This window comes from Bradyrhizobium sp. BR13661 (assembly GCF_029892425.1).
Taxonomy (GTDB): Bacteria; Pseudomonadota; Alphaproteobacteria; order Rhizobiales; family Xanthobacteraceae; genus Bradyrhizobium.
This window is the reverse complement of the sequence record NZ_JARXWB010000005.1, coordinates 282,287-338,033: the sequence shown is the minus strand read 5'-3', so window position 1 is coordinate 338,033 and position 55,747 is coordinate 282,287. Positions and strand designations below refer to the sequence as shown.

Below are 55,747 nucleotides of genomic sequence, written 5' to 3'. Positions count from 1 at the left end.
GTTTGTGAATAGGGGCTGCTATGAGGGGCTGGAGCCCCTCTGAGGCACCTGAATACCGGAGATCAAAAAAACAAGGCCGTTGACGCAATATACCGTCAACGACCTTGCCAGCCCCGGATATTAAAATCGGCTCACGCCATCCGGTGGAGCCGAGCATGGCGCGGAATCATACGGACGAATGTGATCCATTTCACATCTGGCGAAAATAAAGCGTCGCGCCTTTGGATCCGATCAGCCGCGTGAGCGTTTGTGGGCGCTGGCATGATGGGCGCGGTGGCGCGTCGGTTTCCTCGGGGTAACCGAGGGCGTGTCGGTCTCATTGGCGCGGGCACTGGCAAAGGATTGCCGCAGACTGTCGATGGATTCATTCAGACTGGCGACCTGATCCGACAGGCGCTTGGTGTCTGTCTGCTGCGAGGCGAGTAGCCGCTTCATGGTCTGAAGCTGATCCTGCACCACCTGAAGCTGGTCGATCGATTCCTGCTGGGTTGCTTCCAGTCCCTTGGTCTTCTCGACCAGTTGTTCGGAGGCCTGCGCCGCGCGCACCTGGAGCTGGCGCGAGGCGACCACGCGGTCGGTCTCGGGTGCCGCGCCGGTATAGGCGCGCCAGATGGCGATCGAGGTGACCCCGGCAATCAGCAACAATAGTGCCGCTGCCGTGAGCGCAATCGGCTGCGCGCCGAGACGAAGGAGAGGATTGGACGGTGTGTCCTCTGCGAGATCGATCATCGCTGACAAAACCCAAATTGAAACTTGGTGAGTGGCGAAGAACGGCAGCACAAGAACGCAGAACAAGGCGGCCGGGCGTCCCGAAAGTGTTACTGTTCGGCAACAATTGGGACGAAAAGGTGGCCGCTTGGGGAAAAAGCGCAATTGACCCTAGGCGCAATTGATCCAGGGCAGAGGCTCCGGGCGATCGAAAGCGGCACCTGAAAAAGGAAATCCCGCCGCGCCGATTGCGGCATAGCGGGAGTGTCCCGGATACGATTGGCGAAAACGGCGGTTAAGCGCGCGCAGCTTTCAACGAGGGCTGGATCGTCATGCGATAGGCGATGAACGCCTTGCCTTCGAAGGTCTCCAAGACCTCGTCACAAGCCGGACAGCGATACTCGCCGGAGTTGGCAGGCGGCGTGGCAAGTTCGAGCCGCCGAAACCCTGCCCCGCATGCCGGACAGGTGACATCGTTCTTTTTCATCTTGATCCCGTAATAATACTGGCGCGGTGTCTTAGCACAGGTTGGGTCGAAGCTGAGGTCGCTTGTGACAGGCACATAAAAGTTGATCGCGCTGCCAGCGCGAAAACGCACGCTCAGGGCTGAAACGGCGCGAACGGACCCGAATAGGTCTTCGCACGCGGCGCCGCGTAGGGGCCGAGCCGGGATGTCGAGAGCCCCAGCCGCACCAGTCCTTCAGCCAGCGTCACCGCGGCGGCGACGCCGTCGACCACGGGCAGGCCGTGGGTGCGGGCGAGTTCTGTGGCAAGATCGGCCATGCCGGCACAGCCGAGCACGATGGCCTCGGCGCGGTCGTCGCGGATCGCGGCCGTGATCTCCGCGGAGATTTTGCTGAGCGCATCAGTGTCGCGCTCCTCGAGCGCAAGCACCGGGACCTCGGCGGCACGAACGCGGGCGCAGCGGTCGGCGAGGCCGTATTTCCGCAGATTGTGCTCGATCGGTACGATGGAGACACCAAGCGTCGTCACCACGGCGAAGCGCGCCGCGACCAGGCTCGCGAGGTGAAATCCGGCTTCGCCGATGCCGATGACCGGCGCTTTTGCCACCGCGCGCGCGGCATCCAGGCCGGTGTCGTCGAAGCAGGCGATGATGTGCGCATCGGCGCCGTCGCGATCGGCCTCGCGGATGCAGCCGAGCATGCCGGGCACGGCGAACGCTTCGTCGTAAAATCCCTCGATCGAAACCGGCCCCATCGCGGGCTGGCGCGCATCGATCACCGTGTCGGGGCGCGCAATCGCGCGCGCCGCGGCGGCGATCTTCGCCGTCATCGATGCCGTCGTGTTGGGATTGACGACGTGCAGTCGCATCGTGATCAGACGAGCCCTTTGCCGGCGTCCGAGCCCTTGGCCGCCTGGCGCTTGTTGAGTACGTGGATGGTGCCGAGCCCAAGCGCGATCACCGTGAACGAGACCGCGGAGATCACGGTGCCGAGCGCATAGATGTCCGGGTTGGTCACCGTCGTGGTGAGGCCCTGGAGATCGAGCGGCAATGTATTGACCGCACCGATCGCCTGGCTGGAGCGCGCAAGCTCGTCCCAGGACAGGGTGAAGCCGAACAGGCCGATGCCGATCACGGACGGCAGGATGATCGGCAGCACGACATGACGGAAGGTTTGCCACGGCGTCGCGCCGAGGTCGCGTGCCGCTTCCTCCAGCCTCGGATCAAAGCGGTTGAAGATCGCGAACATGATGAGCAGGCCGAACGGCAACGTCCAGGTGAGGTGCGCGCCGAGACCTGATGTGAGCAGGCCCATCGATGTCTCGAAATTCTCGTTCCAGTGCGCCTTGATCAGATCGTCGATGATGCGGAATTCGAGCGAGATGCCGAGCGAGGTGATGATCGAGGGAACGATGAGGCTGGCGATCGCCGAGTAGAACAGGATGCTCTGCGCCTTGAATTTGCGGCGGAACGCCATGCCGGCGGCGACCGACAGCACGACGGTCGCGATCATCACGACCACGCCGAGCAGCAGGGAGCGACGGAACGCCGCGCCGAGATCGACGATGCCGGTGCCCTGGAACAATTTTGCGATCCAGAAGGTCGAGACGCCGTTCATCGGGAAGGTGAGGCCGCCCTGCGGCCCCTGGAACGACAGCACGTAGATCGCGATCATCGGGCCATAGAGAAACAGCACATAGGCCGCGAAGAAGATCGCGAGCACGTAGAATGAGCGCGGGCGTCCCTCCCTCATCGCTCACAGCTCCTTCTTGATGTCGACGATGCGCGACATCATGGTGATGATCATGAAGGTGATGACCAGCAGGATCACCGCATTGGCGGCCGCGGCCGGGAATTGCAGTGCGTTCACCCGCGTCTCGATGATCTTGCCGGCGGCCGCGATCTGCTGGCCACCCATCACGCCGATCGTGATGAAGTCGCCCATCACGATGGTGATGACGAAGATCGAGCCGATCACGATGCCCGGCTTGGCGAGCGGAATGATGACGTTGACGAGCGTCTGGAAGCCGGTGGCGCCGGCGTCATAGGCCGCCTCGATCAGCGACTTGTCGATGCGCACCATCGAATTGAAGATCGGCACCACCATGAAGAAGGTGAAGAGGTGAACCAGCGCCAGCACCACGGAAAATTCGGAGAACAGCAGCCATTCGAGCGGCTGGTTGACCAGTCCGACCTTGATGAGGCCGGAGTTGACGAGGCCGTTGCGCCCGAGCAGCGGGATCCAGGCGATCATGCGGATCACGTTCGATGTCCAGAACGGGATCGTGCAGAGCAGCGACAGGCCCATCTGCCAGGTCTTGGACTTGATGTGGAAGGCGAGGAAATAGGCGACCCAGAAGCCGATGAACAGCGTGATGGCCCAGACCATGAAGCAGAATTTCAGCGTCTTCACGTAGGTCTTGGCGATTGTGCAGAGATCGGGGAGCTGCGCGATGCAGCCTTCGAACGTGTCGGTGTAGCCGCGGCCGGAGAAAGCCGGCAGCAATTGATATTCGTTGTAATCCCAGAACGAAACGATGACGACGAACACCAGCGGAATCAGGAAGAAGGCGAAGAACACCAGCATCATCGGCCCGGCCTGGAGCCAGGAGATGAAAGACGGCGAAAGGCGCGCGGATTTCGCCGCGCGCTTCGTCTCTGGTCCCCGGACAAGGTCCGGGGATGCCTGTTGCAGGATGTCTTCCGACGTATCCATCACGCGGCGATGAACTCGTTCCACTTGCGGACCATGTAGTCGTTCTCGTCCATCACGGCGTTCCAGCACGCGACGCCGCCCATGCGGTCTTCGTACGAGCCGCCGTCACGCACCGCGCCGGCCTTCTCGAGCAGCGAGCCGTCGGGCGCCTTGATGTCCTTCTCGGCAGGCTTGCCTTCCATCCAGTAGGCCCACTCGTAGGGCTCCATGTTCGCCTTCGCGGTCGAAAGCACGGCCGAGTAGTAGCCCTGGCGGTTGAGGTACGCGCCAGCATAGCCGGACAGGAACCAGTTGACGAACTCGTAGGCCCAGTCGAGCTTCTCGCCTGACACGCCCTTGGAGACGCAGAAGCCGGAAGCCCAGGAGCGATAGCCCTCCTTGAGCGGCTGGAAGGTGCAGGGGATGCCCATCGAGCGTACCTTGGTCACGGCCGGCGACCACATCGACTGAATGACAGTTTCGCCTGACGCCATCAGGTTCACGCTCTCATTAAAATCCTTCCAGAATGCGCGGAACTGGCCGGCCTTCTTCGCCTCGGTCATCACCTTCATGGTGAGATCGATTTCTTCCTTGGTCATGTTGCCCTTGTCGGCATATTTGTACTTGCCGGTGGCTTCCACGACCATCGCGGCGTCCATGATGCCGATCGAGGGGATGTTGAGGATCGAGGCCTTGCCCTTGAACTCGGGATTGAGCAGCTCCGACCAGGAGCTGATCGGGCGCTTGATCAGGTCGGGGCGGATGCCGAGCGTGTCGGCGTTGTAGACGGTCGGGATCAGCGTGACGAACTCGGTCGCCGTCTTGGAGAAGGTCTTTGAATCCTTGCCTTCGAGATACAGCACCTTCCAGGGCGCGGTGCCCTGATTGCCGATCTTCTTGCCGCCGGGCGTCTCGCCCTTGGTGAAGACGGGCGTGATGTTGTCGAATTGCTTGATCTTCTTGGCGTCGAGGGCAAGGATGTTGCCCGACGGCACCAGCTTCTTCAGCGAGAAATATTCGGTGTCCAGCACGTCGAAGGAGTTCGGCTGGGTCATCACGCGCTTGGTGACGTCGTCAGTGGTCGCGGTGATGTATTCGATCTTGATGCCGGTGTCCTTCAGGCACTGCTTGGAGATGTCGTCGCCCTCGTTCACGGCGGTGCCGAGATAGCGCAGCACCTTCGGCTCGGCCGACATCACGTAGGGGAAGCCGGTGATGGCGCCGGAGCCGGCGGCGAGGCCCGCGAGACCTGCGGTGCTCTTCAGTAGCGTGCGGCGGCTGACGCCGGTCTTTTTGGTCGTCTCGGTCATTCCAGTCACTCCTCTGTGTTGCGCATTTTCTAAGGTGACGGCGCTATTGCAGACGTTGCGCCTTGGAGGGATCCCAGGTGGCCAGCACGCGATCGCCCGGACGGAACGGGTGGACGTCGAAAGTGGCTTCGGGAACGTGGGAGAACAGGGCAGTGCCGTCGTCGAGCGTCAGCGAGACGGCGACATAGGAGCCCTGGTACTCGGTCTGGGTCAGCAGCGCCGGCGCGCCGAACGCGCCTTCAGCGACCGGCTTGATACCGAGCTGATCGGCGCGCACGGCGATGAGCTTGCCGGCGTCGCTGAGGACGTTGTGGCCGCCGATGAAACGGGCCACGAATTCGGTGCGCGGATGGTGGAAGATGTCGCGGGCCGAGCCCTGCTGCTCGATCTTGCCGTGGTTCATCACCACGATGTGGTCGGCCAGCGCCATCGCCTCTTCCTGGCCATGCGTGACCTGGATGAAGCTGATGCCGAGCTCTCGCTGCAGCCGCTTCAGCTCGCCCCGCATCTTCACCCGCAGGAACGGATCGAGTGCGGACAGCGGCTCGTCGAGCAGGAGAATCTGCGGCTCGGTGATCAGCGCGCGGGCGAGCGCGACGCGCTGCTGCTGGCCGCCGGAGAGCTGCGCCGGCAGGCGGGCCGCATAGGGGCTCATCGCCACCAGCTCCAAGAGTTCGCCGGCGCGCTTGTGCCTGACAGCGCGGTCGATGCCGCGCATTTTCAGGGCAAACGCAACATTGTCGAGCACGGTGAGGTGCGGAAACAGCGCATAGGACTGAAACATCATGGCCGTGCCGCGCTTGGCAGGCTCGAGCTCCGTGACGTTCTGGGGACCCAGGATGATGTCGCCTTCGCTGACGGCCTCGTGGCCGGCGATCATGCGCAAGGTCGAGGTTTTGCCGCAGCCGGACGGACCGAGCAGGCAGCAATAGGTGCCGGCGGGGATCTTCAGATTGACGTTGTCGACCGCCACCGTGGCGTCATAGCGCTTGGTGACGGCAACCAGTTCGAGAGCGGCGGGAGTGGCCATGGCGTGTCCGGCAGGAGGGCGGTGCTTGCCCTCTCTCCGCAAGGTCCATGCCAACAGCGCTAATATTGCCGAATTTGGAAACTGTGCAGCGGAGTCAGATCGTTAGATCGAATCCAGCGCGTTTGTGCGGCGCACGGGGTGGGCAGGGGTATGCACACAAAATGGGCGAAGATTGTATAAAGTTTCGCCTGTGATTGGATACAGCTCGTCGATTACCATCGAAGGCCAAACATCTCTGATCGAGCCCTCGAACCCAACACTTCGAACTGATGGCCGCCAAATCCCGCCCGAAACCCGATGCGCCCGACGTGAGCGATCGCGTCAGCCGGATCAGGGAGGGCGTGACCGCGGCGATCCTCGAGCATCGCCTGTTGCCGGGCACCAAGCTCGGCGAGGACGAGATCGGCGAGATCTATGGCGCGAGCCGCACGCTGGTCCGCACAGCGCTGCAGCAGCTCGCCCATGAGGGCATCGTCAATATCGAGAAGAACCGCGGCGCCTTCGTTGCGCGTCCGACGCCTGCGGATGCCCGCGAAGTGTTCGAGGCGCGCCGTCTGATCGAGTCCACCATCGTCGATCACGCCGTTGATGCCGTCTCGCCCGCGTGGATCGACCGACTTCAGCAGCACCTTACCGAGGAGCGCGAAGCCGAGCTGCGCGGCGACGCGCGCGCGTCGGTCCGGCTGTCCGGCGACTTTCATCGGCTCATCGCCGAGATGAGCGGCCACAGCATCTATCTCGGCTTCCTCAAGGAGCTGATCGCGCGCTCATCGCTGATCATCCTGCTCTATCGTCGTCATGATACGCCCGCCTGCGGCACCGATCATCACGCCGAGATCGCTACCGCGATCCGCAAGCGCGACAAGCAGGCCGCGCGCGCGCTGATGCTGTCGCATCTGAACGAGATCGAGGCCGAACTGTTCCTGAAGGATCCCGCCGCCGACGAGCTGCGGCTTGCGGATGTGCTGGGGGCATGACGCCGTCCGGCGGATCGCCCATCCTAATGTCTGGCGCGCGATTTCGCTGAACGGCTGCGTTTCGGTTTGTCAGGCTGTCGCGTAGTTGCCGGATCACGCTCATATGCCGCGAGAAACACGTTGATGCCGCCCTCGATCAAGGCGCGATGCTGGGCTTCGCTCGGAGCGATCATGGACAGCGACCATTTCAGGATTTCCTTACCCTGGACGAGGCTGAGAAACTGTGTCGCCGCGAGCCTGATATCGGGAATGTCGACGAGCCGCTGCGCCTGCGCTGCGCGCAGGAAGGCTGCGACGTCGGCGTCGCAACGTTCCGGTCCCGCCTTCATGAAGACGTCAGCCACACGCGGATAGCGTGAGGCGCACGACATGATGAGCCTGTGCATCGCCAGTCCTCTCTGATCGAGAAAGCCTTCGAGGAACGTCCTGGCGATGGCGCGCAGTCCTTTCCTGAGATCGATCGGCTCGCCGTTGTCCTGCCACAGAGTCTTCGGACCGAACCGGCGGCATTCGTCATTGACCAGCGCCAGCAGCAGATCGTCCTTGTCGTCGAAATGAACGTAGAGCGTCGCCTTCGACACGCCGGCCTGGCGCGCGATCGCATCCATGCTCGTCGTGTCGAAGCCGAGACCTAGAAACAGTTCGCGTGCGGCGTCGAGGATCTGGCGATGCTTGGCCTTCGCACGCGAGGGTTTGCCGGCGTCGATCCGAGGCGAAGCCCGTCGTGTTTGCGGCTTTTGCGCGGCAGCAGCCATGTTCTGCATTCTCCGAAGGCTTGACATTCGGCCGAGGCTAGCAACATAGATGGCCGCTGTTAAAAACTAAACGGTTTAGTTCTGTGACATCTGACCATTCTGACCCCTACCGGCACAGGCTCTCCGTCAAGCCGGGCTGGCGGGGCAGGGCTCGTGCCCGGATAGGCGTGCTTCTCCCCGGTGCGCTGCTTGCCTCCTGTGCCGTCGGACCGGACTTCATCGTGCCCGCGAGCCCGGGCGTCGACGGCTTTACCCGCGAGCAGCGCATCGCGGCGACGACGAGCGCGCCAGTTGCCGGCGGCAACGCACAGGTGTTTGCGTCTGGCAACGATATCTCCGGAAACTGGTGGAGGCTGTTTCGATCGAGACAGCTCAGCGCCTTTGTCGAGGAGGCCGTTCGCAATCATCCCGACGTCCAGGCGGCCCAGTTCGCGCTGCGCAATGCGCGCGAGACGGCGCTGGCGCAGCAGGGCAGCCTGTTTCCGCAGGTCACGGCGAACGGATCGGCCGAGCGCGAGCAGGCCTCGACCTCGCAGTCGGGACAATGGCCTGCGCAGACCTCGACCTACACGCTTTATGGCGCTTCGGTCAGTGTCTCCTACGCGCTCGACATCTGGGGCGGCACGCGTCGGCAGGTCGAAGCCCTTCAGGCGCAGGCCGATTATCAGGCCTTCAGGCTTGAGGCGACCTACCTGGCCTTGACAGCCAACGTCGTCACCGCCGCGATTACGGACTCCTCGCTACGCGATCAAATCACCGCGACCGAGGAGATCATCAAGGCCGAGGCCGACCAGCTCGCGCGCATCCAGCACCAGTTCGACATCGGCGCGATCTCGAAATCGGACGTGCTATCCCAGGAGGCGACGCTGGCGCAGGCGAGGGCGACGCTGGCACCGCTCCAGAAGCAGCTCGCCCAGCAGCGCAATCAGCTGATGGCCTATCTCGGACGGCTGCCGAGCCAGGACCGCGACGAGCATGTCAGGCTCGCCGACCTGCGCCTTCCGGGCCGGCTACCACTTTCATTGCCGTCGGCCCTGGTGCGGCAGCGTCCCGACATCAGGCAGGCCGAGGCGACCCTGCATCAGGCGACAGCAACCGTCGGCGTCGGCATTGCCAATCTGCTGCCGCAGCTCACGCTGTCCGGCAGCTATGGCGCCAGCGGTCCGGAGCGGCTGTTCTCGCCCGATACCATCGTCTGGAGTGCCGCTTCCAGCGTCAGCCAGAAGCTGATCGACGGCGGAACGCTCTATCACACCAAGGAAGCCGACGTCGCCGCGTTCGAGCAGGACCTCGGACTCTACAAGAGCACGGTGCTGACGGCATTCCAGAACGTTGCGGATTCGCTGCGCGCGATTCAATACGACGCCGCGACATTGAAGGCGCAGGCGGCCGCGGAGAAGGCGACCGCGGACAGTCTCACGATGGCGGTCGAGCAGTTCAAGACCGGGGCGGTCCCTTACGCAAACATCATCAACGCCCAGCAGTCCTATCTCAATGCGCGCGTGTCGCGCATCAAGGCGCAGGCGACGCGCTTCACCGACACGGCAGCGCTGTTCCAGTCGCTCGGCGGAGGCTGGTGGAATCGAACGGACGAAACCCCAGACGCGCTGCCGCGCGCCAAGCCCGGCTATTTCGCCGGATCCGACAAGACAACGCAGGACGCGATGCGATGATCAAGCGCATGACAATCATGCTGGGCGGGATGGCCATCCTGTTCGGCGGTCTCTACGGCTTCCAGACCTTCAAGGACATGATGATCCGGAAGGCGATCGGGGGCATGGCCAATCCGCCGCAGACCGTGTCCACCGTGGTCGCCGACAATGCAGCCTGGCAATCGAGCCTGAGTGCGGTGGGCTCTCTGCGCGCGGTGAACGGCGCGGACCTCGCGCTTCAGGTCGCCGGCATCGTTCAAAGCATCCAGTTCTCCTCCGGCGAGAGCGTCGCGGCGGGGCAGCCCTTGCTGTCGCTGGTTGCAACCGACGACATCGCCAAGCTGCATTCGCTGCAAGCCACCGCCGAAAACTACGCCATCGTGCTCAAGCGTGACGAGGAGCAGATCAAGTTCAGCGCGGTCAGTCAGGCAGCGCTCGACAGCGACAAGGCCAATCTGAAGAACGCGCAGGCCCTGGTCGAGCAGCAGAAGGCGGTGGTCGAGCAGAAGACGTTGAAGGCGCCGTTTGCCGGCCGGCTCGGCATTCGCGCCGTCGATCTCGGCCAGTATCTGAGCGCGGGCACCAGCATCGTCACCCTTCAGAGCCTCGATCCGATCTATGTCGACTTCTACCTGCCGCAACAGGCGCTGGCGTCGATCGGCATCAATCAGGACGTCGCGATCTCCGTCGATGCATTTCCGGCCGAGCGCTTCACCGGGCAGATCACGGCGATCAACGCCAAGGTCGATTCGAGCAGCCGCAACGTCCAGGTCCGCGCCACCCTGCGCAACGGCGAGGCGCGGCTGCTGCCGGGCATGTTCGCCAGGGCCGAGATTGCCGTCGGCAAGCCCGAGCAGGTCGTCACTGTACCGCTCACCGCGATCGTCAACAATTCCTACGGCGATCTCGTCTATCTCGTCGACGATCTGCACGACGGGCAGGGCACGGCGCGCCAGATGTTCGTCAAGACCAGATCGCCCAGGGGTGACCGCATTGCGGTGACCGAGGGCGTGAAGCCGGGCGAGACGGTGGTGATCGCCGGCCAGCTCAAGCTGCGCAACGGCAGCCCGGTCAGGATCGACAACTCCCACGTGCCGGTCGCGGAGGCCGCGCCCAACATCGTCGATCAGTAGACCCGGCTACGGGTTCGAACAGGCAGCCACAACGATGCGTTTCACCGATATCTTCATCCGCCGGCCGGTTCTGGCGCTGGTGGTCAGCGCCCTGATCCTGGTGCTCGGCCTGCGCTCGATGGCCACGCTGTCGATCCTGCAATATCCGCGCACCCAGAACGCCATCGTCACGGTGTCGACGGCCTACGCGGGCGCGGATTCCGACATCATTGGCGGTTTCATCACCACGCCGCTGGAAAACGCCATCGCCCAGGCCAACGGCATCGACTACATGACGTCGAGCAGTGTCACCGGCACCAGCACGATCACGATCAATCTGCGGCTGAACTACGACTCCGGCAAGGCCATGACGGAGATCAATGCCAAGGTCAATTCGGTCCTCAACCAGTTTCCGAGCGGCACGCAGCAGCCGACCCTGACGCTGAAGGTCGGCCAGACCATCGACGCCATGTATATCGGCTTCGCCAGCGACGTGCTGGCGCCGAACCAGATCACCGATTACCTCACGCGCGTGGTGCAGCCGCGCTTGCAAGCCGTTCCGGGCGTGCAGACGGCCGAGCTGCTGGGCGCCAAGAAGTTCGCGCTCCGCGCCTGGCTCGATCCCGACAGGCTCGCCGCCTATGGCCTGACCGCGAGCGACGTGTCGACCGCATTGTCCGGCAACGACTACATCTCGGGGCTCGGCGCGACCAAGGGCCGGCTCGTGCAGGTGGATCTTGCGGCATCGACCAATCTGCATTCGCTTGAGCAGTACCGCAACCTCGTGGTCAAGAGCGTCAACGGCGCCATCATCCGGCTGCGCGACGTGGCGAATGTGACGCTCGGCAATGACGACTACGACACCGAAACGAGGTTCAACGGCAAGACTGCCGTCTACATCGGCATCCAGGCCGCGCCGACGGCCAATCTGCTCGACGTCATCAACGGCGTGAAGGCGGTTCTGCCTGACATCAAGGCGCAACTGCCGAACGGCCTCGCCGGCGAGGTGCTCTACGATTCCACGGATTTCGTGAACTCGTCGATCAATGAGGTCGTCCACTCGCTGCTGGAAGCGGTGCTGATCGTGATCGTCGTGGTCTTCATGTTCCTGGGTTCCTGGCGTTCGGTTCTGATCCCCGTGATCGCGATTCCGCTGTCGTTGATCGGCACCTTCGGCCTGATGCTGCTGATGGGCTTTTCCATCAACCTGCTGACGCTGCTGGCGCTCGTGCTCGCCATCGGGCTCGTGGTGGACGATGCCATCATCGTGGTCGAGAGCGTCCACCGGTTGATCGACGAGGGTGTGGCGCCGGTCGAGGCCGCCATCCAGTCGGCACGCGCGCTGGCAAGCCCGATCATCGCCATGACCGTCGTCCTGATCGCGGTCTATGTCCCCGTGGGATTCCAGGGCGGCCTCACCGGCGCGTTGTTCACAGAATTCGCCTTCACGCTCGCCGGCGCCGTGACGGTGTCGGCGGTGATCGCGTTGACGCTGTCGCCGATGAACTGCGCCTGGCTCCTGCGCAAGACCGAGCGCGACGCCACCCATTGGGAAGCGCGTCTGGTGCGTGCGATCGACCACGTGCTGGAGTGGCTCTCCGGCGCCTATCGTCGCCGGCTCGAATCCATCTTCACGACGAAGCCGGTCGTTGCAATGTTCGCGCTGCTGCTGCTTGCCGGCATTCCCTGGCTCTACGCGACTTCGACCAGCGAGCTTGCGCCCGATGAGGACCAGGGCGTCGTCCTCTCGCTGACCACGGCGGCGCCCTCGGCGACGCTTCAGCAGCGGCAGTTCTATGGGAAGCAGCTCTACGAGCTCATCGCCAGGCGCCCCGAGACGCAAACCGTCTTCCAGATCGATACCTCGACCCAGGTGATCAGCGGCTGGGTGCTCAAGCCCTGGGAGCAGCGCGCGCTCACCACCAAGACGCTCCAGCCTGACTTCCAGAACCTGCTCAACACCATCGCCGGCACCCGTTCCGTCGCCTTCCAGCCGTCGCCGTTGCCGGGGAGTAACGGGCTTCCGATCCAGTTTGTCATCGGTACGACCGGATCCTTCAACGAGCTCGACGAAGTCTCGCGCAATTTCATGGCGGAGGCGCTCAAGAGCGGCCAGTTCATCTTTCTCGACACCGACCTGAAGGTCGACAAGCCGCAGACGATGGTGATGTTCGACCGCGACAAGGCGGGCGATCTCGGCCTCAAGATGAGCGACCTCGGCGGCGCGCTCGCCACCATGCTCGGCGGCAACTATCTCGACTATTTCAGCCTAGACGGCCGCTCCTACAAGGTGATTCCGCAGGCCCGTCAGAACGAGCGGCTGACCAGCGACCAGCTGCTCGGCTACTACATCCGCGCCAGCGACAATTCGATGGTACCGCTGTCGACCGTGGCCCATCTCGAGAGCAAGACTATCCCGCAGTCGCGCAATCACTTCCAGCAGATCAACGCGGCGACGATCTCGGGCGTCGCCATGCCTGGTGTCTCCATGGGCAGCGCGCTCGCGACGTTGAAGGATCTCGCCAAGACTCTGCCGGTGGGCTACACCGCCGATTATGGCGGTGCCTCTCGGCAGCTCGAGCAGGAATCGGGCGGTTTCGTCACCACCTTCGCCTTTGCCGTGATCATCATCTTCCTGGCGCTGGCGGCGCTGTTCAACAGCTTCCTCGATCCGGTCGTCATCCTGGTGTCGGTGCCGATGTCGCTCGCTGGCGCGTTGATCTTCATCAGCCTCGGCATCGGTGGCGCGAGCCTCAACATCTATACCCAGGTCGGGCTGCTCACCTTGATGGGGCTCGTCAGCAAGCACGGCATCCTGATGGTCGAGGTCGCGAACGAACTGCGTGCGGACGGCAAGAACGTGACCGAGGCGATCATCGAGGCTGCCACGATCCGGCTGAGGCCGATCCTGATGACCACGGCGGCGATGGTGCTCGGCGTCGTTCCGCTGATCACGGCGAGCGGCGCAGGTGCCGTGTCGCGTTACAACATGGGCCTCGTTATCGCGACCGGATTGTCGATCGGCACGCTCTTCACGCTGTTCGTGGTGCCCGTCGCTTACGTGCTGATCGCGCGGCCGACTGCGTCAAGAACCACGACGCCGGCCTAGCCAAAAAAGTTGCGGCCAGGCTTTGGGGGAAGCCTGGCCGCGCGCGAACCGGTCTGGGACGGGGAGGGGTGGGGATGTGACCGGGTCGCGTAACCTGTTGTCTCGTTCCTCGAACTACTGATCTCTGGCGCTGGCGGTGGAGACCGCCGGCTTGGTATCGCCCAGCGAGACCCAGACATTGGGATCGCTCTGCGACTGGCGTTTGACGAAGCGGTAGCCGGTCTCCGTCCAGGCAACGACGTTCTCGTTCTGATTGTCGAGAACGAACTCGCCCTTGTCGGTCTTCACCGTCAGCACCGCGTGTCCTTCGCCCTTCTTGTCGCGCACGACGGTGATGAGCAGGGCCTCGCGGGGCCAACCGGCATCCATCAGCATCTTGCGCTTCAACAGCACGTAGTCTTCGCAATCGCCGTAACCGTCTGTCGGCAGCGACCATTTCTCGATGACGCCCCAGTGCTCCTGGTCGGTCAAAGGCTTGATGGTCTCATTGACCCAGCGATTGACCTTGGTCAGGTCGCGCCACGCCGTCTGCGACATCACGATGTCGCGCGGTTGCGACGGTCCGCCCTGACACTGAGCGGCATTCTCTGCACAAAACTCGACCCAGCCGATCGGCGCGCGCGTGGTGTCGCCGAGGCTCGCGTAGAGCAGACGGCCTTCACCGGCCTGCGCTGCCGCGCCGATCCCGAAGAGCATGACGGCGAGCGCCAAACCCTTCCCCTGTCCCGTGAAGTCCAACATTGCGGCCCCCGTTTCTTGTTGGGACCACATTGCGCACGGAGCTTTTGAGTTGCCGCTAAGTCAGCCAAGTCAAGTCGAGACGAATACAAGTAAAAAGCGCGGCGAATTCGATCTATACTTGAATATAATTCGCGTAAAATTTGAGATGACTGCAATTATTTCAAATTGTAGGGATTAACGCGGAAACGCTGGCGGAACCGGTGTTTGGCGACGCAAGAGGCCCGCGCGTTAACCCGCCTACAGCCGTCGAGCGACGCGAAAAAGGCGGCGTCCGCATCGCGGAGGCCGCCTTTCAGGCAGGGAAACCCTAGGTTTTAAGGCTCGCGCGCTTTACCGCGCGGTAACGCTCTCTTCGAGTGTCTCGATCGGCTGCGAGTGCAAGAACTCCAGCGCGAAGCCGTCTTCGAGGTTTCGGACCACGCGCCCCTGGACCCGGCCGAGCAGAACGGTCGATTTCAGCGGCGGGCGGTTCTCGGCGGCAATGGCCGCGCCGGACAGCGACAGGTCGATGATGCGGCAGGTCATCTTGGTGCCGTCCTCGAGCGTCAGCACCGCAATCGGGTTGCGCGGCACGATACGGTCGTGGCGGCGGTCTTCCGGCAGATTGAGGATGTCGCGGTTGGCGAGCCAGGTCAGCTGGGCCGCGAGCTTGTCGCGCTTGCGCGGCGTTGCGCCGACCGTCATGGCGAAGCCGTTGTCGATGATCCTTGTGATCTTGCCCTCGACGCGGCCGATATGGTCGAGATAGGCGACGACGCGGTCGCCGACATTGCCGATGCCGGGGGCGAGCAGCGCGAGCCCGCCGGGCGACATGTTGATCACCTGGCAGGGGAATTCGCGGCGATCCGGCAGCATGTAGCGGCCGAGCAGGTGCACCTTGACCCGCTGGAAACGCCGACGTTCCTCGGCGGCCGGAAGAAATTTTTTGTTCGCCAACGCCATTTTCAACACCCGACCCCCCGCCCGGGCGGAGTCCGACACGACCCTAAGGTGCACAGGGTTAATGCCGCGTTAGGATTGGGGGCGTCGATGACGGACAGACACAATGCGCTCAAAAAGCCACATCAGCGGCGGGCAGGCCAGGACTGTCAGCGCGCCTAAGTCGAGCGCGACTGCGGCGGTTCCGGCCGACTTGGCGAGCCGCCCCGCCACGGCCGGACCCAGCATCATCGCCGCATAGAAGAGAGTGTAGAACACGCCCATGCCGATCGCCCTTGTCTCCGGGGCGAGCACGCGGGCGGCCAGGCTCATGATCGGGCCGGCCGGGAAGCCGCCGATCAGGCCGATCAAGACCAGGACGGTAATCACGGCATCGGACCGGGTCAGCCAGGCCAGCAGGGTAGCCACCGCGATGCTGGCCGCGATGGTCATGACGAGGGGCCTGCCGCGATCGGCCAGATACCCGCCTAACGGTACCGAGACCACCGACAGCCACATCACGAGGCTGATGGCCGAACCTGCGGCCGCAATGCTCCAGCCGCGTTCGGCGAGCAGGGACGGGCCGAACGAGAAGATCATGGCGAAGCCCACATTATAGAGGCCCCAGATCATGCCCGCGACGATCACCGCCAGCAGGGCGAGGCGATCGAGCCGGCCTGAACCGGCTGCGCTCGCCGTGACGGCCGGCGGCGGCTGGTAAAGCATGATCAGCAAGATGCCGATCGCGCTCAGCGTCCCCGTCGCCGCGAATACGGCGCCCGCGCCATGGGCGGTGCCGATCGCCGGCAGCACCAGCAGGGAGATCGCAACGCCCGCCGGCCAGGAGTTGACGAAGATCGCCATCGCGGTGGCAATCTCTTTCCCCGCGAACCAGTCCGTGCCCATCTTGGTGAGCTGCACCGTCAGCAGCACGCCGCCCGCGCCGGAGGTGAGCCGACCCGCCATCTGCAAGCTCCAGATGTCGGTGGCCGCCATCACGAGGCTGCCAGCCGTCATCATCAAGAGCGCTGTGATCGTCGTCGGCTTGTCGCCAAGCCTTCGTCCGATCGCGCCGCCCGGCAGCGCCAGCACGACACCCGGCGTGAAATAGAGCCCGATCAGGATGCCGATGTCGGCGAGCCCAACGCCAAACGTCTGTTCAAGCAGCGGCGCGACCGCCGCCACGCTCTGGAACTGGAACGCGATGGTGAGACGGACAAAAAACAGGATCGCAAGTATGGCCCAGCGATTGCGCAATACCTCAACTCCCCAACCCTGCAGCGAGGGTGCGGTGGGGAGGGGCCGGAGTCAACCGACAGCGGTTCTTGCGGCGCGCTGATACAGCAAACACAGCAGCCCCAGCAGCGCCGCGGCTGACAATCCCAGCGACCAGTGAATGCCGATCGCAGCACCAAAGACGCCGACGGTGATGCCGCTGAACGCCCGCATGCCAAGTCCCGCCATATTATAGAGGCCGACGACGCGGCCGCGCATGTCGGCCGGCGCATTCAGCTGCACCAGCGCCTGCGCCATGGTGTTGAACGACAGCTCGAAGAAGCCCGCGAAGAACAGCAGCGCGATCGCAACCGGATAGATCCGTATCGCGGCGAAGCCGAGCAGCGCCACGCTCCAGAACGTTGCGAGCAGGATCGCGGTGCGCGGCGTGCCCTTCAAGCGGCCCCAGGATTCCAGCGCAATGCCCGCGAGCAGCGCGCCGCCGGCATCTGCCGCGAGCAGCACGCTGTAGGACACGCCGGGATCGCCATGGCCGAGATCGCCGGCAAAGCCCGGCATCTGGGCGTGATAGGCGTTGCCGATCATGAAGGAGGTGAGGCCGGCCAGCCAGGTCATCGCCGTCAGCACCGGCTGGGTGCCGATGGCGCGCATCGTCAGCAGGATGTCGGCAAAGCCGCGCACCGCGTAGCGCCGCACGGCGACGCTGCCGTCGCGCACTGGCGCCCAGAACAGCCAGAGCAGCATCGGCAGGTAGAACAGTGTGTTGAAGATGATGCCGTGCGAGGGGCCGAGCGTCAGCATGATGACGCCGCCGACCGCAGGTCCCACCAGAATGCCGAGATAGCGCGCCATCGCGTTCAGCCGCACCGCGCTCGGCAGATTTGCAGGACCCACGAGGTCGTAAAGCAGCAGCTGGTTCGGCGTCTGCCACAGCACGCCGGCGCAGCCGTGGATCACCAGCAGCAGCATCGCGTGCCACATCTGGATCGTGTCGGTGATGAAGAAGTAGCCCCATCCGCTTGATGCCACGATGAACAGCAGCATGCCGCACTGGATGATGCGACGCGGGTCGAACCGGTCGGCAAGGCCGCCGACCACGACCGAGAACAGCAGGAACGGCAGCCAGTGCGACAGCACGGCAAAGCCGCCCAGCGTCGGCGAATGGAATTTCTGGAACACCACCCAATAGCTGATCACATGCTCGATATTGTCGGCCATCATCGCCAGCACGTAGGCAATGAACTGCAGCCGATAGGGCACGGATTTCATCGCCGCGAACGATCCGGACGCGGCCACGGGATTTTGGGGGAGGGGGTTCAAGCGGGCACCACGGGAAGGATTTCGGCCGGCTCTACACGGTGGCCGGTAGGCGCTCAAGACACTTGCAGGTAACCCCAACGCTTGGCTGGATTGCGTTTGCTGCGCCCTTGGCCGCCGCTTGGCACGACCGCGCATCTCACATACGCTTCGCCGCAAGCCCGCACGGCAAACCATAACAAGCGGGCGCCGAGGAAACCGCCATGGAACAGATCCGCGTCTGCACCCACGCAGGACCGGGCACCGAGCCTGTGATCAAATCGGTGCCGTGGCCGAAGGTCGGCCGCAAGGGTGCGCTGATCAAGATCGGCGCGTGCGGGGTCTGCGGCACCGATCTGCATATCCTGAAGGGTCATTGGCCGAAGCCGCTGCCCTGGCCGTTCACGCTCGGCCACGAGATCGGCGGCGTCATCGTCGAATGCGGCGAGGAATTCACCGAAGATTTCATGAGCAAGCCGCTCAAGGTCGGATCAAAGGTGATGATCCCGCCGCTGATGCCGTGCGGCAAATGCTATTACTGCATCCACTATCCGCAAACCGCGAACAAGTGCCTGACGCCTGTTTATTACGGCCGCTATCTCGGCTTCGACAAGGCGCCGCACATGTGGGGCGGCTGGGCCGAATATGTCTATGTCGATCTCGACATGCTGCCGGGCACCAAGATCTACAAGCTGCCCGACGACATGTCGCTGCGCCTCGGCGCCTTGTCCGAGCCCCTGACGTCCTGCATCCGCGCCTTCAACCGCGCGACTCGCGCCGGCGGCTTCACCTGGGCCGACACGGTGGTGATCCAGGGCTCGGGCCCGATCGGTGTTTTGGCAGTCGCGGCGGCAAAAGAGATGGGGGCAGGGCGCGTCATCTGCGTCGGTGCGCCGGAGGAGCCGCGGCTCAAGCTTGCTCGCGAGTTCGGCGCGGAAGCGACTGTCAACATCGAGGAAATCCAATCGCCGCAGGAGCGCATCGCCCGCGTGCGCGAGATCGTCGGCGGTTTCGGCGCTGATCTGGTGATGGATTGCTCGGGCCATCCGACCGCCGGCCCGGAAGGCATCGAGATGCTGCGCGACGGCGGCACCTATGTCGAGATGGGCCAGTTCACCGACGCCGGCTCGATCGAGACCTCCTGGCACCGCATCTGCACCAAGGACCTCAACGTGCTCGGTTCCTGGGGCTTCACCGGTAACGACCTCCCGCTCGGCGTCGACATGCTCTACCGCACGGCGGGCAAATATCCCTGGCTGAAGATGCAGACGCTCTATCCGTTCACGGAAGAGGGTGTCGCGCAGGCCGTGAAGGACGCAATGGCGATGAAGACGGTGAAGTCGACCATCGTGCCGTGGCCGGATCTGGTGGAGTAGGCGATGCCGTCCGTTCCCGCCGATCTTGCGGCGTTCTTGGTCGAAGCCAAGCGGCGCACCTATGCGGGCCTCGACGAAGATGCGACCGTGGCCACGCCGCTACTCGTCGGCTCAAAGCAGCTCGAGCATCGCGCACCGCCTTACGCCTATCGCGACATCTATTTCGGGATGGGATTTTTCGTCGGGCAGGAGACGGTGTCGCAGGACGACCGCGTCATCTGGTCGATGAGCTATAGCGGCGGCGCGCGCGCAGAGATCGCGGATCGTGACGGTTTTCTCGCGATCTACAAATTCCTGCGGCAGGCCCTGCTGGCGGTCCGCGTCGAAGAGCCGTTTCGGGGACCGCGCCTGTTCGAGCAGGCGGACATGATCTACCGCAACGACGTCGAGGGCGGGCTCGATCGCTTCCATGGTGTTGAGACGATCTCGCGGCAGAACGGTGCAGTGCTGTATGAGCTGCGCTATAGTGGCGGCCTGCTGCGATAAGTTTCGGTTTCGAAGCCCGGATAGGGCGGAGCGCAATCCGGGGGCCAGTCCCGCATTTTCGCTCCGCTCCATACGGGCTACGAGTGGGAGTTTGCAATGAAGGACGAGATGACAAGCGAACAGAAAGCAGACGCCAACCCGCGTACCCGCTCGCCCTTCGGCGCCATCCGGGCGATCGACTACACTGTCATCTTCGTGCGCGACATGGTGGCGATGCGCCGCTTCTACGAGGACGTGCTCGCTCTATCCCTGCTGCGCGAACTATCGCCGAACTGGATCGAGTACGGGATCGGCAGCAACACGCTCGCATTGGCGCGACCGAGCCGCACGGCCGCCGATGCGCCGACGCCGGCAGGTAGTGCCTCGCTGCAACTGGCCTTCAAGGTCTCTCCTGACGAGGTCGATGCCTGCGCCGAGGAGCTCGTGCGACAGGGCGTAGCGCTGCTGTCGCCGCCGACCAACCAGGCGTTCGGACATCGGACGCTGTTTTTCCGCGATCCCGACGGCAATCTTCTGGAGGTCTATGCCGAGATCTGATCCCGCCCAAAAAGTTCCACAGATAATCCCAGAGAAATTCACATGGAGGTGAAACTTAAGCCCGGGTTCCGGCATTGGGTTCGCGGGAGAGTGCATGTGAAGAGAATCCTGAAACCCGTCACCTACGTCCTGGCCGCCATCTATTTCCTGGTGGATGCGGTTTTCATGGCCGTGGCGCATCCGATCTCGCGCTGGCTCGAGCGGCATTTCGAATTCAAGCGGCTGCGGGCCTGGATCAAATCGCTTCCGCCTTACCCGTCGCTGGCGCTGTTTTCCGTCCCCGTGATCATTCTGGAGCCGATCAAGCCGCTGGCAGCGTACCTCGTCGCGACTGGTCAGTTCCTGAGCGGCGCCGCGGCGTTCATTGGCTGCGAGTTGCTCAAGCTGGTGCTGGTGGAGCGCCTGTTCCATCTCACCCGGGACAAGCTGATGCGGATTCCAGCGTTTGCCTGGGCGTATGGCAAGTTCAGCGAGATCAAGGCCTGGCTGCAGGCCACCGAAGCCTGGCGCGCCATCCGCGCCTTGAGCCGCGCGGCGAAAGACTATGTCCTGCAGGCGAGGGCACGGCTCGCTGGCGGCTTCAACCGACTGGTGACGTCAAGGGATTAGAAGTGCGCCGGCTCGCATAGAGCTGGGCAATAGGTTCGGCCTGAGCTGAGCGGCATTGTCGTCAAGCCTCGTCCGCCTTCACCACCGTTTCGCCCACCACCTTCGTGCCTTTAAGCTCGCGCGGCCGCAAAAGTCCGGCCTTTCGACCCAAAAGTGCCGGGTTGAGCGTCCCATACCTGTTCACCCTGTCGCCAATGCCATGCATCAAAGGCATGGTGATTTGGCCGCTTCTGGCGTAAAGAGCGTCCAAATCAAAATCTTCATGGGTGTGACCGGGCCTTCTGCAGTGATTGCAGCGTCAGGCCCCTCGGCTCTTTCCGCTCCGCGCCCCCGGACCAACCAAGGTTTTCCATTCCGTGTCCTTTCCGGCCCTGACCCCGCCGCTCGCCCGTGCCCTGGCCGAGCGCAATTACGATTCACCGACCCCCGTTCAGCTCGCCGTGCTCGGCGAGGATGCCGTCGATCGCGACCTGCTGGTGTCGGCGCAAACAGGCTCGGGCAAGACCGTCGCTTATGGCCTCGCCATGGCCAGGGATCTGCTCGGCGATGTCGAGCGGTTCGCACAGGCCGGAGCACCGCTGGCGCTGATCGTCGCGCCGACCCGTGAGCTCGCCCTGCAGGTCCAGCGCGAGCTCACCTGGCTCTACGAGCACGCACGTGCGCGCGTGGTTTCCTGCGTCGGCGGCATGGACCCGCGCCGCGAGCAGCGCGAGCTGGCCGCGGGCGCCCATATCGTCGTCGGCACGCCCGGCCGCCTGTGCGATCATCTTCGCCGCAAGCGCCTCGACATCTCGGAATTGAAGGTCGTCGTCCTCGACGAGGCCGACGAGATGCTCAATCTCGGTTTTCGCGAGGACATGGAGTTCATCCTCGAGACCACGCCGGAGACGCGGCGCACGCTGCTGTTCTCGGCGACCTTTCCGCGCGGCATCGTGGCACTGGCAAAACAGTATCAGCAGGACGCGTTCCGCATCGAGGTCGCGGGCGACGAGGGCGGTCACGCCGATATCGAGTACCGCGCCATCCGGGTCGCTGCCGGCGATGTCGAGCATGCGGTCGTCAACGTGCTGCGCTTTTACGAGTCGCCGAGCGCGCTGGTGTTCTGCAACACGCGCGATGCCGTCAGGCATTTGCAGGCCGCGCTGCTGGAGCGCGGTTTCTCTGTGGTCGCTCTCTCAGGTGAATTGACGCAGAACGAGCGTACCCTGGCGCTCCAGTCGCTCCGGGACGGGCGCGCCCGCATTTGCGTCGCGACCGACGTGGCAGCTCGCGGCATCGACCTGCCGAGCCTCGATCTCGTCATTCACGCCGATCTGCCGAACGATCCGGAGGTCATGCAACATCGCTCAGGCCGCACCGGCCGCGCCGGCCGCAAGGGCGTCAGCGTTCTGCTCGTGCCGCCCGTGCGACGGCGGCGTGCGGAGGTATTGCTGAATCTGTCCGGCATCGAGGCGAACTGGGGCACGGCGCCGCAGGCGGATGAGATTCGCAAGCTCGATCATGAGCGCATGAAGGACGTATTGTTCACCGAGGACACCTCCGCCGACGATCTCGAGCTGGCGAAGGCCTTGCTGGCCGAGCGGTCGGCGGAGGATATCGCCGCAGCGCTCGCCCGGCTCTATCGCGCGCGGCTGCCGTCGCCGGAGGACATCATCGATCCCGGCGAGCGAAGCAGCAGCAGGCGCGACGAGCGTCACCGCGACGATCGTACACCGCGTGGCGACGACCGCCCCGAGCGGCCTCGCGCCAAATCGGGGACATCGTCGAAGCATGTCATGGGGGAGCCCACCGTCTGGTTCCGGGCCGCCATCGGGCGCCGCAAGAACGCGGAAGCGCGCTGGCTGCTGCCGATGATCTGCCGCCGTGGCGGCATCGACAAGCGCGACATCGGTGCGATCAAGATCAGCGACACCACCACCGAGTTCGAGATTTCGGAGCGCGTCGCGGAATCCTTCGCTGCCAAGGTCAAGCGTCCGGACAAGGAAGACAGCATCCGCATCGAGCTGGTGACGGGCGCGCCGCAAGAGCAGGCGCCGGCGGAGAAGCGCGCACGCGCTCCGCAGCGCGATGAAGGCGAGGACCGGCAGGTCGTCCGTCGCAGCGACGATCCCTGGAAAGCCAACGGGCCGAAGCCTCACGACAGGCCGCGGGGCAAGCCGGAAGCCAAGCACCAGAGCAAGCCTCACGCCAAACCTCAGGACGGCGACAAATTCGGCAAGCCGGCATTCGGCAAGAAGAACAAGACATTCGGAAACAAATCCGGTGACGCCAAACATGCGCCGTCGGTCACCGAATGGCCGGGCGCGTCGGGCAAGAAGAACAAGAAGAAGCGTCGCGGCTGAGTGGCCGCGGGGCAGGGGCTTATTCGGCGAGCTCGCGCAGCATGTAGGTCGCGCTTCCGCCGTAGGACGCGAGCTTGTCACGTAGCGCCGCATCGGCTGCGACGGGTTGGAAGCCGAGACGCTCCCACAGCAGGCGCGTACCGTAGACCGAGACCAGCGCGAGCCTTGTGATGCCGGATGATCGCGCGAGCTGTTCGATCTCCGCGACATAAGCGCGCGCCACGCCACCGCGATGGTCCGGGAGCACGGCGACGTCGTGCACGTAGAGACAGTCGACATCCTCAGGCAGCCGTTCGAGGAAACAGTCGAGCGGCGGAATCTGTTGCTGCATCCAGGGATGCGCAAGGCCATAGCCCGCAATCTCGTTGCCCGCGGCGAGCACGCGGCAGCCATCCGGATAAAGCCGCATCTTCTCTGCGAGCACCTCGGCGCGCTCGGGAAGATCAGGATGGATCCGCGCCGCGATCGCACCGATCGCATCGAGGTCTTTGGCGTGCGCGCGACGCCAGTGCGGCTTGCTCATCGTCCCTGTTCCGTATCATCGACCGCAATTTATTCCGTCGCGCTTCTGCGCGCAGCCAAAAATATCTTCGCCTGCTTTCGAGGAATAGCACGCGCTGTGCGGCGTCCTACCTCGTGCAAGCCAATTGCATGACAGGAGACACCATGACGACGTCCTCGATCCGCTTCGCGCTCGCGCTCGCAGCAACGTTCGCGCTGACCACGGCTGCCTTCGCGGCGCCGCCGACCAAGACCGGCAAGACCGACAAGGGCGACGTGCTCACCGACGCCAAGGGCATGTCGCTCTACACGTTCGACAAGGACATGGACGGCAAGTCGGCCTGCAACGGCCCGTGTGCGACGAACTGGCCGGCGCTGAAGGCCGAGGCCAGCGATGCCGCCAGTGACGGCTACACCATCATCAACCGCGACGACGGGTCCAAGCAGTGGGCGCACAAGGGCAAGCCGCTCTATACGTTCGCCAAGGACACCAAGCCCGGCGACGTGACCGGCGATGGTTTTCTGAACGGCGCCTGGCATCTGGCGATGCCGTGAGCTCAATGGGGGAGGCTGACTAGCGCAGCCCCTCATATACCATCAGCCCGCGTGCGACCTGCAGTTTGCGGATCGCGCGCGGCAGCAGTTTCTCCGGTTGGTGCAGATAGCGCCAGGAGGTCACGGTGAACGGGCCGAGTGCGCCGCATTCGTCGTCGAACGGCGCGAGTACGCCGGTCACGTTCACGGGCGTATGCGGACGGGCGTTGAAGGGCAGCAGCAGCAATTCGAGATACGCCTTGCTGCCGTCCTCGCGCTGAGCGGTGAGGCCGGCGATGGCGCCCAGCGTCTCGTCGGCGACGATGGTCGCGATCTCCTCGATCTCGCCGCGGCTCGCATCAGTGAACAATGCGGCAAAGCCCTGGTCCTTGAGATCGCGGCCGGCAAGGGCGCAGACGCGGGTGCCGGCGACGCGGAACGGAAAGCCTGTTTTCGGCTCGCAGGACAGGACGAAGATATCGCCGAGCAGCTCGCGAACGGCGGTCGGGTCGATGGCGGCCCGGTCAGGGGCCCGCGCGCTGCCGCGCATCTTGTCCCAATATGCGAAGAACGCACGGCTCGACGGATGTTTCATGACTGACGCTTACCCCTCGGCGCAACCTCGTGGGACAGACCTGTCCCGCTTCAGTTCACCCGAGATCCCTGTGTTGTTGTGCAGGAGGGGAATTGCAGCGTCCATGCCGCACGGGCGTTTTCGCACCTCCGCGCGCTGCCTTTGCGTCGTTAACGTTAAATTAACTATGCGCTTTCGCTCCGCGTCGCGGCTGCTATGGTGATCGCGGTCGCAAGCCTCGCCGCTTCTTCCAGGTTCTCGGCGGGGCCTGTACACGGGCGTCAAACAGTTTGGTCACTGGCCGCGGGGAGGGGTGGGGATACACCTTGTTCTTCCGCAGCATGACCCGGAAAAGTGCGCAGCGGTTTTCCGACAAGGTCATGCTCAAACAACAACCTGAAGCGCGGTCACGCGCTTCAGGGGTCGGAAAGGCCAACACGGACAGGCGGGGCTTTCCCAGGGCCCCGCCTTTTCCTTTTGTGCACTTGCGCAAGGCCGGCGAACGCGACTATCTCCAATCTGCTACCTCGCGCGACCGAAAGCGAAACCATCTTGGATTCCCCGCCAGCACCCCCGTCTGACCCTCAGGTCGTCGTCGAAGAGGCCCCGCGCGAGCCGATCCTGACATTGCCGTGGCCGCTGACGGCCTATGTCGTCCTGCTGGCGATGGTTCATTTGCGGGTGCTGCTGCCGCCGGAGCTGGAGAACTGGACGATCGACGTGTTCGGCTTCATCCCGAAGCGTTACGATTCCTCGCTGGTCAATCTGCAGTTCGAGGGCGGCGCTGGCGCCAAGGTCTGGACCTTCGTCACCTATTCGCTGCTGCACGCCAATCTCACCCATCTTGCCTTCAACGTGCTGTGGCTGCTGCCGTTCGGCAGCGCGCTGGCACGCCGCTTCGGCGGCTTGCGCTTCTTCGTGTTCCTGGCGGTGACCGCGGCGGCCGGCGCGCTCGCCCATCTCGTCACCCACGAGCATGCGGTGGTGCCGATGATCGGCGCCTCGGCCTCGGTGTCGGGTGCGATGGCGGCGGCGATCCGGTTCGCCTTCGTGCGCGGCAGCTTCTTGTCGTTCAGCCGTTCGGACGCCGATACCGCTGCAAAAGTTCCGGCGCTGCCGCTGTTTCAGGCGCTGCGGGACCGGCAGATCGTCGGCTTCCTGACGGTGTGGTTCGCGATGAACATCGTCTTCGGCGTCGGCGCCATCGGCGTTGACAGCGACAGCGCGGGCGTCGCCTGGGAGGCGCATATCGGCGGCTTCTTCGCCGGCCTGTTGCTGTTCGCGATGTTCGATCCCGTGCCGCGCGTGCGAAGCGACGATGCTGCGGATGCGTCATCACAGGACATTTCAAACGGTATTTGAAGCGGCGCTTGCGGCGCGGCCCGAATTCATCCATCATTCTCGAGAAGAATGTTCCGAAGCGACAAGCCTGTAGAGGCGATGCTTCGCAAAGCGCCTGAGCGTGAAACCGGCGCTGAAACTGTTAGTTGAAGACTCGCGAACAAGTCCGGACCGCGCAAAGCGGACGGATCCGATTCAGGGAGGCGACAATGACGGTACGTTCCATCCTCAATACCAAGGGCCACCAGATCATGAGCGTCGCGCCCGACGCCAAGCTCGCCGCCGCGGTCAAGCTGCTCGGCGAGAAGAAGATCGGCGCGGTGCTGGTGATGGACCAGAGCCGGCTCGAGGGCATCCTGTCCGAGCGCGACATCGTGCGCGTGCTCGGTGAGCGCGGCGCCGGCGTGCTGGACGAGCCGGTGAGCCAGGTCATGACCCGCAAGGTCGTGAGCTGCAAGGAGACCGACACGGTCGCCGAGCTCATGGAAATGATGACAACAGGTAAATTCCGCCATCTGCCTGTGGTCGACAATGGCAAGGTGGTCGGGCTGATCTCGATCGGCGACATCGTCAAATGGCGTGTGCGCGAATACGAGTCCGAGCAGGAAGCCCTGCGCGACTACATCAAGACGGCCTGAGCCGGTTTTATTCCTCCGCTTTCAGCGCGGCGCCTTCGGGCGCCGGCGCCAGCACGTCGATCGTTTCCTGGATCTGTTCCAGCGCGCGTTCGGCGGCGCGCTTGCCATGCGCGATCAGATCCTCCGCGCGGTGGAAATCGAACCAGCCGAACTGGCCGACCCGCGGCGTGATCAGGAGGTCAGGCGGATCGCCGGCGAGCCGTGCACGGGTGATGCGGTCCTGCATGATGTTGAAGGCATCGACCATCACCGACGAGATGCCGGGACGTCCGGCGCTGCCGAAGAACTCGCGCTTGACGGTCCTTTCCGGCGAGAAGATGCGCGGAAAGCGCCGCTTGGCCGGGGTCTCCCCAGTCGCAGGCGCGACCGGCGCCGGCATCGCGCCATGCGCATGGATCGTCGTCGAATGCGTGAAGATGTCGGTGGACAGATTGACCGCGATGACGATTTCGGCGCCGAGCGCCCGGGCTGCCGATACCGGCACCGGGTTCACCAGCGCGCCGTCCACCAGCCAGCGGTCGCCGACCATCACGGGCGAAAAGATGCCGGGCAGCGCATAGGAGGCGCGCATCGCCTCGACCAGGCGGCCACGCGTCAGCCAGATCTCGTGGCCGGTGCGGATTTCGGTCGCGACCGATGCATATTTCATGGGCAGGTCCTCGATGAGGGTCTCGCCGATCGCCTCCTCGAGCCGGCTTGCGAGCCTCTCGCCGCCGATCAGGCCCGAGCCGTCGAGGCGGATATCGAGATAGCCGAGAATATTGCGCACGCCCTGCAGGCTTCGCGCCCAGTCTTCCAGCCCATCGAGCCGGCCGGCCGCATAGGCGCCGCCGACGGCAGCACCGATCGAGGTGCCGACCACGACATCGGGCACGATGCCGTTGGCCAGCAGCGTCCTCATGATACCGATATGGGCAAACCCGCGTGCGGCGCCGCCACCCAGGGCAAGACCAAGGACGGGCCGGCGGATACTGCCGAGACCGACTTTCTCGCCATTGGCGCCGTTCGCGCCCCGACTTCTCAGGATTTCCAGCACCGCAACTCTCCTAACGCCGGGGCCAGTCGCACGCGCCAGACTAGGCACCGTCCTCGCTCGCCGCCAGAACCGAGGCCAAGCATGGTTTATACCGTTCGGGGACGCAGGAGGCGGGAGTGTGGCGAAGGCCCGTTGGCCATGGGCTAATCACGCAGGCGTCAACCGGGTTCCATAGAACCGTAATCCATGGGATTTCAGAGGCTTGAATTTGCCGCGTTTTCGGTGAAAAGCAGAGGGCATGACTCCAGGGGGTAACGGCATCGTCGGATGGCGGCGCGGCGGCAGGCTGATGCCGGCGCTTGGCCTGTCGTTTGTCTTGCAGTTTGTCTTGCCGTTTGTCTTGCCGTTTGCCTTGGCCGCATGCTTCGTCGTGTCAGTCCAAAAGACCGCGCAGGCGCAGCTGTTTTCTGATCGTCCGCCGCCGATACCCCCGGCCTCGGTGCCGGATCCCGGCGGTGCGGTGAGCCTCGCTCCGCCCTCGGGTCCAGGCGCCGGTCCTCCGCCGAGCCTGCCGCCGACCCTGACGCAGCCGAATACGCCCAGCATGCCGCCGCCCGCGGTCACCAGCGTGCCGTCGGCAGCCCCCCTCAATGCGGCCGCGCCGGGGCAGGCCGTGCTGTCGCTGACTGCGAAATACGGCAAGGACACGCCTGCGATCACCAGCGGCCTGGTGTGGCGGGTGTTTGCCGATCGGCCCGACGAGAACGGCACCTTCAAGCTGATCCGCGAGGATCGCAGCGCCACGCCCAACATCGTGCTGCCGCCCGGCAATTACGTCGTGCACGTCGCCTTCGGTCTTGTCAGTGCGGTGCGCACCGTCAGCCTGAAGGCCGAGACCGACCGTGAATCCTTCGTGCTGCCGGCCGGCGGCCTGCGCATCGAGGGCCGCGTCGGCACCAGCCGCATTCCGCTGAACCAGATCTCGTTCGCGATCTACAAGGGCAGCCAGTTCGAATCCGGCGAACGCGCATCGCTGGTGCCGAACGTCGCCGCCGGCGACGTCGTGCTGCTGCCTGAGGGCACCTACTACATCATCTCCAATTACGGCGACGCCAATTCGGTGGTGCGCTCAGACATCCGCGTGCAGGCCGGTAAGCTCACCGACGTCACCATCACCCACCGCGCCGCCGTGATCACGCTCAAGCTCGTCAGCGACAAGGGCGGCGAGGCGCTCGCCAACACCGCCTGGTCGGTGCTGACGCCCGGCGGCGACGTCATCAAGGAATCCATCGGCGCCTTCCCGCGCGTCGTGCTCTCCGAAGGCGAATACCGCGCCATCGCCAAGAACGAGGGCAAGGTCTATGAGCGCGGCTTCAACGTCGTCAACGGCGTCGACGGCGAAGTCGAAGTCGTCGCGCGCTAGAGAGTTGCGCTTCTCACTCAGCGCACACAAAGCCGGTGACGGCGAATAGAGCCGCCTGACAGATCTCTGCGGCGCGAGCCTTGTGACCCCATCTTTAGGTACGAATCGGCCGCCAACATTTGTTTGTGAATGTGCCGGTGAGCGTCTGCTTACCGGACATTCCGACTGTGTTTCGCCTTGAATACCGCTGTGAGCGCTAACAAGCCGCGCTGAGGAGGAATTAAAACACCGGCGGCAACAACTTATTCCGGGTTGATCGTGACGTTGCAATTGCCGGTGCAAGATACGTAATTCCGATAATCAATTTCATTCGCTTTCCGTCCTGCTGGGTTATATGTCGGGCATCCGCTGGCAATGGCGGATGCCGGCGCAGCCACGTGGGCCTGCGTCCGGCAAGGAGCAGGGGACCAAGCTCGTCGGCATGTTCGAAGTGATCCTTACCAGGCGCAAACGGTTCGGTTGGCGGTGGCAGGTCTGCGACCAGTCGGGCAAGATTTTTGCCGATGGCTTCGAGCGCACGCGTCCATCCGCGAAATATCACGGCGAGCGCGCACTGTTCTTCCTGTTGTCGCAGGCGCATTTGCGCAACCGCTTCACCGCGTCGAGCGAGGACTAAGGGCGCGCCCGCGCCGTCAGATGTCGACGACCAGCTTGCCCTTGGCCGCGTGATCCCTGATCAGCGCATAGGCCTCGCCGATGCTCTCCATCGTGAAGTGCCTGTCGTCGAGCAGCGGCACGAGCTTGCCGGCCTCGGCGAGCCGCGTCGCTTCCGTCATGATCTCCCCGTGATGCGCGCGGCCTTCGCCTGAGAGCAGCGGCAGCAGCGTGAACACGCCCGAATAGGTCGCGGCACTGAACGACAGCGGTGCCAGCGCGTGCGTGCCCCAGCCGAGCGCGCTCACGACATGACCGAAGCGACCTACGCCTTCGAAGGAGGCGTCGAGCACCTTGCCGCCGACCGTGTCATAGATGATGTCGAAGCCGCGGCCGCCGGTGTGCTCCGCGACGTAAGCCTCAACTGCAGTGTCGCGATTGATGAAAGTCGCGCCAAAGCCTTCGATCGTCGCGCGCTGCGATGCCGAGCCTGTCGCGAACACCTCCGCGCCGAATGCACGCGCGATCTGGCTCGCGACATGGCCGACACCGCCCGCGCCGCCATGGATCAGCACCTTTTGGCCGGCCTTCAGGCCAGCGCGGTCGATCAGGCCTTCCCAGGCCGTGATGAAGATGAGAGGCAGGGCGGCGGCCTCGCGCATGCTGAGATTGGCTGGCTTCAGCGCCAGAAGGTCGGCATCGACAGCGGCAAACTCGGCCAGCGATCCCTGCACGCCACCGACGCCGCCGGTCATGCCGTAGACCTCGTCGCCGGGCTTGAACCGCGAGACATCGCGCCCGGTCCGCTCGACCAGTCCGGCGAGATCGATGCCGGGGATCGCGGGCAGCGGATGGCGCGCGTGCGCGGCTGCGCCGGCATGGATTTTGGCGTCGAGCGGATTGACCCCGCTTGCACGCACCCGGACCAGCACCTCGCGGGGGCCAATCTCGGGCGTCGCGATGGTTGAGATACGCAAGGGGGCGTTGTGGGTCTCCAGCACGCCTGCGCGCATCGTCGGTCGCCTTGTCATGATGTCTTGCTCCGTTGTGGCCTCACATATGCCCATTATTTTTTGTATGGAAATGAACAAGGGTGTACGGTGATCGTGCATTTTTGAATGGGCGGTGATTTCGATGGAATGGAGCGATCTGCGCATCTTCCTGGCGATTGCAAGGGAAGGCACGCTCGGAGCTGCCGCGCGAAAAATCGGCCAGACCCAGCCGACGATGGGGCGGCGGCTGCGCGCGCTCGAAGAGGCGCTTGGTCAGACGCTGTTCCAGCGCACGGTGGACGGATTTGTCCTCACCGATGAAGGCACGGCCGTGCTCGCGCATGCGGAGCGGATTGAAGAGGAGGCGCTGGCGCTCCAGCGGCAGGCGACGGGTGCCGAGATGCAGCTCGACGGCACCTTGCGTCTCTCCTCGTCGGACTGGTTCGGCACTGTGATGCTGTCGCCGGTCATCGCCGCCTTCGGCAAACTCCAACCCAAGGTGGTCGCGAGCTCCTGACCGATGCGCGGCTCTACAGCTTGCCGCGGCGCGAGGCTGATCTGGTGTTTCGCATCAAGCCGTTCAGCGAGCCCGAGGTCATTTCCAGAAAATTGCTCCACATTCCCTACGCGCTCTACGGCAAGAAGGGCAGCAAGCCGCCGCGTGCCGGTGACGGCAGCGGAGTCCGGGTCGTTACCATGAACGCGGAATTCGCCGAGATGCCCGACGCCATCTGGCTGAAGCGAGCGCTGCCGAAGGCGGAAATCGCCTCGCGCAGCAATAATCGTCAGGCGCAGGCAGAGCTCTGCGCCGGCGGCGGCGGGCTCGCCGTGCTGCCGCGTCCGCTCGGCGATCGCGACCGGCGCCTGATCGCGCTCGACATCGGCGCGAGCCCGCCCGGCCGCGACACCTATGTTGGCTATCACCGCGATCTCAGGCGGTTGGCGCGCCTGCGGGCATTGCTGGATCTGGTGATCGAGCGGCTGGCGGGGTGATCCGGCGGCCATCCCTTGCGTGGCCGTCGGGCAAAACACGCTAGGCGTGGGGCAATCCGCACCGTCAAAAATATTCCGCTTTACCGAAATTCGGAAACGGCGTATGTGTCGCGGCAACCCGGCCCAAGGAAGAGGGGCGTATCGCGATCGTCACGAACGCGGGCCGGGCGGCGGTGGACGCAGGTCACATCGGCGCGATCAGGTTTTGCAGGGCGGGCAACCGTGAGCGAGACTATTGCGCCTACGACAGGTGTGATCCGCGTACGGCAAAATCGTGTGGTCCTGGCGCCCGGAGTCTGTGCGTCAAGTCTTGTGGTGATGGATGCGGCCCAACCGGGCCCGCCCATCAGCCATCTGCAAGGCGACGGGGGCAATAGTGCATCGCTCCCCGGGGAGATCACGACATAAGCCGTCAACCCACTGCGCAGGGAAGGCCGGATGTTTCGGCTACACCTGTATGCCGCTGTGCAGCCTCTTGTAGCGCAATCTTCGCACAGTGGACCGCGGGTGCCAGCCGGGCACCCGGTCTTCCCTGCACCCTCTTTCATTTGAGGGTGAAGTGACGGAGCAAAGCTCGGGCGAGATGAGCCGCGAGGATGATTATCTATGTCTAACGTTGAAACAAGGTCTCGTGCCCCGGACGCCATCAGCGCGTTTACGCGCGTCCGGGACACGCACACACGTCGCGCCTCAATCAACCGTCATAGTCTCTAACGTCCACTAACCAACACGTGACTTAAAACTGTCATAATCACTAAAGTGGAACCGGCGCTGCGTCCTTTTTACACGCCATTAAGCGGGCCGGCATTTGGATGCAGCGCGAAAGTGCGTTGGGGACTGCAATGAGTGCCGCGAAGAAGATGCCGGGCAAACCGGCCACCGAAATGTTTGACGACATCCCGGTGCTTCAGCGCAAATGGCGTGCCGCGTTGAAGCCGGGTGACCGGCTGCCGCGTTATGAAGACGTGATGCTCGGCAGCCTTGGAAGGCTCGCCGACCACATCGCGCTGCTCAAGGGCGACGGCACGCTCGAACTGTCGCGCAGCGGACGCTACGTGCAGAAATGGCTCGGCGAGGAACGTTGGGACATCCCGCTTTCAGAGTTGCCGCCGGACTGCGCAACGGCATTGTCGGAAGCCGCCGCTAGCGCGCTCAAGAACGGACGGCCGCACCAGGCCAGCGCCTATTGCGTGCGCGATGGCATGGTCAGGACCTACGATCTGCTGGCGCTGCCGACCGCCTCGCGCTGGGGCGCGACGCTGGTCGGCGCCTATGTCAACGAGCGCGGCGCGCAATACAATCTGCTGGATGCGATCTTCGCCGCGACCGACGACGCGGTCGTCTCGCTGGCGACGCTGCGCGACGCGGCCGGTCAACCGTTCGATTTCCAGGTCGTGCATCACAACAAGAGTGCCGAGCTCTTGTTGAACGTCGCGAGCGGCGGCCTGTTGTGGCGCCAGATCGGCCAGGGCACCACGCTGCTGGCGGCGCCCGACGTCATGGAGTTTCTGCTGAGGGCAGTTTCGGGCGGCCGCGGCGAGCAACTCGAGATCGAGAGCGAAGGCCGCCATTTGCGCATCAGCGCGGCGGCCTTCGCCGACGTCATTTCGCTCACCATCTCCGATGTCACGGCGATGAAGCGGCGCGACGCCTCGTTCCGCCTGCTGTTCGACAACAACCCGATGCCGATGTGGGTGTTCGACGCCGAGACCAAGCAGTTCCTCAGCGTCAACGACGCAGCGGTCCAGCATTACGGCTACAGCCGCGCCGCGTTCCTGCGCATGAAGCTGCATGAGATCTGGCCCCAGGACGAGTGGGACAGTCATGACGAGGCGCTCGAGCGCGCCGGCGAAACCTATCATTCCTCGCGCAATTGGCGCCACCTGCGTGCCGACGGCACCGAGATCGAGGTGCTCACCTTCGGTCGCCGCGTCACCTTCAACGACCGCGACGGCTATCTGGTTGCGGTCGCCGACATCACCGAGCGGCGCAAGGTCGAAGCGCGGATCGCCTATATGGCGCATCACGACGGGCTCACCGACCTGCCAAACCGTGAATATTTCCAGGATCGCCTCAGGCAGGCGCTCGACCAGGCCGGCGGAAAGCGCGTCGGCGTGCTCTATATCGACCTCGACCTGTTCAAGAACATCAACGATTCCTTCGGGCATCCTTCCGGCGACCGGGTGTTGAAGCAAGTCGCCGAACGTCTCAGCAAAGCCGTCCGCGGCGCCAATCTCGCGGCCCGGCTTGGCGGTGACGAATTCGCCGTGATCCTCGCAGCGGATGTTTCGCCGAACGAGGCCAGCGCCTGCGCGACCTTGCTGATCGACATGCTGAAGGCACCTTACGAGATCGACGGCCAGGAGATGGTCATCGGTGCCAGCATCGGCATCGCGCTGTCGCCGGGCGACGGCACGACGTCCGAGGAACTGATGCGCAACGCCGACATGGCGCTGTACCGGGCGAAATCCGACGGCGGCGGCGTGCACCATTTCTTCGAGCGCGAGATGGACCTGCAGGCGCAGAAGCGCCGTGACATGGAGCTCGATCTGCGCCGCGCCTTTGCCAATGGTGAGTTCGAGCTGCACTACCAGCCGCTGGTGTCGATCGCCTCCGATCGTATCTCCGGCTTCGAGTCGCTGTTGCGCTGGCGTCACCCCGACAAGGGCATGATCTCGCCGGCGGATTTCATTCCGGTCGCGGAAGACATCGGCCTGATCACCCAGCTCGGCGAATGGGTGCTGCGCGAGGCCTGCCATGAAGCCGTGAAGTGGCCCTCCGACGTCAAGGTCGCGGTCAATCTGTCGCCGGCGCAATTCCGCAGCCGCAATCTGGTTCAGGTCGTGATCTCGGCGCTGGCGCAATCCGGCCTGTCGCCGAAGCGGCTCGAGCTGGAAATCACCGAGTCGATCTTCCTCGCCGAGACCGATGCCAATTTGGCGATCCTGCATCAATTGCGCGAGCTCGGTGTCGCCATTTCCATGGACGATTTCGGCACGGGCTATTCGAGCCTCAGCTATCTCCGCAGCTTCCCGTTCGACAAGATCAAGATCGATCGTTCCTTCGTGAAGGATTTGGCGCAGCGGCCCGATTGCGTCGCGATCGTGCGCGCGATCTCCGGGCTCGGCCGCAGCCTCAACATCACCACGACAGCGGAAGGTGTCGAGACCGAGGATCAGCTCGACTGGCTCCGTGCCGAAGGCTGCAACGAGGTGCAGGGCTTCCTGTTCAGCGCGGCGCGCCCGGCCGCCGAGATCGCAAAGCTGCTCGCCGATTTCGGCCAGCGCGCCTCACGGGCGGCTTAGCTCTGAGGGAAAGCTGCCGTAGACCAGTTCCTTGAAGGCCGGCGTGATGCGGCCGCGTTCGTTCTGGGTCTGCTGCATCAGGACGTAGACCATGTCGAGCTTGGGATCGACGCCGAAATAGGTGCCGCTGCCCGAGTCCCATTTCAATTCGCCGATCGAGCCCGCCGGCGGCGGCCTGGCGTTGCCGGGGTCGGTTCGGACTGCAAGGCCGTAGCCATAGCCGAAGCCATCGCCGGGGAAATAGAAATAGTCGCGTTCGACGCCGGAGCCGGGTCCGATCTGGTCGCTCGTCATGGCCTTGAAGGCGGCCGGGCCGAGGTAGCGCTTGCCGTCGAGCTCGCCGCCGTTGAGCAGCATTTGCGCGAAGCACTGATAGTCGGTGATGGTCGAGAGCAGGCCGCCGCCGCCCGATTGCCATTCCGGATGGTCGAGACGGTCGCGCTCGGCGTCGAGCAGGATCTGGTCGCTCGGCAGCGGCCGCGCCATCCGTTCGAACTCATCAGGCGTCGACAGCACGAATTTGGTGCTGGTCATGCCGAGCGGATCGAAGATGCGTTGCTTCAGTGCATCGTACAGCGGCTGCCCGGTGATGACCTCGATAACGCTGCCGAGCACGTCGGTGGAATGACCGTAACGCCACAACGTTCCCGGCTGACGCGCCAGCGGCAGCCTGGCGATACGGTCGGCGAATTCCCTGTTGTTGAAAGGACCGTCGAAAATCCTGGCCGACTTGTAGGCAAGCTCGACCCATCTGCCGCCGATATAATCGTAGGTGATGCCCGAAGTGTGCCGCATCAATTCCCGGATCGTCACTGGATGAACAGGCGGCACCATCTCGAGCGCCATCGAGCCATCGGGCTTGGTGACCTCCATCCCCACCTTCGTGCCGGCGAAGAGGGGGATGTATTTCGACACGGGATCGGTGAGCGCAAGCTTGCCCTCGTCGATCAGCATCATCGCCGCGAGGCTGGTGATCGGCTTGGTCATCGAATGGATGGCGAAGATCGTGTCCGGCGTCATGGACAGGCGGGTCCTGACGTCGCGCACACCGAACATCTTGAAATAAACCGGCTTGCCGTGCTGCTGGATCAACACGATCGCGCCCGGCAAACGGCCGGTGGTGACCTCGTTTTCGAAGAACGCGGTGATGCTTCGCAGCTTGTCGGGCGCGGGAGCGGGGACGTCGCTAGCGCGGCTCCGCGCCATCGTGCCGGCCAGCATCGCGGCCCCGACCAGAAATTCCCGACGCTTCATCCGGGCTTCCTCCCTCGCAGGGAGCAAAGCCGCAAGACATCAGGGGCGTCAACAAGACTTCGATTAGAAACGGGTCACGATTTCGGAAAGGACCGGTCGCGGACGATCCTCGCTCGGCTTGGTCGGTTTGCCGATGTGCACGAGGCCTGCGAGTTTCTCGTCCGCCTTGAGGCCGAGGCCATCAAGCACGTCGCGATCGAACGAGAACCAGCCGGTCAGCCAGCAGGCGCCGTAGCCGAGCGCGGTCGCGGCCGTGACGATGTTCATGACGCTGGCGCCGGCCGACAATTCCTGCTCCCACGCCGGCACCTTGGGGTGCGGCTTGGTGAAGCTGACGATGCCGATGACGAGAGGCGCGTCGGTCAGGCGCTTGCGCTCGGTCTCGATATCGGCGGCGGGAGCGCCGGGATTCTTGCGGGCGAAGACCTTGGCGATCACCTCGCCGGCACGCATCCGGGCATCGCCTTCGAAAATGATGAAGCGCCAGGGCGCGAGCTTGCCGTGGTCAGGCACGCGCGCACCGATGGTGAGAATGGTTTCGAGCTCGGCCGGCGAGGGACCAGGGCCGGTCATCTCACGCGGCTTGACCGAGCGGCGGGTCTTCAGGAGTTCGATGGCGTCAGGCATCGCGATGTCCTCTTCGGATGGTCGTCGGGCGTGCCGTGCCCAGATAGGCATGCACGCCCGCAACCGAAAGCGAGTTTAGATCGATTTCAACGATCAGGCCGCGCCGCGCACCCGCCGCACATCCGGCGGGGTCGCCTCGTCGACGAGGGCGGCTATGGCCTCCTCCGTCGTCATCACCTTCTGGCCATCGCTGCCGAGCCGGCGGACCGAGACCGAATGCGACTCAGCCTCTTTCTTGCCGACCACGAGCAGCGCCGGAATCTTCGCCAGCGAGTGCTCGCGGACCTTGTAGTTGATCTTTTCGTTACGCAGGTCGATCTCGACCCGAAGCCCGGCGCGCCGCGCCTGCTCCAGCACCACCTTGGCGTATTCGTCGCCTTCCGAGGTGATGGTCGTGACCACCGCCTGCACCGGCGAGAGCCAGAGCGGGAAGTTGCCGGCATAGTGCTCGATCAGGATGCCGATGTAGCGCTCCATCGAACCGCAGATCGCACGGTGCACCATGACAGGCGGTTTCTTGCCGCCGTCATGGTCGATGTAGAACGCACCGAACCGCTCCGGCAGGTTGAAGTCGACCTGCGTGGTGCCGCACTGCCAGTCGCGGCCGATGGCATCGCGCAGCACGTATTCGAACTTCGGCCCGTAGAACGCGCCTTCGCCCGGGTTGATCTCGGTCTTGATGTGGTTGTTCTGCGACTGGATCTCGCGCAGCACCGTCGCCATCACGCGCTCGGCGTGATCCCACATCGCATCCGTGCCAACGCGCTTGTCCGGCCGGGTCGAGAGCTTGACGGTGAGATCGCCGGTGAAGCCGAAGTCAGCATAGGTCGACAGGATCAGATCGTTGATCTTCAGGCATTCCTCGGCGAGCTGGTCCTCGGTGCAGAAGATGTGAGCGTCGTCCTGGGTGAAGCCGCGCACGCGCATCAACCCGTGCATGGCACCCGACGGCTCGTAACGATGCACAACGCCGAACTCGGCGAGGCGCAAGGGGAGGTCGCGGTAGCTCTTCAGGCCGTGCTTGAAGATCTGCACGTGACCGGGGCAGTTCATCGGCTTCAGCGCAAACCAGCGCTTGTCCTCGGCCTCGTCGCCGGCCGATTGCGCCGCGAACATGTTCTCGCGATACCAGCCCCAGTGGCCCGAGGTCTCCCACAGCACCTTGTCGAGGATCTGCGGCGCGTTGACCTCGCTGTAATCGCCGGTCAGGCGGCGGCGCATGTAGGCGATCAACTGCTGGAAAATCGTCCAGCCCTTCGGATGCCAGAACACGACACCAGGACCTTCCTCCTGGAAATGGAAGAGGTCGAGCTCGCGTCCGAGCTTGCGATGGTCGCGCTTCTCGGCTTCCTCGATCTGCTTCAGGTAAGCGTCGAGGTCCTCTTGCTTGGCGAAGGCGGTGCCGTAGATGCGCGTCAGCATCGGGTTGTTGCTGTCGCCGCGCCAATAGGCGCCGGCCACCTTCATCAGCTTGAAGGCGCCTCCGACCTTGCCGGTCGAAGTCATGTGCGGGCCGCGGCAGAGATCGAACCAGTCGCCCTGGTAATAGATCTTGATCGGCTCGCTGCCGGGAATGGCGTCGACCAGCTCGACCTTGAAGGCCTCGCCCTTGTCGCGGAACACCTGTTTTGTTTTCTCGCGGTCCCAGACTTCCTTGGTGAACGGTTTGTCACGTGCGATGATCTCGCGCATCTTCTTCTCGATCGCGGCAAAATCGTCCGGCGTGAACGGCTCGTTGCGGAAGAAGTCGTAATAGAAGCCGTTCTCGATCACCGGGCCGATGGTGACCTGCGTGCCCGGCCACAGCGATTGCATTGCTTCGGCCAGCACGTGCGCGCAGTCGTGGCGGATCAGCTCGAGCGCGCGCGGATCGTCGCGATTGACGAGCTCGATCTTCGCATCGGCTTCGATAGGATCGTTGAGGTCGACGAGCTCACCGTCGAGCGCCATCGCCACGGTGCGCTTGGCCAGCGAGGGCGAGATGCCCTTGGCGATCTCGAGGCCGGTAATGCTCTTGTCATATTGGCGCTGGGCGCCGTCGGGGAAGGTGAGGGTGACTTTGGCTGCGGGGGTCACGGGCTTCAGGTTGCTGAGGCTGTATTGGAAGCCGGATTCGGACTTGCGGTCATCGGACATTGCTTTTCTCCTGAGGCTCACTCCTGCGAACGAGCGCAGGTAAGCGGGAACGAGCGATATATCAGGCGATTCGGCCTGCGCAATCCGGCATTTCCAAGAAAGTGGCTGGCAAAAGCGCAGGCGGCGCGCCAACTATTTCGAGCTGTGCCCTTTATCCGGCCGCTGGCCTGCTCTACATGCAGCTGCATGGAATATCCCCGCGCCGGCCGTTTCACCGCAACCGCCCTGATGCTTGGCAATCTCGTCACCGGCTGCTCGGTACTGGCGCCGGCTGGCATGCTGCCGGAATTGTCGACGGGGCTCGGGATCAGCATCCATGCGGCCGGGCTCCTCATCACCTTTGGCGCGATCACGCTGTGCATCGGCTCGCCACTGACCGCGTGGCTGACCAGCCGCATCGAACGGCGGATGTTGCTCACGACCACGCTTGCGGTGCTCGCCCTTGGCAATATCGCCTCGGCCTTTGCGCCCGATTACGCAAGCCTCCTCATCATCCGCCTGATGATGCTGGCCGTCGGCGCGCTCTACACGCCGCAGGCTGCCGGCACGGCAGCGCTGATCGTGCCGGCGGAGCGGCGCGGCAGCACGATTGCCTACCTCTTCCTCGGCTGGTCGCTGGCTGCCGCCGTCGGCCTTCCGCTGATCACCTTCATCGCCAGTCGCTATGGCTGGCGCGCCACCTATGGCACGATCGGCGCGCTCGGCTGCATCAGCTTCCTGTTGCTGCTGGTCCGCCTGCCGGCCGGCTTGACGGGCACGCCGGTTGATTTGAAGACCTGGAGCGCGGTCGGCCGCAGTGGAACGATCAGGCTGCTGCTTGTGATCACGATGCTGCAGATGTCCGGTCAGTTCGCGGTGTTCACCTTCATGGGTCCACTGCTCAAGAAGCTCACTGACGCGAGTCCGGATGCGATCGGCATGGTGTTCGCGATTTACGGCGTGTGCGGTTTTCTGGGCGTCGTCGTCGCGAGCCGTATCGTCGACACATGGGGGCCGTACCGGACTTCGCTGCTGTTCACGTGCCTGTTACTGGCGGGGATCGCCGGGTGGGCGCTGGGTGCGGGCACCCTTGTGCCGATGGCGGTCGCGGTTGCGATCTGGGGACTGGGTTTTGCCTCGACCAATTCAATGCAGCAGGTGCGACTGGTGGCGGCGGCGCCGCCGCTGGCACCCGCAACTGTCGCGCTCAATACCTCGGTCCTCTATATCGGCCAGGCCATCGGCTCGGCCGTCGGCGGCCTGTTTTTTGCCCGCGAATGGCTGCACAGCGTCGGCTTCGTGGCCGTCGGCTTCGTGGTCCTGGCACTGATCCTGGTGGTTCTGAGCGGGTCCCGGCGGGCGACTGTCAGCCCGGCCTGAACCCGGCCTCCTATCCGCAAGGCGCTTGGCAAACGGCGCGGGAGAGCGCTAGAAGGCCGGTGATGGGGACCAAAGAGAGTTGACTGAAATGAGGATGATTCTGGCGGTTGCCGCGGTGCTCGTTTCGACTGCCGCGTTTGCGCAAACCGACAAGCCACCGATGGTGGGGGACAAGCCGCTGGTGCAGGTCAAGCCCAAGGGGACCAAGACGGGGACCAAGGAGGCGGCTGCCAAGCCGACCGCGGCGCCGAAGGGCAAGCCCCAGTCGGTCGCAGCCCGGCTGCAGGCCTGCCTCGACACCGAAGATGGCACCAAGGACCGGCTCAACTGCTACGACGCCATCATCGCGCCGACGCCCAAGCCGAAGCCGGCCAAGGCCAAGGGCTACGCCGATTGCCGTTTCTTCAAGGAAGAGGACGAGCGCCTGGCCTGCTTCAACGGCTTTGCCGAGAGCATTCCGAAGCTGCCCAAAACCTGATGATCAGGAGCTGAGTTGAGGAGCGGACGTCTAGTCCGCGATCCGGCTCAACACCGCCCTGAAGGCAACGCCCGGCAACTGCAGCGCGTTGCCTTCGAACTCGGCCGTGTCGCCGTCCTCGCGGCCGGCGAGCGTCAGTGTGATCCGGTCGATGCCGAACAGCGCCTTGAACGACGGATCGTCGTTGTAGCGCTCGGTCGATATCTTGACCTTGATGCTGTCACCCTGGCCTGTGTAGGTGCCGATGAAGGCGAAGGCTGAATTGCCGCCGCGCATCTTTCCGTCCGTGACGTAGACGACGCCGCAGCCGGTACCATGAACGGTGTGGAAGTCGACCTTGTACAGTCCCTGACGCAAAGCTCGTCCCCGCAGAATTCCAATTTCAACTTGATCGGCAAGTTATGATCGTGGCCAGCGGAAGCAATCCGGCGGCTGCCGGGAATTATCGGCCATCAACATCACATTTTGATCAGAGTCTGATTGAATTACAGCCAACGCAGCGAAACACCGGCGGGCGCAAAATCCAGCCTAACGATTCGATCCGGGCGAGCTGGTGGTAGCAACGCGCGTCAACGCCAGCGCCGGCGTTGCCGACATCTTCACCAGCACGTCCTTGAGCGGGTACTGCGTCCACGCGCGATTGACGTAGTCGCGGTGGGTAATGCCGTCGCCGGTCTCGACGAACACGACGCTGCCCGGACGCAACGGCCCATCCATGTCCTCGGAGACAGCGATGCCTTTTTGTCTCAGCATGCTCATCAACTCGTGGTCCCGCCGCGCGGTGTAATGAGTATAGGAGCTGACGAAGAAGCCCGAGCGGTGGCTCTCGATCCAGGACGCGAACTTGTCCATTTCACCATAGACCGCATCGAGCAGCACGACGCCGCGGACGCGATCGCTGATGCCGCCGACCTCGAGGCTCCAGGCGGTCGGCAGGAAGCCGCCGCTGTAGCCGACGATCACGATCGGCATGTTGGCAAAGGCGCGCACGCTGTTGGGATCGCCGGTCAGCTGCGCGAGGTGATTTGCCGACTCGTCCATGAAGCGCTTGAGGCCGCCCGGCTGCCAGAATTTTCCGGCGCTGGAATCGGCGGCATCGACCGCCATCTGCGGTGCAAGCAGTACGGCATTGGCGCCGGAATCTGTAATCTGCTGCGGCACCAGCTGCCGGTCGCGCACGTCGCGCGCAAGCGTCGCGCCGTTGCCGTGGAAGAACACCACGATTACGCCCGGCTTGCGCACGTCGAAATGTTCGGGGACATGCACCAGCACGCGGCTGTCGTTGTAGGTCTCGTCCTGCCAGAACACGCGGCCCGAATAGCTGCGGTGACCGCGGCGATCGCCCTTGGAGATGTTGAGGAACGGCGCGTCGGAGGCGGGGTTGTTGCCGAAATAGGGGAAGGCCGACGACTTCATGCTGACGAGCGTCGTCAGGTCCTCACGCGGCGGACGCTGATAGGGGACCTGCGGCGCGAGCGAGGCGACCCTGTAGGGGGCTTGCTCCGGCTGCTGCTGCACGGCGCGCTTGGGCGAGAAGTCCGACATCTGCCGTTGCAGGAGACTTTCGCTCGGCGACGGGAAGCGCTCCTTGAACTGCGGGGCAGGGAAACGATCCTCGAACGTGTCGCCGCTGGCCACTTGATTGGCGGTGCGCTGGCTGGTCTTGGCAACAACCTGCACGTTGGCCTGCGAGCTCGCTGCCAGCGCCGTCGGATTGGGCGACTGGCCGCATTGAACCAGAGACAGCGACAGCGGCACCAAGCCTGAGATCAGAGCGATCCGAAGCGCACGACCGCGTGCGCCGGACGCTTTGGTCCGGTCAGCACGCGTGTCTGCTTTCAAATTCGGAACGGCCCCGACCATCCACCCATGACCCCAAGTGACGAACCAAGTCACGAACCATCGGCAATCTTTGAAACAATTGAGCCGACTGGCGTTTAGGCGACGTTAAGCGTCCGGAGAAACTTCCCCACATCCGGAACGCTCAAAAAAGACCACGCAATCGTGTCGCGATTGTGGGAGGGGCGCGCGCATTTCCGCGGACGACTACGGGTTTATTGCCCAAAAGGGGGCGTGGAAGGTGGCTAATTACCTATTTTCGCCGCCTCATTTAACCCTTGTTAACCCTGCTTGAATTGACTGCAGCAATCTGCACGATGCCTCCCACGAGGCTCGACGCCTGAGGCTAAGGACCCAGATGACGGCATCAGATGCGGGAACCGCGCCCTGGATCGGGCGGCTGACCGGCGGCTCCGGAGTTTCCGTTCTGGTTGCAACCGCCATCGTCGTCGCCGACATGATCGGGGTCGGCGTCTTCACCAGCCTCGGCTTCCAGGTCAAGGACATCCCCTCGGGATTCTCAATCCTCTCGCTCTGGACCGTCGGCGGTATCGTCGCGCTGTGCGGCGTGTTCTCCTATAGCGAGCTTGGCGCGATGTTTCCGCGCTCGAGCGGCGAGTATAATTTCCTCGGCCGCGCCTATCATCCGGCCTTCGGTTTTCTGGCCGGTTGGGTCTCGGCGACGGTCGGCTTCGCAGCGCCGGTGGCGCTCGCGGCCATGGCTTTCGGCGAATACGCCAAGTCCGTCGTACCCGCGGCGCCGCCGATTCCGCTCGCGATCGGTGTGGTCTGGCTGGTCTCGATCATTCAATTGACCGGCGTCAGGCACTCCTCGACCTTCCAGCTGATCTCGACCATCCTCAAGGTCGTGCTGATCGTCGCTTTCCTCGTTGCCGGCTTCATCATCGGCACGCCGCAGCCGATCTCCTTTGCGCCTCACGCCGGCGATCTCGCCCACATCGCCAGTGCGCCCTTCGCGATCGGGCTCGTCTTCGTGATGTATTCGTTCTCGGGCTGGAATGCGGCGACCTACATCATCGGCGAGATGAATACGCCGCAGCAGAGCCTGCCGCGCGCGCTGCTCGCGGGCACGCTGATCGTGCTGGTGCTGTATGTCGCGCTCAATGCGGTGTTTCTTTACGCGACGCCCATCAGTGCGCTGGCCGGCCAGCTCGACGTTGCCAGCGTCGCCGGCAGCGCCATCTTCGGTAGCCTCGGCGGCCGGATCGTCGGCGCCATGATCTGCGTCGGGCTGATTTCCTCGATCAGCGCGATGATGTGGATCGGTCCGCGTGTGATGATGACGATGGGGGAGGACATCCCGGCGCTGCGCGTGTTCTCGCGCAAGTCGACCAGCGGTGCGCCGGCCTATGCCATCCTGTTTCAGCTTGCGGTCTCGAACCTGCTGCTGTTCACGCGCAGCTTCGAGGCGGTGCTCGACTTCATCCAGTTCGCGCTTTTATTCTGCTCGTTCTTCACGGTCGCTGGTGTTATCAAGCTGCGTATCACCGATCCCGACCTGCCAAGGCCCTATCGCGCATGGGGATACCCGTTCACGCCTTTGATCTTCCTGCTCGTGACCGCGTTCATGATGTACTACCTCTTGACCGAGCGGCCCGTGCAGTCGCTGTCGGGGATGCTGGTCATGCTCGCCGGCCTGTTGATTTATGCCATTTTCCGCAGGCGGCCGGTCGCCGCTGCCAATTCACACAATCGCGAATAGACATGTTTCGACCCATAAGATTTGCGGCCGTCGCTCTTGTCCTGCTGGCTGCGGCCATCTCGTCCGTGCGTGCGGCCGAGGTCACATTCGACGACACCGCGCGCTTCCTTGCGGGCATGCAGCCATCGGCGGACTCGCCGCTCGTGCCGCTCACCAAGGATCCGTCCTGGCAGCATCACGCAAAATTCTTCGACGGCGCTTTCGCCCAGCTTGAGCAGCGGCAGATATCGAAGATCCGGAACTGGTCCGACGTCAATCTCGCCGCGCCCCGGCCGACGATGTTCTATTTGTTCAGCGGTCCGGATTTCCTCTACGCCAACGCCTTCTATTCCAAGGCCAGCACCTATGTACTCGGGGCGCTCGAGCCCGTCGGCGGGGTGCCTGATCTGACCAGGCTCTCGCGCGGTTCGGTCGATGCCGCGCTCTACAATGTCGAGCGCTCGCTCGGCTCAATCCTGAGCTTTTCCTTCTTCATCACCAAGCAGATGAAGGTCGACCTGCACACCAACCAGGTCAACGGAACCTTGCCGATTCTTTACGTGTTCCTGGCGCGATCCGGCAAGACCATCCGCAATGTCGAGATAGTTGCGCTCGACGACAAGGGCGGGGTGCACTACGGCAATGACAATCCCGGACCAAATGCGACGCGCGGCGCCCGCATCACCTTTGCAGGCGCGGACGGCGAGGCGCGCACGCTGTATTATTTCTCGACCGATCTCTCCAATTCCGGAGCTCGCGCGGCCGGCTTCCTGAAATTCTGCGAGACGCTCGGACCCGGCAACAGCCTGATCAAGAGCGCATCGTATCTCCTCCATGCCGGCAATTTCACCGTCGCCCGCGACTGGCTGCTCGCCAACAGCGCGACCATCATCCAGGACGATTCCGGTATTCCGCTTGCCAACTACAATTCGCGGCAGTGGCGTTTCTTCCCGTTCGGCCGCTATCTCGGCCCGATCGGCGAATTCCCCGGCCGCTATCAGGAGCGCTATGCCGAATTGTTCACGCGCGCCCAGCCGATCGATTTCGGCGTCGGCTATCGCTGGCGGATGCACGAGTCGAATCTGCTGCTGTCGGTGAAGGTGGCAGGAGGTGAGGCCGCGCCGGCTGCTGAGACGACTTCGTCTGCCGAGCCTCCGCCAAAACCGCCGCGTCCGAAGCGGCCACGCCCGCCCGAGCCGATCCCGCCGTCCGGACGCCTCTTCTGGTTCCGCTAGCCCGCCGGGCTCTGAGCGACAACAACCAGCACCTCGGCTTTTTGCCGGCCGAGGCTTCTGACTTCGTGCGGCGTCTCGCCTGAAAAATACAGGCAGTCGCCCTTGCCGAGGACAAGCTCCTCGCCGTCGAGCTTGATTGCGATCTTCCCGTTGATGACGAACAGCAGCTCCTCGCCGGCATGCGAGGCGCGCGTCGCAGACTTGTGCGGCGGGCTCAGCAGGAACGGCTCCATCATCTTGCGGGTTCGGCCGGTGACGAGTGGAACGACGCCAAACGTGTCCTGAAACAGCGGCACGTTCCCATCCTCGCGGCGGAACAGCGTGTAGCGTGGCGTGGGCTCGGCATTCGGGTCGAAGAAATTCGCGACATTGACCTCGAGGGCCGCGGCCATCCGCAGCAGCGCAGCGAGGGAAGGGATCTTCAGGTTGCGCTCGACCAGCGAGATGTAGCCGCGCGTGAGATCGATTTGCTTGGCAAGCTGATCCAGCGTCAGGCCCTTGGCGATCCGCGCCTGGCGGATATTGGCCCCGACCGCTGTCGCTTTGCTGACGTCAAGCACGCATGAGTCTCCCGAACTGCTGATGCTCCTTTTGCAACAGATGCCGCCGAACTGCCAGTCCGACGGCGTGTCCAGCCCGTCCGGACGGCCAGTCGGTGTATTCTAAAAGAAAACTCCTGCGCAGAAATTTCAAGCAGAGCCGCGGATATTGTGGGCAGTCGCTCTGGTATATCGACCGAAATAGCCAAAAAATGGTGCATTTTTCGCCTTTTGCCGCGTTCGACGGCAATTGCTGGATTCGGCCGAGTTGATTTCTGTTGGTAAACATGATCGATTTTTCCGGTCCAAGCCGCCGATGGGTGCCTCGGGACAGAACAAAAATGCCGGTACTCTCTGGAGAGATTGATGACCGTAGCAGACAACGTAACCCTCAACGTCGCGCCGGACGAGACGGCGAGCTTGCAACGGATCGTGTGGTCGAGCGTGATCGGCACGGCGGTCGAATGGTACGACTTCCTCATCTACGGCACTGCGACAGCGCTGGTGTTCAACAAGGTCTTCTTTGCCGCCGGAAATCCCACGCTCGCCACCATTGCTGCCTTCGGCACCTATGCGGTCGGCTTCCTGGCACGGCCGCTAGGGGCTGCGATCTTCGGACATTATGGCGACCGGGTCGGCCGCAAGGCGATGCTCGCGATCACAATCATGGTGATGGGTATCGGCACCTTCCTGATCGGACTGCTTCCGACCTACCAGCAGATCGGTATCGCCGCGCCGCTGCTGCTGATTGGCCTTCGCTTCCTTCAGGGCATTGGCCTGGGGGGTGAATGGGGCGGCGCGGTGCTCATGGTAGTCGAGAACTGCCCGACCCATCGCCGCGGCCTGCTCGGCAGCATGGTGCAGGTCGGCAACCCCATCGGCAATCTTGCGGCGATCGGCATGTTTGCGCTGGTCGCGAGCCTGCCGGAAAGCGATTTCATGACCTACGGCTGGCGCATTCCCTTCCTGCTGTCGGTCCTGCTGGTCGGAGTAGGTCTCTACATCCGCCTCAACATGGAGGAGACTGCGGCCTTCCGTCAGGTTCAGGCCAAGAAGGAGGTCGCTGGCCTGCCGCTGGTCGAGATCTTCAAGCACCATCGCAAGCCGTTCTTCACAGCGGTCGGTCTGAAGATTTCCGAGATCGCCTATGCCAGCATCGGCGGGGTCTTCGTGATGTCCTACGCCACCGCCAATCTTGGCCTGTCGCGCGCCGTGGTGCTGAACGGCGCGTTCGCCTCGTCGCTGGTCGCTCTGCTTGCCATTCCCCTGTTTGGCTGGCTGTCCGATATCGTCGGGCGCAAGACGATGTTCTATGCGAGCTGCCTGTTCTCGGCGCTGTTTGCCTTCCCGCTGTTTTGGCTGCTCAACACGCGCGATCCCACCATCGTCATCTGCACCATTGTGGTCGCGATAACCTTTGGCCAGATGGTGATGTTCGGTATCGGCGCGCCCTGGTACTCCGAACTGTTCTCCGCGCGCCTCCGTTACAGCGGTGCTTCGCTCGGGTTTCAGGTCGGTGCAGCCCTGAGCGGCGGTTTGACGCCGTTGATCGCGGCCTCGCTGATGGCCTGGAGTGGTGGCGCCACCTGGCCGGTCTCGCTGCTGCTGATTGCCTGCGCAGCGATCACCGCGACGGCGACGACCTTCGCGCCGGAAATGGCCAACAAGGAACTGACCTGATCCCCTGGCGCGCCGCCGCCTGCGGCGCGTTATCGCTTCTCTCAAGGGAAAATTGTCATGCTCGACATTATCAGCGCCGGCCCGGCACAGAGTGCAACACGGCTCGGCTGGACCGGCGTGGTGCGCTTTCTTCATCTCGCCCCACGCGCCTTCCTGCCGATGCGCTCCATGGACTCAATCAGCCTCATCGCCGGGCGCGGGATCGAGGGCGATCGCTACATGATCGGCAATGAAGCGGGGTTTTACTCGCACAAGCCGGAAGAGGGACGGCAGGTGACCCTGTTCGAGCTCGAGACGCTAATCGCGCTGAAGCGCGACTCCGGCATCGAGCTCGGCCCGGAGGAGCACCGGCGCAATGTCACCGTCGAGGGTGTGCCGTTGAACCATCTGGTCGGCTGCCGCTTTTGGCTTGGCGAGACCTTGCTGGAGGCCACGCGGCTGTCGATCCCGTGCCGGCACATCGAGGAGATCACCGGCAAGGCGATCTTCGATCCCTTGATCAACCGCTCGGGCCTCAACTGCAAGATCCTGCAAGGCGGCATCGTCAGGGTCGGCGACCTCGTGCGGAACGTGGCATGAGCGCGCGGCCCATTACGACGATCAAGACGGTCGTCGCCGGCATCGAAGCGGCCGGCACGGACATAAAATTGTTCACGCTGGCCGATCCCGATCAGTGGGAGCTGCCGCCCTTCAAGCCCGGCGCGCATATCGATCTGCATCTGCCGAACGGGCTCGTCCGCACCTATTCGCTGTGCAACGAGCCCGCCGACAACACGCGCTATGTCATCGCGGTCAAGCGTGAGGTCGACGGGCGCGGCGGCTCTCGCGCGCTGCATGACGACATCAGGGTCGGTGACGTCATCGGCGTCTCGCTGCCGCGCGGCGGGCTTGAGCCGAGCGTGGAGATCTCGCGTCACGTGTTCGTCGCGGGCGGCATCGGCGTGACGCCGTTCCTGTCGAGGGCGCGGCATCTCGCGACGATGGGAAATACTGACTTCATGCTGCATCTGATCGTACGCGAGGAGGTGCCGCTTGCTGCATATCTCATCCCGCTGATTGATGAGGGGCGCGTCGTGGTGCATCGCACCTCGCGGGCGGGGCGACCGGATCTTGCAGGGCTGATTGGTGATATCGATCCGCGGACGCTTGTCGCCTGTTGCGGTCCGGAGGCCATGACCGACGATTTCGAGCATGCAACTGCGACCTGGCCCTCGGCAAACGTTCATGTCGAGCGCTTCGTTGCGCCGCCGCCAATGATCGATCCCGATGCAAAGCCGTTCACGCTGCGGCTGGCGCGCTCCGGCACGGAGATCCAGGTGCGTGCGGGCGAGACCATGCTGGCCGCCTTGCAGGAAGGCGGCATCGATGTTGCGGCCTCATGCTGCGGTGGCATCTGTGGCGCCTGCAAAGTCGGATGGATTGAAGGCAAGCCGGTGCATCGCGACCGCATCCTGTCCGCCTACGACCGCGAGCGCTTCCTCATGGTCTGTGTTGCCGGATCAGACGGTGAGCGCCTGGTATTGGACCTCTGACCTACCAGTGGACGCTTTGGCTCGGCTCGATGAACGCTGTCGTGCTGGGCGGTCTGACCAGACTCGCCGCCAGATACCAGCCGGAGCCGAGCACAAGCGTGAGCAGCGCGATAATCGCGAGCATGTCGATGGTGCGGGGATCGTGATTCTTTGGATGAAGCTTGGGATGCGGACCGAACCCGAACTGAAAGTGATGGCTGATTTTCCAGCGCATTATTGTTCCTCCCTGGGGAGCATCACAACAACGCGAGGGGAAAGTTCCGGTTCCGGTCAGAGCAGCGATGCGCAAAGCACTGCAGCATACTCACGAAGCGTTGACGCCGCGCCAGCGGCCGTAGCGCCACGGCAAATACCAGCGCGCGCCTTGCGGCGCAGTGAGAGGCACGTTGTCGATGCCTGACGTACCGAATGGGTTGCAGCGCAACAGGCGTGCCAGTGTCATCCAGCCGCCGGCCCAGAGTCCGAAGCGCGCGATCGCCTCGTCGCCATAGATGGAGCAGGTCGGCAGGTGCCGACAGTTGTAGCCGACCAGCGGTGAGAGCGTGTGGCGGTAGAGCCAGATCAGCGCACGACCGAATCTGCGCGGCAGTCGCAACGCACCCTCGATCGGACCGGAACAGTGCTCGCAGGCTGAATGCTTCATGGGCTCCTTGCTGAGATCGTGAGCGCCTTGTTGCGCAGTTCCAGCGCAGGGAACAGCGCGCTGTTGTGTCCGCGCCATACTTTGTCTGCTTTCAGGGAGCAGCGCAGCAAGTACCTATGGACGATCTGTATTCCCCCGGATACCATTTTTGTGACGTCCATGTGTAGACTCGAGGGAACGTCGAAACGGGCTTGCCTGATTGCTTTTGGGGCTTGGGGAAGGAACCAGTTTGAGAGTTCTGAAGTCGCTCAACCTTCGCGGCTGGTTGCGGGTGGGAACCGCCGCTTGTGGGGTCGTGTTGGCGGGGGCCATCGCGACCTTTGACTCGCCGGCTCGGGCAGGCGCCTCGCTCGAAGAGCGCAAGCTGCCGATGAAGTTCGGCTGGGTTTCCTGCGAACCCAATTGCCGCGGCTGGGTCAGCGCGGTCGGCATCATCACCGCCGATACGCCGAAGGATTTCGACGATTTCGCCCGCGGGCGCCAGCTTGGAGGCGCCGCTGTTGTGCTCGATTCCAGCGGTGGCTCCGTCAATGATGCCATCACGCTTGGCCGGCGCTTCCGCAATCTCGGTCTCCTGACCACGGTCGGTACGACGGTGCAGAACGGCAGCGGGCAGGGGGCGCGTCCGGCGGTCGCCTCGGAAGCCTATTGCGAATCCATGTGCGTGTTCCTGCTGCTGGCCGGCAAGAAGCGCTACGTGCCCGAAGCGGCCCATGTCCGCGTCCATCAGATCTGGATGGGCGACCGCGCCGACGACGCCAAGGCGGCAAGCTACAGTGCGCAGGATCTGATGATCGTGGAGCGTGACATCGGCCGGCTCGCCAAATACACGTTTGACATGGGTGGAGCGGGGGACCTCCTGTCGCTCGCGCTCAACGTGCCGCCCTGGGAAGATCTGCACGAGCTCGACGCAGCCGAGCTGAAGCTAACCAATCTCGTGACGACTGACCTCGTTGCCGACGTGCTGCCGCACGTGGACATCACAGCGCCCGCGATGGCGGAGCTTGCGCCAAAGACACAGGCAAGGTTTGGCGAGGAGCCGGAACCGCAGCCCGCCAAGTCGACCAAGACGGCGGAAGCGGTGGTGCCGACGGGCGGCGTGGCGGCGCCTGCCGTGGCACCGCAGAAGTAAGAGGTTCAGTCTGGGCTCAGCCCGGTGCAGCGGCAGGCTGCTTTGCCTTGGCCTCGATCTGGCCGATCGCGTCAACCACCGCATCGAAGGTCAGCAGCGTCGAGGCGTGGCGCGCCTTGTAGTCGCGGACCGGCTCGAGGAATTTGATTTCCTCCCATTTGCCTTCAGGAGGCGATCCATTCTCTTTCAGCATCTTGCGAACGGTCTCGCGTAACTCACGGAGTTCGCTTGCAGTCGAGCCGACCACGTGACTTGCCATGATGGATGAAGAAGCCTGTCCGAGAGCGCAGGCCTTCACGTCATGTGCGAAGTCGGTGACGGTGTCCCCATCCATCTTGAGGTCGATCTTCACGGTCGAGCCGCACAACTTGGAGTGGGCCGTCGCGGTGGCATCGGGGGCCGACAGCCGTCCGAGACGCGGAATATTGCCGGCCAGCTCGATGATCCGCTTGTTATAGATGTCGTTCAGCATGTGATGGAGTCCAACACTTACGGGCCGGATCGGCCTTGGCGGGCGCCGTCCACGGTCCTATATAGGGTCGGAACTGGCGGAAAAACAGTCCGGCGGTGCGTCGGCGGTGATCCAGATCTGCGCTGCCGGCGTTATTGCCAAGTGACCTCTTTCGCCAAATACTGTGCTCTTCAGGCGTCCGGCGGCTTGTCCGCCCCGTCTGCCGGTGACACTCCGGCCGCAAGGCCGTCGAACGGAGTAGACATGGACGCTGCAATCAAATCCATCCGCCCCAGCAAGTCCGCCGACAAGCAGCTCGAGAGCCGCCCGGCTGAGCTTGATCCTGCCGAATTCCTTGCGGCCGCCGTCCGCGCCGACCAACCGCGCCCCGCGCGCGCCGAGGCGGAAGCAGCCGTGAAGACGCTGCTTGCCTATATCGGCGAGAACACCGAGCGCGAAGGCCTGCTCGACACGCCGCGCCGCGTGGTCGAGGCGTTCGATGAGCTCTATCAGGGCTACCACCAGTGCCCGGCGGAGGTGCTCGACCGCACCTTCGGCGAGACCGCCGGCTACGACGACTTCGTGCTGGTCCGCGACATCGAGTTCACCTCGCAGTGCGAGCATCACATGATGCCGTTCTACGGCAAGGCGCACATCGCCTATACGCCGGTGGAACGCGTTGTCGGCCTGTCCAAGCTTGCGCGTTTGACCGATATCTTCGCCCGCCGGCTCCAGACCCAGGAGCATCTGACGGCGCAGATCGCAGCCGCGATCGACGAGATCCTGAAGCCCCGCGGTGTTGCCGTGCTGATCGAGGCCGAGCATACCTGCATGTCGGTGCGCGGCGTCGCCAAACATGGCGCCTCCACCTTCACCAGCCGCTACACCGGCATGTTTCGCGACAATCCGGCGGAGCAGGCCCGGTTCCTGTCCATGGTGCGAGGCTTGACGCGCTGACCTCGCGAACAACTGGCGAGATTTGTGGTGTCCGCTCACTCCCATGAGATCGAGGAAGACCTGACCTTCCTCCCCAAGTTCGACGCCGCTGGCCTCGTGACGGTCGTCGCGACCGACGTTGCCACCGGCGACGTTCTGATGGTCGCCCACATGAATGACGAGGCGCTGCGCAAGACCATTGCGACTGGCGAGGCCTGGTACTTCAGCCGCTCGCGCAATGCCTTGTGGCGAAAAGGTGAGACCTCAGGTCAGACCCAGCGCGCGGTCGAGATCCGCACCGATTGCGACCAGGACGCGATCTGGCTCCGCGTCGAGCAGATTGGGGCTGCCTGCCACACCGGCCGCCGGTCCTGCTTCTATCGCAAGGTCGAGGCCGAGGCCGGTGGGGCGAAGCTGGTGTTCGTCGATGCAGACAGGCTGTTCGACCCGCACGACGTCTACAAGAAATAGGGCTCGTATCCTGTCGGGCTCCGGAATGACGGCGGCCGCCGAATTAACCCCGCATTAACCATAACTGTCCCACGGTGAGGCGATCAGGCGTCCGAATTGCCGGCGCCGTCCAAAGCCGCGCGGGGCGGGCACTCCACTATGTCGGTCGACAATTCCAGTGCCTCGCAGACAGCGGCAACCGACGGCTTGAAGCGCGTCGCTGGCGCGATCAAGCAGGGTTCGAGTCAGACCGGCGTCAGCTTTCAGTACATGCTGACCACTGCCAAGATGGAATCGGATTTCGATCCTTCCGCCGGTGCGAGCACCTCGTCCGCCCACGGCCTCTATCAGTTCATCGACCAGACCTGGCTCGGCACGGTGAAGGAGGCGGGCCCCCAGCTCGGCTATGGCAATTATTCCGACGCCATCACCAGGACCTCGTCTGGCACCTACACAGTCGATGATCCCTTCATGAAGCGCTCGATCATGAAGCTGCGCGATGATCCGGAGGCCGCATCCAGCATGGCGGCCGCGCTGACGCAATCCAACAGTTTCAAGCTCACTGGTCTCCTCGGCCGCAGGCCGTCCGACAGCGAGCTCTATATGGCGCATTTCATGGGCGTCGGTGGCGCGGCGAAACTGATCGCCAATGCCGAGGACAATCCGCAAGCGGTCGGTGCGCGCCTGTTTCCCAATGCGGCGTCCGCCAACCGCTCGATCTTCTATGCCAAGGATGGTCGTGCGCGCAGCGTCTCCGAAGTCTATTCGGTGCTGAATGCGCGCTACGCCAGCGCCGCGAATGCGAAGTCGACGCGCACGGCGATGGCGATGTATGGCGACACGCCGTCGACCACGCAGGTTGCCGCCGCCAACGGCGTGCAGCCCACTGCGCCGATGGTCAATAACGCCTCCTATCTCCAGACCTTTCCGGACTCACGTTCGGTGACGCCGGTGAGCGCGACATCGTCGACGACGGTGGCCGACAATACGCCGACCGCACCGGTGTTTCGCTCTATCTATCAGCCGGGCGATGCGACGCAGCCGGTCTCGACCACGGTGCAGAAATTATGGGGCAACAACGCTTCGCTGACGTCCGTCGCGTCCACGACGCCTGACGTGCGGCCGCCGCAACCGCTCGATCTCTTCAGCGATCGCAGCGGCATGTTCTCGAGCTAGCGCTCTGCCGCGCCGTCGCGCGGCTTCCACTTCTTAATAAATCATCAATAAAACCAGCCGCTTATGGTGAACGCTTTGTTAAGCGTCGTGGTTTATTTTGTGTTGCAGGTGACGCGTCGTCACCGTTTCGTTTTTTCGTTGCGTAAGCCGGAAGCAGCATGATTGTTCGGCAGTTCATCAATTGGATCAGGACCGCGCCCGCAGGTGAACGGGCGGAGGCAACGCGGGCATTGGCCCGGGCCTGGCTGATCTCGGATCTTTCCCACGACGACCGCGTCGCCGCCGAAGGCGCGCTGCTGATGCTGCTCGACGATCCCTCGCCGCTGGTTCGGCAGGCGATGGCCGAGGCCTTTGCGCGCAGCACCGATGCGCCGGCGTCGATCGTGCGAGCGCTGTCGGCGGACCAGCCGACCGTGGCGCTGCCGGTGCTCGAACATTCGCCGCTGCTGATCGATGCCGATCTCGTCGATATCGTCGCGACCGGCAATGACGAGGTGCAATGCGCGGTCGCGCGCCGCATCGCGCTCCCGGTCTCGGTCTGCGCCGCCATCGCCGAGGTCGGCTGCGCGGCTGCCGCACTCGAGCTGATCGAAAATCCGCACGCCGAGCTCGCGCCGTTCTCCTGGACGCGCATTGTCGAGCGTCACGGCCATCTCGCGGCGATCCGCGAGGCAATGCTGGTGCTGGACGACATTCCGGCCGCAACACGTGCCGCGTTGGTCGCAAAGCTCTCCGAGACCCTCGCGCAATTCGTCGTGGCGCGGAACTGGCTGAGCGCTGACCGCGCCGAACGTATGACGTTGGAAGCGCGTGACCGCTCCACCATCAACATCGCAGCACGCTCGCGCGGCGAGGACATGCAGGGCCTAGTGAAGCACCTGCGCATCACCGGCCAGCTCACTGCGGGCCTGATCCTGCGCGCGCTGCTGTCGAGCAATCTCGATCTGTTTGATGCGTCACTCGCTGAACTCGCCGATCTGCCGCTCGCGCGCGTCTCCGCGCTGCTGCACGATCGCGGCGGCAACAGCCTGCAGGCGTTGCTCCGTCGCGCCGGATTGCCGGAGGCGACGTTCGCGGCATTCCAGGTGGCTCTCGATGCCTGCCACGAGCAGGGTTTTGTCGATACCGACGACACTGCAGCCCGGCTGCGTCGGCGCATGGTCGAGCGCGTCCTCACCCATTGCGAAACCGACCGCGGCGCCACCGAGCCGCTCATGGTCCTGCTGCGCCGCTTCGCCACGGAATCCGCGCGCGAGGAGGCGCGGCTGTTCTGCGACGAGCTGGTCGCGGAGGATACGATCGAACCGGTGTATGATGATCTGATCGCGGCGTAGCGAGATGCCTTAGGGTGGGTT

Annotated in this window: 53 protein-coding genes and 1 pseudogene (1 of these 54 only partly in view); 29 read left to right on the top strand and 25 right to left on the bottom strand. The window is 63.8% G+C overall.

The features are described 5' to 3' along the window. On the top strand, positions 1-12 hold the final stretch of the coding sequence (locus M2427_RS11330) for a hypothetical protein (protein WP_280706358.1). The gene continues 372 nt to the left of window position 1, outside the view; the window shows 12 of its 384 coding nt (coding positions 373-384); its start codon lies beyond the left edge, outside the window; its stop codon occupies positions 10-12. A gap of 219 nt (positions 13-231) precedes the next feature. Here M2427_RS11330 and M2427_RS11325 read toward each other — a convergent pair whose 3' ends face one another. The 7 genes from M2427_RS11325 to M2427_RS11295 form a co-directional block, all read right to left on the bottom strand. Continuing rightward, on the bottom strand, positions 232-729 hold the full coding sequence (locus tag M2427_RS11325; protein WP_280706357.1) for a hypothetical protein: 498 nt from the start codon (positions 727-729) through the stop codon (positions 232-234). Between the two features lie 274 nt (positions 730-1,003). Next, on the bottom strand, positions 1,004-1,306 hold the full coding sequence (locus M2427_RS11320; RefSeq protein WP_280706356.1) for a hypothetical protein: 303 nt from the start codon (positions 1,304-1,306) through the stop codon (positions 1,004-1,006). Between the two features lie 2 nt (positions 1,307-1,308). Then, positions 1,309-2,040: an aspartate/glutamate racemase family protein gene (locus tag M2427_RS11315; protein WP_280706355.1), complete on the bottom strand. Its 732-nt coding sequence runs from the start codon at positions 2,038-2,040 to the stop codon at positions 1,309-1,311. Between the two features lie 5 nt (positions 2,041-2,045). Next, complete coding sequence (locus M2427_RS11310) at positions 2,046-2,924, bottom strand: ABC transporter permease (RefSeq protein WP_280706354.1); 879 nt, start codon at positions 2,922-2,924, stop codon at positions 2,046-2,048. 3 nt (positions 2,925-2,927) lie between these two features. Beyond that, positions 2,928-3,887, bottom strand: coding sequence for an ABC transporter permease (locus M2427_RS11305; RefSeq protein ID WP_280706431.1), 960 nt, complete (start codon positions 3,885-3,887; stop codon positions 2,928-2,930). Next, a complete protein-coding gene (locus M2427_RS11300) occupies positions 3,887-5,176 on the bottom strand; it encodes a PotD/PotF family extracellular solute-binding protein (protein ID WP_280706353.1) in 1,290 nt (429 codons plus the stop codon). The genes M2427_RS11305 and M2427_RS11300 overlap by 1 nt, the downstream gene beginning before the upstream one ends. A gap of 43 nt (positions 5,177-5,219) precedes the next feature. After that, on the bottom strand, positions 5,220-6,206 hold the full coding sequence (locus M2427_RS11295) for an ABC transporter ATP-binding protein (protein WP_280706352.1): 987 nt from the start codon (positions 6,204-6,206) through the stop codon (positions 5,220-5,222). A gap of 269 nt (positions 6,207-6,475) precedes the next feature. Between M2427_RS11295 and M2427_RS11290 the strand changes: the two genes are divergently transcribed. Continuing rightward, entirely contained in the window at positions 6,476-7,183 is a 708-nt protein-coding gene (locus tag M2427_RS11290; protein ID WP_280706351.1) for a GntR family transcriptional regulator, read from the top strand. Between the two features lie 23 nt (positions 7,184-7,206). Here the strand turns inward: M2427_RS11290 and M2427_RS11285 are convergent, their stop codons facing one another. Further along, entirely contained in the window at positions 7,207-7,938 is a 732-nt protein-coding gene (locus tag M2427_RS11285; RefSeq protein WP_280706350.1) for a TetR/AcrR family transcriptional regulator, read from the bottom strand. A gap of 161 nt (positions 7,939-8,099) precedes the next feature. On the opposite strand from M2427_RS11285, the gene M2427_RS11280 reads away from it, so the two are divergent. From M2427_RS11280 to M2427_RS11270, 3 genes are read left to right on the top strand one after another with little or no spacing between them, the layout of a single operon-like run. After that, positions 8,100-9,611, top strand: a complete 1,512-nt coding sequence (locus M2427_RS11280; RefSeq protein ID WP_280706430.1) for an efflux transporter outer membrane subunit — start codon at positions 8,100-8,102, stop codon at positions 9,609-9,611. Continuing rightward, positions 9,608-10,723: an efflux RND transporter periplasmic adaptor subunit gene (locus M2427_RS11275; protein ID WP_280706349.1), complete on the top strand. Its 1,116-nt coding sequence runs from the start codon at positions 9,608-9,610 to the stop codon at positions 10,721-10,723. The genes M2427_RS11280 and M2427_RS11275 overlap by 4 nt, the downstream gene beginning before the upstream one ends. Before the next feature lie 34 nt (positions 10,724-10,757). Then, positions 10,758-13,811, top strand: coding sequence for an efflux RND transporter permease subunit (locus M2427_RS11270; protein ID WP_280706348.1), 3,054 nt, complete (start codon positions 10,758-10,760; stop codon positions 13,809-13,811). 114 nt (positions 13,812-13,925) lie between these two features. Here M2427_RS11270 and M2427_RS11265 read toward each other — a convergent pair whose 3' ends face one another. The 4 genes from M2427_RS11265 to M2427_RS11250 all read right to left on the bottom strand — a co-directional run bounded on the left by M2427_RS11265 (position 13,926) and on the right by M2427_RS11250 (position 18,026). Then, positions 13,926-14,552 carry a transglutaminase-like cysteine peptidase gene (locus tag M2427_RS11265; RefSeq protein ID WP_280706347.1) on the bottom strand — a complete coding sequence of 209 codons (627 nt, stop codon included), beginning with the start codon at positions 14,550-14,552 and terminating at the stop codon, positions 13,926-13,928. A gap of 330 nt (positions 14,553-14,882) precedes the next feature. Beyond that, positions 14,883-15,494: a PilZ domain-containing protein gene (locus M2427_RS11260; protein ID WP_027536189.1), complete on the bottom strand. Its 612-nt coding sequence runs from the start codon at positions 15,492-15,494 to the stop codon at positions 14,883-14,885. A 69-nt stretch (positions 15,495-15,563) separates the two neighbouring features. Then, entirely contained in the window at positions 15,564-16,727 is a 1,164-nt protein-coding gene (locus M2427_RS11255) for an MFS transporter (protein ID WP_280706345.1), read from the bottom strand. A gap of 51 nt (positions 16,728-16,778) precedes the next feature. Continuing rightward, a complete protein-coding gene (locus M2427_RS11250) occupies positions 16,779-18,026 on the bottom strand; it encodes an MFS transporter (protein ID WP_280706344.1) in 1,248 nt (415 codons plus the stop codon). A 200-nt stretch (positions 18,027-18,226) separates the two neighbouring features. Between M2427_RS11250 and M2427_RS11245 the strand changes: the two genes are divergently transcribed. The 5 genes from M2427_RS11245 to M2427_RS11225 all read left to right on the top strand — a co-directional run bounded on the left by M2427_RS11245 (position 18,227) and on the right by M2427_RS11225 (position 23,352). Continuing rightward, positions 18,227-19,378 carry a zinc-binding dehydrogenase gene (locus M2427_RS11245; RefSeq protein ID WP_280706343.1) on the top strand — a complete coding sequence of 384 codons (1,152 nt, stop codon included), beginning with the start codon at positions 18,227-18,229 and terminating at the stop codon, positions 19,376-19,378. Between the two features lie 3 nt (positions 19,379-19,381). Beyond that, positions 19,382-19,864, top strand: a complete 483-nt coding sequence (locus tag M2427_RS11240) for a DUF5680 domain-containing protein (protein WP_280706342.1) — start codon at positions 19,382-19,384, stop codon at positions 19,862-19,864. A 96-nt stretch (positions 19,865-19,960) separates the two neighbouring features. Next, the gene (locus M2427_RS11235; protein ID WP_280706340.1) at positions 19,961-20,401 is read left to right on the top strand and encodes a VOC family protein; all 441 of its coding nucleotides are present in this window, start codon (positions 19,961-19,963) and stop codon (positions 20,399-20,401) included. 96 nt (positions 20,402-20,497) lie between these two features. Continuing rightward, positions 20,498-21,010 (top strand): hypothetical protein, encoded by a 513-nt coding sequence (locus M2427_RS11230; protein ID WP_280706339.1) that lies wholly within the window; start codon positions 20,498-20,500, stop codon positions 21,008-21,010. Between the two features lie 356 nt (positions 21,011-21,366). Then, positions 21,367-23,352, top strand: coding sequence for a DEAD/DEAH box helicase (locus tag M2427_RS11225; protein WP_280706338.1), 1,986 nt, complete (start codon positions 21,367-21,369; stop codon positions 23,350-23,352). 19 nt (positions 23,353-23,371) lie between these two features. Here the strand turns inward: M2427_RS11225 and M2427_RS11220 are convergent, their stop codons facing one another. Further along, positions 23,372-23,875, bottom strand: coding sequence for a GNAT family N-acetyltransferase (locus M2427_RS11220; protein WP_280706337.1), 504 nt, complete (start codon positions 23,873-23,875; stop codon positions 23,372-23,374). 143 nt (positions 23,876-24,018) lie between these two features. Between M2427_RS11220 and M2427_RS11215 the strand changes: the two genes are divergently transcribed. Next, on the top strand, positions 24,019-24,408 hold the full coding sequence (locus M2427_RS11215) for a hypothetical protein (RefSeq protein ID WP_280706336.1): 390 nt from the start codon (positions 24,019-24,021) through the stop codon (positions 24,406-24,408). A 19-nt stretch (positions 24,409-24,427) separates the two neighbouring features. Here M2427_RS11215 and M2427_RS11210 read toward each other — a convergent pair whose 3' ends face one another. Further along, a complete protein-coding gene (locus M2427_RS11210; protein WP_280706335.1) occupies positions 24,428-24,982 on the bottom strand; it encodes a PAS domain-containing protein in 555 nt (184 codons plus the stop codon). A 531-nt stretch (positions 24,983-25,513) separates the two neighbouring features. On the opposite strand from M2427_RS11210, the gene M2427_RS11205 reads away from it, so the two are divergent. Both M2427_RS11205 and M2427_RS11200 read left to right on the top strand, forming a co-directional pair. After that, a complete protein-coding gene (locus M2427_RS11205; RefSeq protein ID WP_280706334.1) occupies positions 25,514-26,323 on the top strand; it encodes a rhomboid family intramembrane serine protease in 810 nt (269 codons plus the stop codon). A 188-nt stretch (positions 26,324-26,511) separates the two neighbouring features. Continuing rightward, positions 26,512-26,940, top strand: coding sequence for a CBS domain-containing protein (locus M2427_RS11200; RefSeq protein ID WP_280706333.1), 429 nt, complete (start codon positions 26,512-26,514; stop codon positions 26,938-26,940). 7 nt (positions 26,941-26,947) lie between these two features. Here M2427_RS11200 and M2427_RS11195 read toward each other — a convergent pair whose 3' ends face one another. Continuing rightward, positions 26,948-27,976 carry a patatin-like phospholipase family protein gene (locus tag M2427_RS11195; RefSeq protein ID WP_280706332.1) on the bottom strand — a complete coding sequence of 343 codons (1,029 nt, stop codon included), beginning with the start codon at positions 27,974-27,976 and terminating at the stop codon, positions 26,948-26,950. A 238-nt stretch (positions 27,977-28,214) separates the two neighbouring features. On the opposite strand from M2427_RS11195, the gene M2427_RS11190 reads away from it, so the two are divergent. Both M2427_RS11190 and M2427_RS11185 read left to right on the top strand, forming a co-directional pair. Further along, positions 28,215-29,339 (top strand): hypothetical protein, encoded by a 1,125-nt coding sequence (locus tag M2427_RS11190; RefSeq protein ID WP_280706331.1) that lies wholly within the window; start codon positions 28,215-28,217, stop codon positions 29,337-29,339. Between the two features lie 361 nt (positions 29,340-29,700). After that, the gene (locus tag M2427_RS11185) at positions 29,701-29,955 is read left to right on the top strand and encodes a hypothetical protein (protein WP_280706330.1); all 255 of its coding nucleotides are present in this window, start codon (positions 29,701-29,703) and stop codon (positions 29,953-29,955) included. 16 nt (positions 29,956-29,971) lie between these two features. Here M2427_RS11185 and M2427_RS11180 read toward each other — a convergent pair whose 3' ends face one another. Continuing rightward, a complete protein-coding gene (locus M2427_RS11180; RefSeq protein WP_280706329.1) occupies positions 29,972-30,964 on the bottom strand; it encodes a zinc-dependent alcohol dehydrogenase family protein in 993 nt (330 codons plus the stop codon). A gap of 103 nt (positions 30,965-31,067) precedes the next feature. Here M2427_RS11180 and M2427_RS11175 point away from each other — a divergent pair. Together M2427_RS11175 and M2427_RS11170 are read left to right on the top strand one after the other, a co-directional pair. Next, a pseudogene (locus M2427_RS11175) lies at positions 31,068-31,918 on the top strand (LysR family transcriptional regulator). Between the two features lie 842 nt (positions 31,919-32,760). Beyond that, positions 32,761-35,223, top strand: coding sequence for an EAL domain-containing protein (locus M2427_RS11170; RefSeq protein ID WP_280706328.1), 2,463 nt, complete (start codon positions 32,761-32,763; stop codon positions 35,221-35,223). Here M2427_RS11170 and M2427_RS11165 read toward each other — a convergent pair. From M2427_RS11165 to thrS, 3 genes are all read right to left on the bottom strand, one after another. Beyond that, entirely contained in the window at positions 35,209-36,477 is a 1,269-nt protein-coding gene (locus tag M2427_RS11165; RefSeq protein WP_280706327.1) for a serine hydrolase domain-containing protein, read from the bottom strand. The two genes, M2427_RS11170 and M2427_RS11165, sit on opposite strands and share 15 nt — an antisense overlap. A 63-nt stretch (positions 36,478-36,540) precedes the next feature. Then, positions 36,541-37,104: a nitroreductase gene (locus tag M2427_RS11160; protein ID WP_280706326.1), complete on the bottom strand. Its 564-nt coding sequence runs from the start codon at positions 37,102-37,104 to the stop codon at positions 36,541-36,543. 93 nt (positions 37,105-37,197) lie between these two features. Further along, positions 37,198-39,240, bottom strand: coding sequence for a threonine--tRNA ligase (gene thrS / locus M2427_RS11155; RefSeq protein ID WP_280706325.1), 2,043 nt, complete (start codon positions 39,238-39,240; stop codon positions 37,198-37,200). 186 nt (positions 39,241-39,426) lie between these two features. Between thrS and M2427_RS11150 the strand changes: the two genes are divergently transcribed. Both M2427_RS11150 and M2427_RS11145 read left to right on the top strand, forming a co-directional pair. Continuing rightward, the gene (locus M2427_RS11150) at positions 39,427-40,599 is read left to right on the top strand and encodes an MFS transporter (RefSeq protein ID WP_280706428.1); all 1,173 of its coding nucleotides are present in this window, start codon (positions 39,427-39,429) and stop codon (positions 40,597-40,599) included. A gap of 88 nt (positions 40,600-40,687) precedes the next feature. Next, the gene (locus M2427_RS11145; protein ID WP_280706324.1) at positions 40,688-41,077 is read left to right on the top strand and encodes a hypothetical protein; all 390 of its coding nucleotides are present in this window, start codon (positions 40,688-40,690) and stop codon (positions 41,075-41,077) included. 30 nt (positions 41,078-41,107) lie between these two features. On the opposite strand, the gene M2427_RS11140 is transcribed toward M2427_RS11145, so the two are convergent. Next, positions 41,108-41,434 (bottom strand): GrlR family regulatory protein, encoded by a 327-nt coding sequence (locus M2427_RS11140; protein WP_280706323.1) that lies wholly within the window; start codon positions 41,432-41,434, stop codon positions 41,108-41,110. Between the two features lie 171 nt (positions 41,435-41,605). After that, positions 41,606-42,940 carry an alpha/beta hydrolase gene (locus tag M2427_RS11135; RefSeq protein ID WP_280706322.1) on the bottom strand — a complete coding sequence of 445 codons (1,335 nt, stop codon included), beginning with the start codon at positions 42,938-42,940 and terminating at the stop codon, positions 41,606-41,608. Positions 42,941-43,274: 334 nt separating this feature from the next. On the opposite strand from M2427_RS11135, the gene M2427_RS11130 reads away from it, so the two are divergent. Both M2427_RS11130 and M2427_RS11125 read left to right on the top strand, forming a co-directional pair. Continuing rightward, positions 43,275-44,639 carry an amino acid permease gene (locus M2427_RS11130; protein WP_280706321.1) on the top strand — a complete coding sequence of 455 codons (1,365 nt, stop codon included), beginning with the start codon at positions 43,275-43,277 and terminating at the stop codon, positions 44,637-44,639. 2 nt (positions 44,640-44,641) lie between these two features. Continuing rightward, positions 44,642-45,853: a hypothetical protein gene (locus M2427_RS11125; RefSeq protein ID WP_280706320.1), complete on the top strand. Its 1,212-nt coding sequence runs from the start codon at positions 44,642-44,644 to the stop codon at positions 45,851-45,853. On the opposite strand, the gene M2427_RS11120 is transcribed toward M2427_RS11125, so the two are convergent. Beyond that, on the bottom strand, positions 45,850-46,413 hold the full coding sequence (locus M2427_RS11120) for a cupin domain-containing protein (RefSeq protein WP_280706319.1): 564 nt from the start codon (positions 46,411-46,413) through the stop codon (positions 45,850-45,852). The two genes, M2427_RS11125 and M2427_RS11120, sit on opposite strands and share 4 nt — an antisense overlap. Before the next feature lie 345 nt (positions 46,414-46,758). Between M2427_RS11120 and M2427_RS11115 the strand changes: the two genes are divergently transcribed. From M2427_RS11115 to M2427_RS11105, 3 genes are read left to right on the top strand one after another with little or no spacing between them, the layout of a single operon-like run. Further along, positions 46,759-48,072: an MFS transporter gene (locus M2427_RS11115; RefSeq protein WP_280706317.1), complete on the top strand. Its 1,314-nt coding sequence runs from the start codon at positions 46,759-46,761 to the stop codon at positions 48,070-48,072. 57 nt (positions 48,073-48,129) lie between these two features. Continuing rightward, positions 48,130-48,651 carry an MOSC domain-containing protein gene (locus tag M2427_RS11110; protein ID WP_280706315.1) on the top strand — a complete coding sequence of 174 codons (522 nt, stop codon included), beginning with the start codon at positions 48,130-48,132 and terminating at the stop codon, positions 48,649-48,651. Further along, the gene (locus M2427_RS11105; protein ID WP_280706314.1) at positions 48,648-49,604 is read left to right on the top strand and encodes a PDR/VanB family oxidoreductase; all 957 of its coding nucleotides are present in this window, start codon (positions 48,648-48,650) and stop codon (positions 49,602-49,604) included. The genes M2427_RS11110 and M2427_RS11105 overlap by 4 nt, the downstream gene beginning before the upstream one ends. Before the next feature lies 1 nt (position 49,605). Here M2427_RS11105 and M2427_RS11100 read toward each other — a convergent pair whose 3' ends face one another. Both M2427_RS11100 and yidD read right to left on the bottom strand, forming a co-directional pair. Further along, on the bottom strand, positions 49,606-49,818 hold the full coding sequence (locus M2427_RS11100; RefSeq protein ID WP_280706313.1) for a hypothetical protein: 213 nt from the start codon (positions 49,816-49,818) through the stop codon (positions 49,606-49,608). Between the two features lie 90 nt (positions 49,819-49,908). Further along, complete coding sequence (yidD, locus tag M2427_RS11095) at positions 49,909-50,247, bottom strand: membrane protein insertion efficiency factor YidD (protein ID WP_280706311.1); 339 nt, start codon at positions 50,245-50,247, stop codon at positions 49,909-49,911. A 229-nt stretch (positions 50,248-50,476) separates the two neighbouring features. On the opposite strand from yidD, the gene M2427_RS11090 reads away from it, so the two are divergent. Beyond that, a complete protein-coding gene (locus M2427_RS11090) occupies positions 50,477-51,379 on the top strand; it encodes a hypothetical protein (protein WP_280706309.1) in 903 nt (300 codons plus the stop codon). Positions 51,380-51,395: 16 nt separating this feature from the next. Here the strand turns inward: M2427_RS11090 and M2427_RS11085 are convergent, their stop codons facing one another. Next, positions 51,396-51,851, bottom strand: a complete 456-nt coding sequence (locus tag M2427_RS11085) for an iron-sulfur cluster assembly scaffold protein (RefSeq protein WP_280706308.1) — start codon at positions 51,849-51,851, stop codon at positions 51,396-51,398. Between the two features lie 243 nt (positions 51,852-52,094). Between M2427_RS11085 and folE the strand changes: the two genes are divergently transcribed. The 4 genes from folE (at position 52,095) to M2427_RS11065 (ending at position 55,726) form a co-directional block, all read left to right on the top strand. Then, entirely contained in the window at positions 52,095-52,787 is a 693-nt protein-coding gene (gene folE, locus M2427_RS11080; RefSeq protein ID WP_280706307.1) for a GTP cyclohydrolase I FolE, read from the top strand. A gap of 27 nt (positions 52,788-52,814) precedes the next feature. After that, entirely contained in the window at positions 52,815-53,237 is a 423-nt protein-coding gene (gene hisI, locus M2427_RS11075) for a phosphoribosyl-AMP cyclohydrolase (protein ID WP_280706306.1), read from the top strand. A 138-nt stretch (positions 53,238-53,375) separates the two neighbouring features. Continuing rightward, positions 53,376-54,392 (top strand): lytic transglycosylase domain-containing protein, encoded by a 1,017-nt coding sequence (locus M2427_RS11070; protein WP_280706305.1) that lies wholly within the window; start codon positions 53,376-53,378, stop codon positions 54,390-54,392. A gap of 158 nt (positions 54,393-54,550) precedes the next feature. After that, on the top strand, positions 54,551-55,726 hold the full coding sequence (locus tag M2427_RS11065) for a DUF2336 domain-containing protein (RefSeq protein ID WP_280706304.1): 1,176 nt from the start codon (positions 54,551-54,553) through the stop codon (positions 55,724-55,726). Positions 55,727-55,747 lie beyond the last annotated feature (21 nt).

What these genes read in the sequence shown, in the direction of transcription:
- M2427_RS11310 (WP_280706354.1), bottom strand. Translation starts at nt 2,924, where the DNA reads ATGAGGGAGGGACGCCCGCGCTCATTCTACGTGCTCGCGATCTTCTTC.
- M2427_RS11150 (WP_280706428.1), top strand. Translation starts at nt 39,427, where the DNA reads ATGGAATATCCCCGCGCCGGCCGTTTCACCGCAACCGCCCTGATGCTT.
- yidD (WP_280706311.1), bottom strand. Translation starts at nt 50,247, where the DNA reads ATGAAGCATTCAGCCTGCGAGCACTGTTCCGGTCCGATCGAGGGTGCG.
- M2427_RS11185 (WP_280706330.1), top strand. Translation starts at nt 29,701, where the DNA reads ATGCCGGCGCAGCCACGTGGGCCTGCGTCCGGCAAGGAGCAGGGGACC.
- M2427_RS11160 (WP_280706326.1), bottom strand. Translation starts at nt 37,104, where the DNA reads ATGCCTGACGCCATCGAACTCCTGAAGACCCGCCGCTCGGTCAAGCCG.
- M2427_RS11210 (WP_280706335.1), bottom strand. Translation starts at nt 24,982, where the DNA reads ATGAAACATCCGTCGAGCCGTGCGTTCTTCGCATATTGGGACAAGATG.
- M2427_RS11145 (WP_280706324.1), top strand. Translation starts at nt 40,688, where the DNA reads ATGAGGATGATTCTGGCGGTTGCCGCGGTGCTCGTTTCGACTGCCGCG.
- M2427_RS11240 (WP_280706342.1), top strand. Translation starts at nt 19,382, where the DNA reads ATGCCGTCCGTTCCCGCCGATCTTGCGGCGTTCTTGGTCGAAGCCAAG.
- M2427_RS11125 (WP_280706320.1), top strand. Translation starts at nt 44,642, where the DNA reads ATGTTTCGACCCATAAGATTTGCGGCCGTCGCTCTTGTCCTGCTGGCT.
- M2427_RS11130 (WP_280706321.1), top strand. Translation starts at nt 43,275, where the DNA reads ATGACGGCATCAGATGCGGGAACCGCGCCCTGGATCGGGCGGCTGACC.
- M2427_RS11135 (WP_280706322.1), bottom strand. Translation starts at nt 42,940, where the DNA reads ATGGTCGGGGCCGTTCCGAATTTGAAAGCAGACACGCGTGCTGACCGG.
- M2427_RS11190 (WP_280706331.1), top strand. Translation starts at nt 28,215, where the DNA reads ATGACTCCAGGGGGTAACGGCATCGTCGGATGGCGGCGCGGCGGCAGG.
- M2427_RS11325 (WP_280706357.1), bottom strand. Translation starts at nt 729, where the DNA reads ATGATCGATCTCGCAGAGGACACACCGTCCAATCCTCTCCTTCGTCTC.
- M2427_RS11295 (WP_280706352.1), bottom strand. Translation starts at nt 6,206, where the DNA reads ATGGCCACTCCCGCCGCTCTCGAACTGGTTGCCGTCACCAAGCGCTAT.
- folE (WP_280706307.1), top strand. Translation starts at nt 52,095, where the DNA reads ATGGACGCTGCAATCAAATCCATCCGCCCCAGCAAGTCCGCCGACAAG.
- M2427_RS11235 (WP_280706340.1), top strand. Translation starts at nt 19,961, where the DNA reads ATGAAGGACGAGATGACAAGCGAACAGAAAGCAGACGCCAACCCGCGT.
- M2427_RS11285 (WP_280706350.1), bottom strand. Translation starts at nt 7,938, where the DNA reads ATGGCTGCTGCCGCGCAAAAGCCGCAAACACGACGGGCTTCGCCTCGG.
- M2427_RS11300 (WP_280706353.1), bottom strand. Translation starts at nt 5,176, where the DNA reads ATGACCGAGACGACCAAAAAGACCGGCGTCAGCCGCCGCACGCTACTG.
- M2427_RS11170 (WP_280706328.1), top strand. Translation starts at nt 32,761, where the DNA reads ATGAGTGCCGCGAAGAAGATGCCGGGCAAACCGGCCACCGAAATGTTT.
- M2427_RS11260 (WP_027536189.1), bottom strand. Translation starts at nt 15,494, where the DNA reads ATGGCGTTGGCGAACAAAAAATTTCTTCCGGCCGCCGAGGAACGTCGG.
- M2427_RS11315 (WP_280706355.1), bottom strand. Translation starts at nt 2,040, where the DNA reads ATGCGACTGCACGTCGTCAATCCCAACACGACGGCATCGATGACGGCG.
- M2427_RS11070 (WP_280706305.1), top strand. Translation starts at nt 53,376, where the DNA reads ATGTCGGTCGACAATTCCAGTGCCTCGCAGACAGCGGCAACCGACGGC.
- M2427_RS11215 (WP_280706336.1), top strand. Translation starts at nt 24,019, where the DNA reads ATGACGACGTCCTCGATCCGCTTCGCGCTCGCGCTCGCAGCAACGTTC.
- M2427_RS11270 (WP_280706348.1), top strand. Translation starts at nt 10,758, where the DNA reads ATGCGTTTCACCGATATCTTCATCCGCCGGCCGGTTCTGGCGCTGGTG.
- M2427_RS11115 (WP_280706317.1), top strand. Translation starts at nt 46,759, where the DNA reads ATGACCGTAGCAGACAACGTAACCCTCAACGTCGCGCCGGACGAGACG.
- M2427_RS11180 (WP_280706329.1), bottom strand. Translation starts at nt 30,964, where the DNA reads ATGACAAGGCGACCGACGATGCGCGCAGGCGTGCTGGAGACCCACAAC.
- M2427_RS11200 (WP_280706333.1), top strand. Translation starts at nt 26,512, where the DNA reads ATGACGGTACGTTCCATCCTCAATACCAAGGGCCACCAGATCATGAGC.
- M2427_RS11105 (WP_280706314.1), top strand. Translation starts at nt 48,648, where the DNA reads ATGAGCGCGCGGCCCATTACGACGATCAAGACGGTCGTCGCCGGCATC.
- M2427_RS11100 (WP_280706313.1), bottom strand. Translation starts at nt 49,818, where the DNA reads ATGCGCTGGAAAATCAGCCATCACTTTCAGTTCGGGTTCGGTCCGCAT.
- M2427_RS11110 (WP_280706315.1), top strand. Translation starts at nt 48,130, where the DNA reads ATGCTCGACATTATCAGCGCCGGCCCGGCACAGAGTGCAACACGGCTC.
- M2427_RS11275 (WP_280706349.1), top strand. Translation starts at nt 9,608, where the DNA reads ATGATCAAGCGCATGACAATCATGCTGGGCGGGATGGCCATCCTGTTC.
- thrS (WP_280706325.1), bottom strand. Translation starts at nt 39,240, where the DNA reads ATGTCCGATGACCGCAAGTCCGAATCCGGCTTCCAATACAGCCTCAGC.
- M2427_RS11245 (WP_280706343.1), top strand. Translation starts at nt 18,227, where the DNA reads ATGGAACAGATCCGCGTCTGCACCCACGCAGGACCGGGCACCGAGCCT.
- M2427_RS11085 (WP_280706308.1), bottom strand. Translation starts at nt 51,851, where the DNA reads ATGCTGAACGACATCTATAACAAGCGGATCATCGAGCTGGCCGGCAAT.
- M2427_RS11305 (WP_280706431.1), bottom strand. Translation starts at nt 3,887, where the DNA reads ATGGATACGTCGGAAGACATCCTGCAACAGGCATCCCCGGACCTTGTC.
- M2427_RS11165 (WP_280706327.1), bottom strand. Translation starts at nt 36,477, where the DNA reads ATGAAGCGTCGGGAATTTCTGGTCGGGGCCGCGATGCTGGCCGGCACG.
- M2427_RS11065 (WP_280706304.1), top strand. Translation starts at nt 54,551, where the DNA reads ATGATTGTTCGGCAGTTCATCAATTGGATCAGGACCGCGCCCGCAGGT.
- M2427_RS11220 (WP_280706337.1), bottom strand. Translation starts at nt 23,875, where the DNA reads ATGAGCAAGCCGCACTGGCGTCGCGCGCACGCCAAAGACCTCGATGCG.
- M2427_RS11265 (WP_280706347.1), bottom strand. Translation starts at nt 14,552, where the DNA reads ATGTTGGACTTCACGGGACAGGGGAAGGGTTTGGCGCTCGCCGTCATG.
- M2427_RS11290 (WP_280706351.1), top strand. Translation starts at nt 6,476, where the DNA reads ATGGCCGCCAAATCCCGCCCGAAACCCGATGCGCCCGACGTGAGCGAT.